This is a genomic window from Alloscardovia omnicolens DSM 21503 (assembly GCF_000420505.1).
GTDB classification, from domain to species: domain Bacteria; phylum Actinomycetota; class Actinomycetes; order Actinomycetales; family Bifidobacteriaceae; genus Alloscardovia; species Alloscardovia omnicolens.
Genome location: NZ_ATVB01000011.1, coordinates 1 through 57,671 on the forward strand (window position 1 = coordinate 1; position 57,671 = coordinate 57,671).

The following is a 57,671-nucleotide window of genomic DNA, read 5'->3' on the forward strand; positions in this document are numbered from 1 at the left end:
TGGTACTAATAGTCGAAGACAATAACACACCATAATTTTTTATGGTTTTGGTTAAACATTGAATACTCTTCCTTGCAACAAGGAACATTAAATCTGCGTACAAAACGATTCGCGTCTGCTAGCCGGTCCCCAAACCAACACGAGCCTCGTGTCGGTGGATACGAGGATAATTAAAGATTTTGCGGTGGTCATGGCCTAGGGGAAACGCCCAGTCTCCATTTCGAACCTGGAAGCTAAGACCTAGCACGGTGATGGTACTGCACTCGATAGGGTGTGGGAGAGTAACAAACCGCCGCAACAACACTTATTAAAGAGGGCGACCATGATAGGTCGCCCTCTTTTCATATATACACATTTTCCTCTCTTCTTTCTCAGTATTTTCTTATACAATATGTAAGGCTTTCTATCAATCAGATAGAGGAAGACAAAGAAGAAAGATTTAACCAATGACATTCCCATTATGGATGCAGCTTCTTGCAGAGTTTGCTGGAACTGCTATTTTGATGCTTTTCGGTAACGGTGCTGTGGCTAATCACTTGCTTACCGGTACTAAGGGTCATAACGCCGGCTGGGCTAATATCGCTACCGGTTACGGTCTCGGTGTAATGATTCCTGTAGCTATGTTCGGTGTCGTTTCTGGCGCTCATATCAACCCAGCTATGACCATCGGTCAGGCTGTAAACGGCATGATCTCATGGGATAAAGCAGGTCTGTACATTCTCGCTCAGCTGGCCGGCGCTTTCTTCGGTCAGGTAGTTGTATGGATTATGTACAAGCCGTTCTACGATAAGACCGAAAACGCGGGCGAGATCTTCGCAACCTTCGCAACCACCGACGAGGCAGAGGACAAGGCAAACTACTTCATTAACGAGTTCGTAGGTACCCTTATCCTCGTATTCGGTGCGCTCACCATCCTCAGCCTTGACTGGGGTAAGCAGGCTCCAATCGCAGCCGCTATTATCGTAGGCTTCATTGTTTGGGGTCTCGTAGCTTCCATGGGTGGTCCAACCGGTCCAGCTCTGAACCCTGCGCGCGACTTGATGCCTCGCCTGGCTCACGCTTTGTTGCCAATCGAGCACAAGGGCAGCTCTCGCTGGGGTGAGGCTTGGATTCCAGTTGTAGCGCCAATCTGCGGTGCTATCGTGGGTGTATTCCTCGCAGGCATCTTCTTCTAAGGAGAAGCGTTGTAGCTACTCGTAGCGATTTAGATAAGGGAGATATGGCTTCGGCTGTATCTCCCTTTTTGCGTTTATGGGGTGGTTGTGTTGTGGTGAGCGAACCGGTATGGGCGCATCGCTCAATGCCACAAACGTGAACGGTCATATAGGGCTCAAGCTAATGTGATGAGCGAATTGCTGGTGATGCATCGCTCACTACAGCTCGAAATAGCCGGTTTCAAGTGTGCTTCTCGCCGTGGAGAGCGAAGCGCTACCTGAGCATCGCTCACCACGGCTACATCTGGTGGCGTGAAAAGTGATTGACTTTACGACTCGTTGCCCACAGCCCCAAAACCATCATTATAAGGTCGTGAAAAACGAGCCGTACCGTAAATCACTCCTCACGACCCTCGCCCACACACAAACCACACCCCGCACTATAGTGGACAGCATGACTGCATACATGGATCATAAAGACTTAGCAAACACCACAATCACGCCCGAAAGAGCACAACAAATCTCCGATGGCGTGCATCGAACGCTGGAAGCGGTCAGCCAGGCGGCAGTCAAAGCGGGGCGCAAGCCTCACGAGGTAACGCTACTTGCGGCTACAAAAACGCGCGACGTGGCAGAAATCCTGTCGGCTATCGACGCGGGTATCCGCTGTATCGGCGAAAATCGTCCGCAAGAAATCCTCGCGAAAGCAGAATGTCTCAAGCAGGGCCTAGCCGAGCGCGGTCTGAGCATACCTCAGCACATGATTGGTCAGCTGCAGTCAAATAAAATCTCTAAGGTACTGCCGTATGTGCAGGTTATCGAGTCGGTGGATTCGCTCAAGCTGGCCGAGCGCATCGCCCGCCGCCTAGAGGCCAGCGCAGAGACCAGCGAGCAAACGCACACTGTGGGCGTCTATCTCGAGGTAAACGAGTCGGGCGAGGAGAGCAAGTCGGGCTGCGAGCCGCAGGAAGCGCTCGAAATGGCGGCGGCGATTAACGCTATACCTCAGCTGCGTCTCGAGGGTCTCATGACTATCGGTGCGCATGTGCAGGACGAGAAAATCGTGCGCCGTGGTTTTGAGGACCTCCGCAATCTGCGCGATAGCCTGCGCGAAGGCGGTATCGAAACCTGCAGTCAGCTGTCGATGGGTATGAGCGCGGATATGCAGTGGGCTATCGAGGAGGGCTCGACCATCGTGCGCGTGGGAACGGGCATTTTTGGCGCCCGCGCGTTTATCTAACGCGTTCATCTAGCGAGCATTTTTCACGCGTTCGCGGGGTTTCTATATTCTTAGAGTATGAGAATTGCGCGTTTCAGTCATGATGATACCGTTTCGTACGCTTTCGTTCAGAAAGACGAGGAAGACGGCAAAGATTATCTCGTAGAATTATCTGGTTACCCTTTGGGTGGAGCTCCCGTATCGCCGACTGGCGAGCGTTTCGGCGTGGACGATGAGGGAGTGCGCTTGCTGGCTCCTATTATTCCGAGCAAAATTTACGGTATTGCCAAGAACTACGAGGCTCATGCTCAATATATGGGCGAGATTAATGGCATGGCTGGCGTTCATGCGCCTGAAGATATGGTTATTTTCTCTAAGCCATCCACCTCTGTTATTGGTCCGGACGATCCGATTGTTTTCCCAGACTTTAGCAACGATATGAATTTCGAGCCAGAAGTTGCCGTGGTTATCGGTCGCATCGCGAAGAACGTGAGCGAAGAAGAAGCTATGAACTATGTGCTCGGTTTTACGTGCACCAATGACGTAACTTTGCGAGACCTGCAAGGCGATGACCCCACATGGACGCGCGCTAAAGGCTTCGATACTGCATGCCCGCTGGGTCCATGGATTGAGACAGATTTGGATCATTCGAATGCTCAGATTAGTTTCACTTTGAACGGCGAGGACGTGCCGGAAGCTTCTGGGACGACCGCGAATTTGATTCATTCGATTGAACAGCAGATCGCTTTTATCTCCAGTTTCGCGACCCTTTTGCCGGGCGATGTTATTTTGACCGGTACCCCATACGCTACTGGCAGTTTAAAGCCGGGCGATGAGGCGATTGTGCATGTACAAGGTATTGGCGATTTGCGTAACGTAGTAGTGCGCGCATAAATTTGATCACAAGAATGTGGAGACAATATGGCAGAGAAAACCGTTAAAGTAGCGCTGTTAGGTGCTGGAACAGTAGGTTCGCAGACCGCACGTTTGCTCGTAGAACAGGCTGATGAACTTGCTCGCCGCGCAGGCGCTCGCATCGAATTAACCGGTGTGGCTGTTCTCGACCCGAACGAAGTAAACGATCCATGGATTGATAAGTCGCTGCTCACCACAGAAACATTAGACTTAACCACGCGCGCAGACATTGTTGTAGAGCTCATCGGCGGCATTGAACCTGCCCGCACATTCGTTCTCAGTGCGCTCAATCATGGCGCTTCCGTAGTTACTGCGAATAAGGCGCTGCTGGCTCAGCATGGTCCAGAACTGTACGAAGCTGCAGAAAAGAACGGCGTAGATATTTACTTCGAAGCAGCTGTGGGCGGCGCTATTCCAATTGTGCGCCCATTGCGCGAGTCGATGGTGGGAGACCGCATTAACCGCATTATGGGTATTGTGAACGGTACCACCAACTATATTCTCGATGAAATGACCACCAAGGGCTTGGCTTTCGACACCGTACTCAAGGACGCACAGGCTAAGGGCTTCGCAGAGGCCGACCCAACCGCAGATATTGGCGGTTTCGATGCCGCTGCGAAGGCTGCCATTATGGCTGTTCTCGCATTCCATCGCGATGTTCGCATGGACGATGTAAATATCGAGGGTATTGAACACCTCACCGAATCGGATATTGCTGCAGCCCGCGCGATGAACCGCATCATCAAGCTTCTTGCTGTTGTTGAGCGTTCTGAGCAGGGTATTACTGCCGGCGTGTATCCGGTTATGCTGCCAGAAAATCATCAGCTGGCCAAGGTATCGGGCAGCTTTAACGCGGTCTTCGTGGAGGGCGAAGCTTCTGACGATCTCATGTTCTACGGTCGCGGTGCAGGTGGCGCTCCAACTGCTTCTGCGGTAGCCGGCGATATCGTAACTGTTGCGCGTCACCGTGCTGCAGGCTCTACTGGTCCGCTCATCCCGCTGTACTCGAACGAGCCAATCGTGGATGCTTCCGAAGTGGAATCCTCCTACATGATGCGCTTAAGCGTAGCTGACGCTGTCGGCGTGCTCGCGCGCGTCTCCGATATTTTTGCTAAGCACAACATTTCTATTCGTGCAGTGCAGCAGCGTCCAGAAGAAGACGAAAACGGCAATCACGAATTATGGATTACCACTCATAACGTGGCTGATCGAGTTATTCGCGAAACAGCAGAAGAAGTATCCAATGCTAAATCTATTGGCTCTGTGCTGTCGATTATGCGAGTTTTTGAAGACTAATAGACAGAAACTGTGTAACTGATGTGAAGTGTGTAACTGAATCCAGCGCTGACTGAAGTGAGAGGCTTGAGAAGCTTGAGTGTTTTCTTATCTCGAGTATTCTCTTATCTCGAGCCGCTTGAGTGTCTCGAGTCGCTTCCTATCTTGAGTATTTTTTATCTTGAGCCAGCTCTGAGAAACAGCATATAGTAAGGAACATGATGGTTTTTGCAGCATCGCGCGTTCGTGTGGACGTTCCAGCAACAAGCGCCAACTTGGGACCTGGTTTCGACGCCTGCGGTTTAGCCTTGGGCTTCTACGACACGATTTATGTAGAAGCTTTGCCTACACAAAGCGTAGATATTGAGATTATTGGTGAGGGTGCAGATACATTGCCGCGCGATGAGCGTCACCTGATTGTTAAAGCTTTGCGGGCTGCTGCTGAAGAGTTTGATTTGCCGGAGTTTGGTTTGCGCATGAAAGCGTATAACCGTATTCCTCAGTCCCGCGGAATGGGGTCATCTGCTAGCGCTATTGTCGCGGGCGTTAGTTTGGCCGCTGGCTTAGCGGGATTAGATAGCACTCAGCGCGAAATACGCGATGCTATTTTCCAGGTTGCTGCGCGTATAGAGGGTCATCCTGATAACGTAGCGCCAGCAGTCTATGGCGGTATGACAGTTTCGTGGAAGAGCGGGCAGGATTTTCGCACGCAAATATACCCAGTGCATAAAGATATTCATGCGTGGATTTTTATTCCGAATTTTGAATTGTCTACTGAAGAAGCGCGCAAAGTTTTGCCGTCAACCGTACCGTATGCAGATGCTTTGACTAATGTATCGCGCGTTGCTCTGCTTCCAGCAGCTATGGCGAATGCAGATAATGACTTGTTATTTGAGGCGACTGAAGATACCTTGCATCAGCCGTATCGCGCACCTCTGATGCAAGCATCTGCTGATTTAATGACTTTCTTGCGCTCTCAAGGATACGCTTCTACTATTTCTGGCGCCGGTCCATGCGTGCTCGCATTACATGCTTCTGACGCTACCGATAGTTTGCATAATATTACTGCTCGTGGCGTGGATATGAGCCATTGGCATATGGTGCATTTATCGGTAGACCGTTCGGGAGTGCAGATTAGCGCTGAATAACGTTGAAAAGGAGTGAAATTATGACTATTCCTGTTGTTTTAGCTTCTCAATCGCCATCTCGCGCTCGTTTGCTGGTGCATGCCGGTATTTGTCCCACAATACGCGTATCGCATGTAGATGAAGATGCTGTTTTAGCGTCTTTGGCAACTGACCGCGGCGTGCACGTCAACGATTTAAGCGTTGAAGAGCGGGTGCTCGTTTTGGCGCGCGCTAAAGCACAAGCTGTTGCTGATGACTACCGTTCCACGTGGAACACGATGCAGGAGGCTCGCGGAGAGTTAACAATTTCGCGTCCGATAGAGCAAGGGCAGGGAAGCGTTGCCGAACGTGTTGATTTAGCTGATTACGTGCGTGACCACTTAGGGCTGTCGGGACTTGTGCGCGGTCCAGTGGTGATTGGCTGTGATTCGCTGTTCACTCTTGACGGGGCTGTGTATGGAAAGCCGCATACGGCTGAGGTTGCGCGTGAACGTTTACGCGCTATGCGTGGGGCTACAGGAACATTATGGACTGGTCATGTGGTTATTGATTTATCGACCGGAGATATGGCTCAGTCCATTAGTTACGCTCATGTGAATTTTGCTGACTTTAGCGATGATGATATTGAACGTTATATTGCAACAGGTGAACCATTGGAAGTGGCTGGCTGCTTTACTCTCGAAGGGATTGGCTCAGCATTTATTGAGTCTATTCAAGGAGATCCTAGCGGTGTTATGGGTTTGAGCGTTCCCACGGTGCGTGCATTAGTTGAAGAACTGGGCATTAGTTGGACGAATCTGTGGAATGCGACAGATGCTCAGATTTTCACCCATGCGAAAGAGGTGACCCCAGATATTCCGGACAGCAATATTATGCAACCTGGAGACGGGTGGATTGACTGTGCATGCGGGCATAAACATTGGGGGCGCAATAGTGCAGCGGGCGTACTCGTGGCACGACGCGATGATGATGGGAATATTTCCCATGTTGCTATGCAACACCGCGCAGTATGGAGCGCGGAAGGGGGCACATGGGGCATCCCGGGTGGAGCGCTGGCAACGGGAGAAAACGTGATCGAGGGGGCGTTGCGCGAGGCTGCTGAAGAGGCGAATATTCATCCGGACGATATTGTGGTGGTGGGCGCGTACTGCGAAGACCACGGTCCATGGAGCTACACAACAGTATTTGCTTTTGAAAAACCAGAACATATGGTTCGTCCTCTTGCTACAGATGACGAAAGCGAAGATGTACGGTGGCTTGCAGTAGAAGACATGGATAGCGTGCCATTACTCTCGTACTTTAAGCAAGATTGGGCGAATTTTGAGCAACGATTGAATGTTGTTGCTCGAGAGCAGCGCGTGTAAATACGCTATTCTACGTTGCTAGTGGAGGGTGGTCTAAAAGGGCATCCTCCACCAGCAAGTTCCACTAATCAATTCTGTCCGTGTTGTTTTGTCGCGCTTGGGACTTAGCGAGGTTTTTGGTTTTTGTTGGGCTTATCTGTTTATTATTGCGGTGTGTAGGAGCCCTAGGGTGGTTCGTGAAGCATGACTTGGTAGAGCGTTCCACGATTCACGCACAGCACGAAGACTGAAAACACTCTTAACGATGATCGCGAGCATTGCTAGCGTTCCACACTCACAACCTCCACGCACCTGCAATCTTCACAACCCCGATCAAAACCGAAGGGTCTGTTTTGTTCCTCGTGAGGCGATGGTAGCACTGTTGGTTGCCGTGCGTGCGTTTTCTGTTGTATCTTTCATGGCTGTGTTTAGCAGTGAATGGTAAAGCTTTTACCAGCTGCGATTTGAGTGGTCAAACAGCTTTAACGAGTAGTGCTATTGATAGCGGTGAAAGATACAGCACGCGAATCACAATGAATCATTCTATTTATTCGTGGCGGAATTACCTTTCAGTGTTTTAATGACTAAACAGTAAAGCAATAATCGAAATACATAATGGTGAAGTCAAAGTGCTAAACAGCGTGCCATCGCGCGCAAAGCTCGTCCCTACATCATAGCGCGCTGCGTAATTGTAAACGTTTTGTCCTGTTGGCAGAGCAGCTAAAATAACGCAGCCATATAAGGTAGCGCCGCGGAAACCCATCAGATATGCCAAAACGAAAGCAATCAGAGGCATCACAATATTCTTCAGCACAGCAACAGTAGCAATAGCTGGAATATGCGCGCCTTTCTGCAGAGGTTTAGTTCCATACAAACTCATGCCGAAAGCCATCAAAATCAGCGGAACAGCAGAATTACCAATCATATTAATCGGATCAAAAATCCATTGCGGAACAATAAAATGCCCTGCCATAGCAGAAATCCAAGATATGGTAATACCTGCTAACGAACCAATCAGCAGTGGCTGATGCAGCGGCTGCGATGCAATGCGTTTGAAAGAAAACTTACCGCTGGTCTGAACGTCTAAAACAGTCAATGCAACAGGAGTAAACAGAGCCTGCTGCATAACCAAGATAGGAGCTACCAAAGCAGGGTTGCCAATAATATATGTGGCCACAGGCAATCCAATATTATTGGAATTTAAATACAAAGAGTTGAGCACGCCAATCGTTGTTTCTGCTTTCTCCAGCTTAAAAAACAAAGAGTTAATAAGAATAAAAATAAGTCCCACAGCTGCAGCAGAAGCAAAAGCAACAATAATCGTTGAATCAAAAATTTTATTTAAATGTTCTTTCGATAAAATAGCAAACATTAGGCACGGGCTAGAAACGAAAAAACTTATGCGGTTCAAAACGTATTGAGCCTGAGAACCGCCAATTTGCAGACGTGCCGCCACATATCCTGTGCCAATAACAATGCCAATAACCGCAAAACCCTGCAACGCACTCAATAATCCCATACTCACATAGTGCCACGATGTATGCTCTCAGGGTGCAGATAGTTTACGATATGAATTATGACTGCTCTAGACATCACGGAAAATGTAACGCAACTGGATCCAACACGCCTGCACGCGCTGTTCGAACGCATTATGCGCATCTACTCGGTTTCTGATGAAGAAAGCGCGCTCGCTGATGCTCTCGAAGAATATCTGCGCGGCTATGTGCATTTAGAGGTTCATCGCCATGAAGATACTGTGGTGGCTTCAACTCATTTTGGCAAGGCTGAGCGCGTGCTGCTGGTAGGCCATATAGACGTGGTGCCTGTTATCGATAACTTTCCGCCGCAAATATTGCAGCCAGGAGATGCGCGTATCCGTGAAGACGTTGCGCGAGATTATCCGCAGTCTCCAGTTATGTGGGGGCGTGGAGCTACCGATATGAAGGCGAGCGATGCAGTATTTGCGTATTTAGCGGGCGTTTTAGATAGCGCGGATAAGCTGCGTTGCGACGTGACTTATGTGTTTTATGACCATGAAGAAGTGCAGGCAGAGAAGAATGGTTTGGGTCATGTGCTGGCTGCGCATCCTGAGTGGGTGCAGGGAGATTTTGCGATTATTGGTGAGCCGACCAGCGGTCTTATTGAAGGCGGCTGCAACGGAACTATGCGTTTTGATGTGCTTACTCATGGAGTAGCCGCACATTCCGCGCGTGCATGGATGGGAGACAATGCGATTCATCATGCTGCTCGAGTACTGACTTTGCTTAGCGAATATGAGCCGGCAACGATTAGTGTTGACGGTTTGGATTATCGCGAAGGATTAAACGCAACCATGATTGAGGGCGGAGAAGGGACGAATATTATTCCGCAACACTGCCGTGTGCATGTGAATTATCGTTTTGCTCCAGATAAGACGATACAGCAAGCAAAAGCTTTACTGATGGGAGAAGGCTGCGCGACTGCTAGTGGAGTAGGAGTAGGGCCGGTACGAGCTGACGGGGGGCTTTTTGAAGGCTTTGATATTGATATGAAAGATGAATCAGCAGGCGCTCGCCCAGGTTTGCAGCATCCGCTCGTTCAGTCTTTGGTATCTTTAGTTCGTGACGCAACTGGCGAGCAGCCACGCGCGAAATTTGGCTGGACAGATGTGGCGCGTTTTAGTTCTTTGGGAATTCATGCAGTAAATCTGGGTGCAGGAGATGCTCTGCTGGCTCATAAATCAGATGAACAAGTAGCTCTTGATGCTGTGACTGAGTATGCGCAACTTTTAGAGACGTGGCTCAGAGCAATTCCTGTGGTAAACTGAACTCGGTAACTCTGCGTAGTAACCACACACTATGCGTTGATCCCCTTGCCTAATAGGGATGAAAACATGAGGATTTGTAGGCAAGCGTTGGCGTCCGCATAGATATGACAGACTTTTAACCGTTTACGGTGCACCGATGAAACGAAACGTTGCAAAACGTGTCATCTTATAGGTGAGCTGTAAACACGGAAAGCACAGCAGACGCAGCTGCTTGACTGGAGACACAAGTGTCTGAGCGTATGAATCAGGAACCACCTGTTCTGGGACGTCGCACTAATAAAGGATCGCGCCGTGTTGTGCGTGTTAGCGGTTCTCAGGATTCCCAAGTAACACAAATTTCGCATACTGTATCTTCTCAAGAGACATCAGCTCAATCTCAGGTGAACGCTAAGCCTGAAAGTGCTGATACTACTCAGCAGGTACAGGCAATAACGCAGGCAGACGGGCAGAGCGTACAGAATGCGGAGAATATGCCGAATGAGCGGGCTGGTGTGCAGACGGAAAAGCAATCGGATAAGCAGTCCAGCGACGGTTCTGAACCTGCAGATAGCGAGAAGAACCGCACGTCTGCACAGCAGACATCAGCGGCATATACGCGCAGCGACAAAGCTCAACGCATTGCTAGCGAACTCTTTGTTGATAGAGGCATTATTGTTCCGGACGAAGTTGTTGTAGAAGAGTCTGCAACGCAGAAGAGTGCTCAGGAGAGCTCTCGCGCTGTTTCTGAGCATAAGCCTTCGGGAAGCACCGAGACCGATTCTGAGGAATCCGCTGTTACTTCGCAAGTGGTGGCAGAAGAAAAGACTCAAGAGCGAGACGAAAATCCGCGCGTTCAGCATTCACGCCTTCGCCGTCGTATCACAATGGAGGATCGCGCTACCAGTGCTACCAGTGCCAACAGCGCTAACAGCGCTAACAGCGCTAACCGTAGCAATAACAGTGCTAATCGCGCGAAAGCCGAGGAGCAGTTTAGCGCAGCTCAAGAACCAGATTCTGCACAAGATACACCAACAGCACGTTCTGAACGTGCTCGTGCAGCAGTAAGTCAGGCTTTAGAGTTCTCGTCATCCCAAACAAATCATGAGGATGCTCGTGCAGTCGAAGAATTCAGTGCTCCAACCAATCCGATGATGAGCCTGCTGTTCCAAGCTCCTGTTATTCCTGAAATAACGCGCTCATCGCGTAGCGATTATCGCGATGAAGAGCAGGACGAGAATACCTTGCATCGCAATCGCCGTCATCGTCGCGATAAGAATCATGAGAACGCAGATAATAACGATGTTCTCGATACTATTAGCGTTGCTTTAGATGAAACTGAACGTTCTCGTTCAAGCGCACAGAATAATCAGCATGAGGATGACGACAACGTGCGTTCTTCTCGCCGTCGTAACCGCAAAGATAAAAACGAACGTAACGAGCGCAATGAGCGTAACGAAGAAAACGGTTCTGCGGAATATGTTGACGAATTCGACACAGATTCGCGCTCTCGTCGCAATCGCCGTCTGAATGCTCAAGAGCGTCGAGCAGCAGCAGAAGTCGAGCTGATTGAAAGCGACTTGGAGCTCGATGAGATTGACTACGAGCCTATTGAAGGCGATATGCGCAATGATGATGAAGCGGAAAGCTTTGAAAGCTCTTCGCGCCGTCCTCGTCGCCGTAGCGCTATGCTTCAAGAAGCTGAGGAAGCGGATGAAGAGTTCACCACACGTCGTCGTCGCCGTCGTCGCCGTGGCTCGAAGAATGCGCAGGACGATGATAATCAGTCGTCTGATTCGTTGTCTTCTTCAGTAGACACAGGAGAAGATACGCGCGGTCGTTCCCGTAAGCAGCAGTATATTGATGAAATTACGGATGTTGCCGGTTCAACACGTTTGGAAGCGAAGCGTCAGCGTCGTCGCGATAATCGTCGCGACCGTAACCGTCAGTCAGCACTGATTACAGAGCAAGATTTCTTAGCTCGCCGTGAAGTAGTCAACCGTTTAATGGTTGTGCGCGAACGCGGAAGCCATACGCAGGTCTCCGTTATTGAAGACGATGTGCTGGTTGAACATTATATTTCCGATATTGCAGAAGTATCCGCTGTGGGCAATATTTACCAAGGTCGCGTGCAAAACGTGCTGCCAAGCATGGAAGCAGCCTTCGTAGATATTGGTCAGGCGCGCAACGGTGTGCTGTATGCAGGCGAAGTGAATTGGGATACCACACGTTTAGATGGTCAGCCTCGTCGTATGGAACACGCTTTCCAGTCAGGCGATCCTGTGCTCGTTCAGGTAACGAAAGATCCAATCGGACATAAAGGTGCACGCTTAACCAGCCAGATTACTCTTGCAGGTCGTTTCCTTGTGCTCGTGCCATCGGGAAGCATGACAGGAGTAAGCCGCAAACTTCCTGAACGCGAGCGTGCTCGTTTGAAGTCTATTGTGTCGAAAGTAGCTCCAGAAGAAGTGGGCGTTATTATTCGAACCGCTGCTGAAGGCGCTCCTGAAGAAGCTATTATTAAAGATTTCGAGCATCTGAAGAACCAGTGGGAGCATATTTCTGCTCAGTTAGAGGAACTGAAGAACTCCAAGAAACCGCATCTCCTGCAAGGCGAGCCAGACGTTGTTATTCGCGTGATTCGAGACATCTTTAACGATGACTTTAAGAAGCTTGTTGTTGAGGGCGAAGATGTATATAACCGCATTCATGAATATATTGAATCTGCTGCGCCTGATTTGCTTGACCGCGTAGAACGTTGGGACCCAGCAGAGCATCGAGGTAAAGACGTGTTTGACCGCTGGCAGATTGATAGCCAGTTGCGTAAGGGCATGGAGCGTCAGGTATATTTGCCGTCCGGCGGTTCTTTGGTTATTGACCGTACCGAAGCAATGACCACGATTGACGTGAATACAGGACGTTTTATTGGCAAGGGCAAGTCGCTGGAAGAGACAGTTACCCGATGCAATTTGGAAGCTGCTGAGGAAGTTGTGCGTCAGCTGCGTTTGCGCGATATTGGAGGCATGGTCATGATTGATTTCGTGGATATGGTGATGCCTGCTAACCGCGATCTTGTTTTGCGTCGATTGGTTGAGTGTTTGTCTCGAGACCGTACGAAACATCAGGTTGCTGAAGTAACCTCGCTGGGTTTGGTTCAGATGACACGAAAGCGCGTGGGACAAGGCTTGGTTGAAGCCTTCTCAGAGGAGTGCCCAACCTGTGGTGGTCGTGGCTTTATTTTGCATGACGAGCCAACTGTGTCCGCTCAGTATGATGATCCGTATGCAATGAAGGGTGGAGATCCTTTCGTAAAGACAAATAAGCATGCGGCTCACTCTGCACATGCTGCTCATATTGCTCATGGAAAGGTGAGCGAGACTGCTCAGCCACGCGAAGAACGCGCTGGAACGAGTGAAAAAGCTAAAAACTCTATGGCAGCAATTGCTGCAGCTTCGGCGAATGCAAACAGTGGATACAGCGTTGCGGTGTCTTCTGGTGTGTCTTCTGGAGTGCCGGGCAATGCTGTGGTTTCTAATGCTCAGAGTGAAGGCGGTCAGTACAATAACAGTGCAGCAGATGGAGCTGAAAATCGTAGCGATGGTCGTAGTGATGATCGCAATGAAAGAGCGGACACGAGCGAAACGCCAAGCGTGGAAAACCGTGAAGCATCTACAACCTTGGCTTTGATTTCTGAAGACCTCAAGACCTTGCAAGAGTCACGTGGTTCTCGGGCGGGCAAAGAGCATAATCAGCATAATCAGGAAGTCGAGTAAAAGGCCGCTACCAAGCAATAATCGTGAAGATTTTGTTTGCAGCAACGAAACAGGGCGCGTAACCGTATTGCTCGTCCAAACTAGGCAGTAAAGTTACAAGTCCTGTGTGTTGCTCGACTTGACGGATGTCAAGCGATGCAATATATTAGATTGTTGGTGTCTTGTGAACGCCTCGGGTTGGTATGCCCGAGAACAGTTTAGAAGATAAAACGAACGTTAAAGCTTTTAAGAGGCAAAGGTAAGAACATGTACGCTATTGTGAAAGCCGGCGGCCACCAGGAAAAGGTCGAGGTAGGCGACGAATTTACCGTCAACCGTCTTGATGCAAAGAAGGGCGATACCGTAGAGTTCCCTGTTGCACTCGTAGTTGATGGTTCCAAGGTTGTTCTCGCAGCTAAGGACTTGGCAAAGATGACTGTTAAGGCCGAAGTTGTAGACGACGAAGCTAAGGGTCCAAAGATTAGCATCCAGAAGTACAAGAACAAGACTGGTGTAGCACGCCGTAAGGGTCACCGCCAGAAGTTGACTGTTCTCAAGGTAACCTCTATCGCGTAACTCGCGGTGTAGAGGATTATAGCCGAGTCATTTTTCGAAAGGAATAAGTCATGGCACATAAGAAAGGTGCGGCAAGTACCCGCAACGGTCGCGATTCAAACCCACAATACCTGGGTGTGAAGAAGTTCGGCGGTGAAGCAGTAGTAGCAGGCAACATTATCGTTCGCCAGCGCGGTACTAAGTTCCATGCAGGCCAGAACGTTGGTCTTGGCAAGGATCACACTCTCTTTGCTCTCGTAGACGGCACCGTAAAGTTCGGTACCCGTCGCGATCGCAAGGTTGTAGACGTAATCTCCGAGTAAATTCGGACAGCTTGAAGCCGCGCCACTTGAGCGCGGCTTTTTGTGTATATAAGGCTTTTGTGGGGGTTCTGTTCACGGGGTGAGCTTGCTTGCAGGGTGCGGCTCTTAACGGGGATCTGAGTGAGGGGGGGGCTCTGAGTGAGAGTCTCTTCGCGGGGTGTGCTGCGCTAGAGGGTATCTCTCTTAATGAGGTATTTCTCTTAATAGGGCGTTCCGAGCGAACGAGGAATGTCTCTGCTCGCGGAGTATCTCCGAGCGACGAGTTCTCTGAGCAGGGGTCTGTTGTAAAGGTATATAAGGATAAATCATGAGTGACTTCGTAGACCGCGTAACGGTTCATGTTAAAGGCGGCGATGGCGGTAACGGTGCTGCATCTATTCGACGCGAAAAATACAAGCCGCTAGCTGGCCCAGACGGTGGTGATGGTGGCGACGGCGGTAGCGTTATCGTTGTAGCGGATACTAACGCAACCTCATTGCTGGACTACCGTTATATGCCTCATCGCACAGCGCCTAGTGGCACGATGGGTAAAGGCGATAACAAGGATGGTTCTCGCGGAGAGGACTTGATTTTGCCTGTTCCAGTAGGCACGGTTGTTTTTGCGGCTAGCTCGGTTACGGGTGCTAATGGAACCGGTGGAGCTGCTACTTCTGGTGCTGGTAGTGCTGGGGCTGCTGTTGCCAAAACGAACACCGTTATAAGCGCGGCAAAGCACAAGAACGAGGAGATTCTCGCTGACTTAAGTCACGCTGGAGATAGTTTTGTGGCGGCTCAAGGTGGCGCTGGTGGTTTAGGCAATCGTTCTTTAGCGAGCAAAAACCGTAAAGCTCCAGGCTTCGCCTTACTTGGCGAACCTGGTGAAGAGCGCGATATTATTTTGGAGCTGAAATCTATTGCAGATGTTGCGTTGGTAGGCTATCCAAGTGCGGGTAAATCTTCGCTGGTGTCCACGCTGTCGGCTGCGCGTCCAAAGATTGCTGATTACCCATTTACTACTTTGGTTCCTAATCTTGGCGTGGTCAATACGGGAGATAAGCGTTTTACTATTGCTGACGTTCCAGGACTTATTCCAGGCGCCGCACAAGGTAAGGGCTTAGGCTTGGAATTCTTACGTCATATTGAGCGCACGCAAGTTATCGCTCATGTGATTGATTGCGCAACGCTTGAACAAGACCGTGACCCTGTGTCTGATTATTATGCTTTAGAAAATGAGCTTGCTCAGTATGCTGAGCAGCTTGGCACTCCTTTAGGCGCTATTCCTATTGCCGAGCGTCCGCGAGTGATTATTTTGAACAAGGCTGATATTCCTGATGCTAAGGAATTAGCTGAGTTTGTGAAGCCTGATTTTGAGAAGATGGGACATAAGGTCTTTATTATTTCGACGGCTTCTCATGAAGGATTAAAGCAACTGACGTATGCGTTGAGTGATTTGGTGGAGAAGATGCGTGCGCGCGTTGCTGAGCGGATGGCAGCTGCGGAAGAAGAGCGCGTTGTTATTCGTCCTCTTGAACGCAAAGCACGTAATTCTAAGGCTGTAGGTTTGGGCTTTGACTTTGAGATTGAGCGTGAGCAGGATCGCGATGGCAACTTCTGGTTTACTGTTACCGGCTCGAAGCCTGAACGTTGGGTGCGCCAAACAAACTTTGATAACGAGGAAGCTGTGGGTTATTTGGCTGACCGCTTGGCTCGTTTGGGAGTGGAAGATGCTTTGCGTGCTAAAGGCGCTCGCGTAGGTGATGAAGTTCGCATTGGACGTGGCGAGAATGCTATGGCTTTTGATTGGGATCCAACTGTGCAAGCTGGTGCAGAAATGCTGGACGGAGACCCACATGCTCAACGCGGTCATGATTTGCGTTTGGATGAGGTTCAAGGTCTTAACCGTCGTCGTACAAATGTGGAGCGTCGCCGTCGTTACCACGAGTGGATGGACGCCAAAACAGCTGTGCGTAACGCCATGATGGAAGAACGTAAAGCTGGACACTGGGCAGATCCGTCTCGCGTAGATGACCCTGAAGGTGCTCAGGACTTCTTGAAGCGTTTTGATGCTGATGGTGGTTCTGATGGTGCACGTGGTGAAGGAGCGCGTTTTAACGACGGCGCTGAAGGAGCACGCGCTGATGGTATGGAGAGTGTAGAGAGCGCAGAGTAAAGGCTCACGAATTTATGAATGAGGAACAAACACGCAGTCGCATTCTGCAAGCACAAACAATTGTGGTGAAGGTGGGCTCAAGTTCACTGACTTCGGCACAGGGCATGCTCGATGTCGATAAACTCAACCATTTAGTTACATCGCTAGCCTCCGCTGTTCAGTTGGGGGCGCGCGTTGTGCTTGTGTCGTCTGGTTCGGTGGCAGCTGGTTTGAAGCCACTCGGTTTTACTAGCCGTCCTGATGATTCAGTTTCTCGCCAAGCAGCTGCAGCCGTGGGGCAAGGATTGCTCATGGCGGAGTATGAGAAAGCCTTTGCACGCTACGATATCCGTGTTGGACAGGTGCTCATGTCTGCCCAAGATACCATGCGTTCTGCGCGCTACCGCAATGTGCGCAACACGATGGAGCGTTTGCTTGAATTCGGCGTTGTTCCTATTGTGAATGAAAACGACACGTTGGTTACCAGTGAAGTGCGTTTTGGAGATAACGATCATTTAAGTGCGCTTGTAGCCAATATTGTGCGTGCTCAAGCTTTGATTCTGCTCTCCGACGTTGACGGACTCTACACTGCTCCTCCAAGTCAGCCGGGGGCGCGGCGCTTGACTTTTGTGCATAATGCTCTTGAAGAGATTGACGATTCGACGATTGCGGGGACGGGCTCGGCTGTGGGTACGGGCGGGATGGTGACCAAGGTGGATGCAGTGCGCATTGCCACCGCCTCCGGTATTCCATGCTTGCTTACGTCTGCAGCTAATGCAGCTCCTGCATTAATGGGCGATGCTGCGGGAACGGCGTTTGCGCCTATTCGCGCTCGCGAATCAGCTCGACGTCTATGGATTGGTTATGCTTCTCATCCTCAGGGAACTGTTGTGGTGGATGATGGCGCTGCTCGTGCCGTACAAACAGGGAAAACCTCGCTACTAGCTGTAGGAACCTTAGGTGCGGATGGTGATTTTTCTGCTGGCGCTCCGGTGTGGGTAGAAGATACGCATGGCAATAAAATTGCTCGCGGATTATGTGCTTTTGATTCGGATGATATTTCCTCGCTTGCTCGAAAAAATACTGAGCAGATTGAGAGATTCTTGGGAGCAGAATATGCTCGTCCCATTATTCATCGCGATGATTTGGTGTTAGTAAAGCCCACGCGCTAATGTGAAGGCATGGCACAGTTAAGCACACGCATTCATAATGTTGCACCATCAGCTACTTTAGAAGTCGATCTTAAAGCAAAAGCTCTTAAAGCAAGCGGTATCGATATTATTGGTTTCGGCGCTGGAGAACCTGATTTCCCAACGCCTGACTATATTGTGCGCACAGCAGTAGAAGCAGCGCAGGACTCAAAAAATCATCGTTATACTGCAACAGCAGGTTTACCAGAACTTCGCGAAGCAATTGCTCACAAAACCGCACGCGATAGCGGCTATGAGGTAGATCCTCAGCAGATAGTGGTAACTAACGGCGGCAAGCATGCGGTGTACGCGAGCTTCCAACTTATTCTTAACGAGGGGGACGAAGTAATCGTTCCTACTCCTTGCTGGGTATCTTACCCAGAAACAATCAAACTTGCTGGTGGCGTGCCTGTCGAGGTTTTTGCAGATGCTGAGCATACTTTCGAACCAAGTATCGAGCAAATCGAAGCAGCTACTACCGAACGTACTAAAGCTATCATCATTAATTCTCCAAACAACCCAACAGGCGCTGTATGGTCTGCAGATACTTTGCGCGCAATCGCGAAGTGGGCTATCGAGCATGATGTATGGGTTATTTCCGACGAAATTTATGAGCACATGACTTATGATGACGCCGAAACCGCGCGTATTGGTTCTCTTGTACCTGAGGTGCGCGATCGGTTGATTGTTCTGAACGGTGTTGCGAAAACTTATGCTATGACTGGTTGGCGCGTCGGCTGGCTTCTCGCTCCTGCTGAAGTGGCGAAAGCAGCAACGAAGTTACAGGGACATATGACGTCGAACGTGTCTAATGTTCCTCAGCGCGCTGCAGTGTCTGCTATTGCTGGCGATTTAAGTGCTGTAGCTGCTATGCGTGAGGCTTTCGATCGCCGTCGTCACGCAATCGTGAGCGCTCTTAATGAGTTGCCAGGTGTGAGTTGCGAGATGCCAAAGGGGGCTTTCTATGCTTTCGCTGATTTTACAGGTTTGCTCGGTAAACCGCTCGGTAAGAACGGAACGGTTTGTGAAAATACAGTAGAGCTTGCAGCTCTGATTTTAGATGAAGTACATGTAGCTGCTGTTCCTGGTGAAGGATTTAGCGCACCTGGATATATTCGTTTTTCCTACGCTTTGGCAGATGATGACTTAGTTGAGGGTATGCGTCGTTTGAAAGAATGGCTCGCATAAGCCTTACTACAGTGCGGTTAAAGTGCATAAGTCGAGACGGGCTTATGCACTTTTTCGTAGCTGTTGCGTTATGCGTGCGCCACGCCGAGAATATGGAGAAGATGTGCTGGTGGAGGAATTGAAAAATAAGTGATTAGACGAAATCGACATTCCACGGTAAACTGAACATTTGGCGGTAAAAACGCCATACGTCGTTACATAGTCGAGGGTACTTGTCACAATATAAAGGCAATCCCGAGGATTGTGTACGATGTTACCAGTACACCTAGGGGTCTGGCGCAATTGGTAGCGCAACGGTCTCCAAAACCGTAGGTTGTGGGTTCGAGTCCCGCGGCCCCTGCTAGGGCAGTAAAACTGCACAGAAACATTGAGTGAGGATTGCAAAATGGCAAAGTCTGAGAACACTAAGGCTGCAAAAGTTCGCAAGCCAAATATCTTCCTGCGCGTTGGTATGTTCATCAGGCAGATGTTTGAAGAACTCTCTAAGGTTGTAGCACCATCAGGTAAGGAATTACTGGGATGGTCTGTAGCAGTGTTCATTTTCGTTGTATTGCTCATGATCTTTATTACAAGTTTGGACTTTGGCTTAGGTAAGCTCATGGTCACCTTGTTTGGCTAGTAAAAGCTTGTATTGCATATAAAACTATCGAGATTAACCCAGTAGGGAATTATGACTGAGAATTTTGAAGAAAATCAAGAAGCTCTTGAGGTTGCAGAAGTTGCAGAGCCAGTAGAAGCTGAAGTAGACGTGGAAACTGAAGCTCAGGATGTTGAAGCTGAAGATGCTCTCGATCCAGGTGAGAAGGCAGTCCAGGACTTCTCTAAGTCTTTGCGCGGTCTGGAAGGTAAGTGGTATGTTCTGCATACTTACTCCGGCTACGAAAAACGCGTAAAGATGAACGTAGAATCTCGCGTTCAGTCATATGGTCTGGAAAGCCAAATTTTCCAAATCGAAGTTCCTATGGAAGAGGTGGAACAGCATACTGACAAGGGTAAGAAAGTTGTTACCCGCGTACGCATCCCAGGATATGTGCTTATCCGCATGTGGCCAGATGAGGATGCTCGTCGTATTGTGCGCGAAACAGAGGGCGTAACCGGTTTTGTGGGTAATGGCGGTGAACCAGCTCCACTGTCTCGCAAAGAAGTTGTGTCTATGATGGCTCCAATGATTCGTTCTGAAGCATTGAAGGGCACTGACAATATTGAAGCTCGTAAGAAGGCTCGCCAGATTGAAGTCAGCTTCTCTGTGGGTGAATCCGTGACTGTTACTGATGGTCCGTTCGCTACGATGCCTGCAGTTATTTCTGAGGTCAGCCCAGCAACACAAAAGCTGTCTGTGCTTGTATCTATCTTTGGTCGCGAAACCCCAGTAGAACTTGGTTTCGATCAAGTGGCTAAGATTGACGCTTAAGGCTGCTTAAAGCTGTTATTCTGTCTTCGCGTTCACCCGAGAGAGTGGACGCGAACTTTGTTTGCGCGTGGTCTGGGACGTGAAAAGTGGGTGGCTATGGCTATTCCATGGTTCACGTGCTCAAAACTTAAACCGGACGCTGTCAGCCATGCCATGTGCGCGCCCGTCATGTCGCACAGCCATGAGCACAACTATCCTTCCTCCAAACTTGCTATTTGTCACAACAATCAGGCATAATAGAAAGGCTTGCCATTTTCAGCACGCTTTGGCACGCTGAAAGGCAGAGAAGATGAAAACCGCGGGAGGGGCGCGTCTTACGAGACAAACTCCGTTGAACCGCTAACAGAAAGAAGAACCATAAAATGGCTCCTAAGAAGAAAGTCTCAGCGCTCATCAAGCTGCAGATTGCTGCAGGTAAGGCAAACCCTGCTCCACCACTGGGTCCAGCATTGGGTTCCCATGGTGTGAACATCATGGACTTCACCAAGGCATACAACGATGCTACTAAGGATAAGATTGGTCAGATCATCCCAGTAGAAATCACTGTATATGAAGATCGTTCCTTCACCTTCGTTCTGAAGACACCTCCAGCAGCAGAACTTCTTCGCAAGGCAGCTGGCGTGGATAAGGGTGCTGGAAATCCTCTCACCACCAAGGTTGGCTCTGTAACCAAGGCACAGGTACGCGAAATCGCTGAAACCAAGATGGCTGATTTGTCTGCTCGCGATATCGAAGCAGGTATGAAGATCATCGAGGGTACCGCACGCTCTATGGGCATTACCGTAACCGACTAATTATTATCCACGAAGCAGAAGGGCAAACGCTTGCCCACACTGCGACTGCTAAGGAGAAGCAGATGACAAAGCGTTCTAAGAAGTATCGCGAAGCTGCCGAAAAGGTAGATCGTTCAAACCTCTACACCGCATCTGAAGCTATTGCATTGCTCAAAAGCATGCCAGCTCGCGGTTTCGATGAAACTGTTGAGGCTGTATACAACCTCAACGTAGATCCACGTAAGGCTGACCAGCTCGTTCGCGGTACCGTGAACTTGCCTAACGGCACTGGTAAGACCGCTCGCGTAATCGTTTTCGCACGTGGCCCATTGGCTACTGCAGCTCTCGAAGCTGGTGCAGACGAAGTTGGCGATGCAGAGCTCATCGAGAAGGTATCTAAGGGTTACACTGACTTCGATGCAGTAGTAGCAACTCCAGATATGATGGGTCAGGTTGGTCGTTTGGGTCGTGTGCTCGGTCCTCGTGGTTTGATGCCAAACCCTAAGACCGGTACTGTAACCATGGATGTAGCTAAGGCTGTATCTGACATCAAGGGCGGTAAGATTGAGTTCCGCGTTGATCGTCACGGCAACTTGAGCTTTATCGTGGGTAAGCTCAGCTTCACTGAAGAAGCTCTCGAAGAGAACTTCCGTGCAGTAGCTGATGAAATCCGTCGTTTGAAGCCAACTACCGTTAAGGGTCGTTACATCACTAAGGTAACCATGACTTCTACTATGGGTCCTGGTGTTCCACTGGATGTAGCTCCATTGGCTGCATAAGTAGTTGCATAGTTCGCGATAATACGAACAGAACTTTAATCCCGCATCACGCATAGGTATGGAAATGCCAGCGTATGCGGGATTTTGTTTTGCTGTTTTGTGGGGGCGGTTCGAACGTCGGTTTTTGTTGTTCATCGGACTTGGCGGGGTCTCATGCTTGCACGTGCGTGACTAGTAGCTGTTCGGCACAATCAGGCTTCACGCTGCATTAAATTCGAGGGTTATTGCTCTCACTCATTCTGCTTAACCGATTAATACACCTGTTGTGTCAGTTTTGATGCACAAAATGGCTTCAAAACTGACATATCGGTTGCGCGTATCGACTTTGCTCATAAAATAAACACATTCACGCCGAAGAGATGTCTTGACAACATCCTCCCTTAAACCCCGCTAAGTCCGAAGATCCGCATTTCTGTTGTATCTTTCATTGCTGTGCTTAGTAGTGAATGGTAAAGCTTTTACCACTTCCGATTTCAGCGGCTAAATTACTTTAAGGTGTAGCGCTACTGATAGCGGTGAAAGATACAGCATGCGAATCAAAATGAACCACCCCATTCATTAGCGCTTGAATAACATGCAGCCTACTGAGCGAGTTTTCTCTGCGATATGCCAGCCATGTGTGTTAGGTTGCCAAGAACAGCGTAACGTTCACGCACACCCACTCCGCGAGTTACACTCCCGCAACGGACAATGTGGATAACTCGCTCATCGAGTCACAACACAACCGAATTTCTACGCCACCTACGCTAGAGTGGGGTGCATGGTAGACGTGACAACAACCCCAGCAGCAGACTCAATGAAGCTCAACGACGGTCGTAATATCCCTCGCATCGGAGCGGGAGTTTTGCGCATCGATAATGGCGATGTGGCACAAGTTGTATGCGACGCTTTAGAAGTCGGATATCGCCACATCGACACTGCTGCCGGCTATGGTAATGAAGATGGCGTGGGTGAAGGTCTGGCTTGCGCTGGTTTTGCTCAGGGCGAGAACCGCAGTAAGTTGTGGCTCACTACAAAATTGCGAGATTCCGAGCAAGGTTACGACACAGCTTTACGCGCGTTTGAGCGTCAGCTACGTCTGCTCAAAACTGATTACGTTGATATGTATATGATTCATTGGCCAACTCCTTTTGATTGGCGTAGCGATACAACATGGGCTGCTTTGCGTGAACTACGCGAAGCAGGAGTTGTAAAAACTTTGGGCGTGTGCAATTTTATGCCTACAGATTTAGATCGTTTATATGATCAGGTGGGAGAGTATCCTGCTGTTAATCAGATTGAATTACATCCAACATTCCAACAGCGCGAGGTCGTAGAATATAGTCAGAGTAAGGGGATTGCAGTACAAGCATATTCTCCTATGGGGCGCGGAGCAGATTTAACCGCTGGTGGTGAACAGCTCGAGCAGATAGCTGCACGTCATAACGCAAGCGTAGCTCAAGTAATTTTGGCTTGGCATCTGGCTAAAAATATTATTATTATCCCTAAGTCTGCGCATAAGGAGCGTTTAGCAGAGAACTTAGAAAGCCGCAGTATTAAACTGACTGCAGATGATATAGCATTTATTGATTCTCTCAATACTTTGACACGTGCAGGGCATGATCCAGCTACTTTCTCCTATAGCTAATGCTTAGGCATTACAGGCGTCGCCGCACCAGAGCTCGCCGTCAAGTTATCGCAGTAAAAAAGCAATGGTACTACCTTATGTGTGTCATTGTTTTTCTTGGCGTACTTATTGGCTCTTTTCTGCCACAAGTTAGCGATACTGTGGCGCGCACAACCGGCACATATACAGCAACCGGTCAGGCGGCTGAAGCACTAGCACAGCTCAAAGTTGTCGATAATCCTCGCCCAAGCCGTCACTATAAGCGCGACTATTTCGGTTTCCGCCAAACAGATGATGACGGTAATGGCTGCGATGTGCGCGAAGATGTGCTTGCCCGCGATTTAGCAGACGTGCGCTATAAAAGTTTAACCTCATGCAGAGTTGCGTCAGGTGTTCTTAACGACCCGTATACAGGAAAAACTATACATTTTAAGCGCGGCATCGACACAAGCAGAGCAGTGCAAATAGATCATGTTGTTGCTTTAAGTAATGCCTGGAAATCAGGCGCATATGCGTGGAATACTGCTCGACGCTATGAATTTGGTAACGATACCTATAATCTTCTCGCAGTTGATGGTCCTGCAAATCAGCAGAAAGAAGATGCTTCAGCAGACGAATGGTTACCATCAAACACGGCTTACGCGTGCTCGTATGTTGCGCGCCAAATAGGTGTGAAAACGAAGTATCAGCTCAGCGTTACAACATCTGAGAAGAACGCCATGCTCAAAGTTTTGCATGGCTGTAGTAACCAAGTATTACCTGCGCGATAAACGAAGATTTGAGCGATTTTTCTCTCAGCTCAATAAATTGAGCCTATAACGCTATATTAAAAGAAGCACTTACGCATACCGTGTGTTGCAATCCCGAACGTTTTACCCTATTAAAGGCGCGCTTACGTATGTTGCTATTACATGAATGAGAAAAAAGAGAAAATAAAACACAAATAATAAACAGATGAGGGAGGTGAAGACGTGAACTGGCCATTTATTCTTGAAGAAATTCCCACTTTTGCTCAGGCACTTGTGGTCACACTCAATGTGTCGGTGTGGGGAATAGTGCTCTCCCTTATCATTGGTGTTTTCGCGGCAGCAATTGAAAGCGCTCGCGTTCCCGTAGTCCGTCAGATTATTCGCGTCTATATTGAACTCAGCCGCAATACCCCGTTACTGGTGCAGCTGTATTTTATTTACTTTGGATTACCAAAACTCGGTGTGCGCTGGTCGCCAACGCAGTCAGCAATTGTGGGTCTCGCTTTCTTGGGTGGATCATATATGGCAGAAGCTCTGCGTGGCGGTTTGGATGCGGTTGCTCCTATACAGCGTGAGTCAGCGCGAATGCTGGGCATGAATAGTGTGCAGATTTTCTCGCGCGTTATTTTGCCTCAGGCGCTCAGCACTGCAATGCCAGGCGTTATAGCAAACGTCATCTTCCTGATTAAAGAATCATCTGTTGTTTCTGCTATCGCGCTCGCGGATATTATGTATGAGGCAAAAGACATTATGGGCAATGATTACAACACCTATGAAGCCCTTGTTCTGCTTACAGTTTCATACCTGATTGTGCTGCTGCCTATTTCCCTCATTGGCACATGGTTGGAGAGGAGGTTCGACTATGCAAGGAATTGATATTCTTTTCCAGCCTTCCGTTATGCCGCGCCTTTTTGAGGGCCTTCTTGTAACTTTGTGGATTGCTGGCGTATCCGTTCTCGCTTCTCTTCCTGCAGGCATTATTGTGGGCTGGCTTATGACTGTGGATAATAAGTTTGTGCGTCTGATTATGCGCATTTACTTGGATATTATTCGCATTATGCCTCAGTTAGCTTTGCTGTACATTGTGTATTACGGTTTTGCTCGCGCATGGAACGTGAATTTTGATGCAACTTTCGCAACGATTATTGTGTTTATTGCGTGGGGCGCAGCTGAGCTGGGAGATTTGGTACGTGGTGCTTTGCAGTCGATTCCGAACTCACAGCGTGAAAATGCACAAATGTTGGGTATGAACTCCGCTCAGAGCTTCTTCTACGTGATTTTGCCACAAGCTTTGCGTCGTCTTTTGCCAGCATCTGTAAACCTGGCTACCCGCATGGTCAAAACAACATCATTAGCTGTATTGCTCGGCGTAGTAGAAGTGATTAAAGTTGGTCAGCAAATCATCGATGTCAATCGCATGACGCATCCTCAAGGAGCGCTGTGGATTTATGGTGTCATCTTCTTTATGTACTTCTTTATTAGTTGGCCGTTGTCCCTTATTGCAGGATATTTAGAGAAAAAGTGGTCTCATGAGTAACGAAACGCAAAAAGAAACGCAAAACGAAGCAAAGAATCAATCAGCAGATAATACCGTTGTTTTTGATGCGGTCGTCAAGCAGTACCCACATGCACAAGCTCCTGTGCTCAACGGTATTAACCTCAATATTCCTCGCGGTAAGGTAACTGTTGTGCTGGGGCCTTCAGGTTCCGGAAAGTCAACGTTATTACGCACCGTTGCAGGTTTGGAACCAATCCAAGGCGGAGAAATTTGCTTAGATAATGAAGTAATCGCTTCACAGAACGTTACTTTTAACAAGCGTCCAGCGGATTTGCGCACACGTATTGGCATGGTTTTCCAAAGCTATGACTTGTTCCCACACAAAAGCGTGCTGGGTAACGTAACAATGTCTCCAATTATTGTGCAAAAGCGCAATAAAGCGGAAGTTGAGCAAGAGGCTTTACAGCTGCTCGATCGCGTTGGTCTCAAGGATCGTGCGCAATCGAAGCCACGTGAGCTTTCTGGCGGTCAGCGTCAGCGTGTAGCTATCGCACGTTCCCTTATTATGCATCCAGATATTATGCTGTTCGATGAAGTAACAGCCGCGCTTGACCCAGAAATGGTGCGCGAAGTTCTGGACGTTATTGTTGAGCTTGCCGATCAAGGCATGACCATGATGATCGTGACGCACGAAATGGATTTTGCTCGTGCAGTAGCCGATCATGTGGTTTTGCTGGAGAACGGTTCCATTGTTGAGGAGTCACACAATAGTGACGAATTCTTTGAGCATCCTCGTACTGAGCGTGCTCAGCAGTTCCTCAACACCTTTAAGTTTGAGCGTCACCGCATTTGAGCGTCACCGCATGAGTGAAGCCCAGAAATAAAATATCGCAAAGAGAGAAAAGAAGATCGTATGAGCATCGTTTCAGCACTCACACAGATTAAAAAGCACGCACGTCACATCGTTGCTGGTATGGCTGCACTTTCTTTGACGGTCGGCCTTGCAGCATGCGGTCCACAGGTCAGCAGCAGCACATCTGGCTCGTCGTTAACTGTTTCAAAGAGCACTCGCACTTTAGATGATATTAAGAAGTCGGGCGTTTTGAAGGTAGCTGTATTTACCGATAAAGCTCCATTCGGTTATGTAGATAAAGATGGTAAGAACCAGGGTTACGATGTTTACTTTGCTGAGCGTTTGGCAAAGGATTTGGGTGTAAAGATTGAGTACACTTCTGTAGATCCTGCTGCTCGTGTAGACGTTTTGTCTTCTAATAAGGTCGACATTACTTTGGCTAACTTTACGGTTACTGAAGAGCGCGCTAAGAAGGTTGACTTTGCTAAGCCATACATGAAGGTTGCTTTGGGCGTTGTATCTCCTGAAGGCGCAGAAATTACTGATGTAAATCAGTTGAAGGATAAGACCTTGATTGTTGCTAAGGGAACGACTGCAGAAACCTACTTCGAAGAGAAGCATCCTGAAGTAAAGCTGCAAAAGTATGATCAGTACGCTGATGCTTATAACGCTTTGCTTGATGGTCGTGGTGACGCATTCTCCACTGACAATACTGAGGTATTGGCTTGGGCTAAGTCTAACAAGGGCTTCAAGGTAGGTATTACTTCTTTGGGTGATACTGACACCATTGCTCCAGCCGTGAAGAAGGGCAACAAGACTCTGCTCGATTGGATCAACAAAGAGATTGACATCTTAGCAGGTGAGCAGTTCTTCCACAAGGATTACGAAGAAACCTTGCTGCCAGTTTATGGTGATTCTATTAATGCAGATGAAATCGTTGTTGAAGGTGGCAAGCTCTAAAGCTGTGCAAACCTGCGTAGAAAATCTGTATATATAAGGCGGAGGCTTCCTCGGAAGGGGAGCCTCCGCCATTTTGATGCTTGTATGGAGTGTTTGTGGTATTCAACGACTGTGCCTATGCGTGAAGGTTAAAGATGGAAGAAGGCTTACCATCAACACATTTTGGCCTATAACCCGCATATTGTGGGGGCAAGCTTAAGATAACACGCGAATGACTTCGTAATAAACCATAATTGTGTTGCAGGGTTTACGTATCTGCTCAGGCTTGTGCAGTTGCGTCTTTAACGCGTGAGCAGATACGTTACACACAAAGCGTGCTGTTTTTGACGTATAAATCCTATTGGCTTGGGCGCTTGCGTTCTAGTTAATGCGTAAATCAAACAGATTGATATAAAACAAAAAAGAGAAGAGCCGATGAGTCCAAGAGAAGAGGGTAAAAAGGAAACATCGGCCTGAATAAAATATATCAGGTGTTTTCAATTTTCTCAAAAAAAATACGAAGAAACTTTGATCAATATAACACTTTTGGGTGAAAATTAAAGGCGTGTCGCACTTGAAAATTATCTGTAAGTGGATTAAAGGATCCCTGAGTGTTGTAAGCGTTATCGATTATATAGGAGGGTACTGTAAAATATCTACTGTTGATGAGTTGCCAGTAGTGAGAGAAGTTATGCATCGCACACACAGTCACCGTCCTGCATCGGGAGATGTTTTGACGCCTTGGCGTCGGCTTATAACTTCGATGCTTGTAGGTGCAAGTATTTTTGCGTTATCTGCGTGTGGAGATAATACGCCTAGTTCGGCGCTAACAGATTCGCAGTGGGGCGCACGTAAACTCGAAGCATTAAGTGGTGAATTTGCTGCTGCTGGTGCGTCGTCTCAAAAATCAGCTGTTGATGCGTGGATTGTTGGATACAGTGCAGGTCAACAGAACGCAGCTATTTCTTACGATCCATCAGGTTCGGGTGCTGGAGTTAATACTTTTCTTACAGGTGCTGTCTCTTGGGCAGGAACTGATGCTCCGCTAAGTGATAGCCAAGTCAAGCAATCGCAGGCAGTATGCGCCCAAGGCACAGCTTTCGAAGTTCCAACCTATGTCTCGCCTATCGCAATCGCATACAACCTATCGCAGTACGGCCTCCAAGACGCTCACATACAATTGTCCCCCGCAACCCTCGCTAAAATCTTTAACGGAAGCATTTCCCGCTGGAACGACCCAGCTATCATTGCAGAAAATCCAAGCATCGCAGCCAAATTACCGAACCTAGCCATCACCCCAGTATGGCGCTCCGACAAATCAGGCACCACTAAAACTTTCCAAACATATTTACGTGAGGCTGCGCCACAAGACTGGACGAACGATCCTACCGAAACATGGCCATACACTATCGGTCAGGGAGCCAAAGGAACGCCCAGCGTGGTAATGACAATCGGACAGGCTCAGGGCACAATCGGCTATGCGGACTTCGCGCAAGTCTCCAACCTTGGCACGGTTTCTGTGCAAGTGGGGCAAGAGTATGTGCAGCCAAGCGCTAAGGCAACAGCACAACTGATTAACCATTCACCGCTCAATGCAGAAGCCCTCAAGGACGGTCGCTATATCGTTGACGTGGACTACGCCACAAAGAAGTCGGGCGTGTATCCTATCGCTTTGGTGAGCTATGAAGTGGCGTGCACCACCTACAAGTCCGCGCGAACGGCAACATTTGTGCGGCAGTGGCTCACTTACGTGCTCAGCGATGAGGGGCAGGAAGTATCCGAGGACTATGCTGGCGCAGCTCCACTGCCTAGTGCGTTGCGCGAGCAGATGATGAAAGCGGTCGGCGATATTTCTTCCGGCGATATTTCTGCAGATGATAGCTCTTCTGGTGCGACTTCTTCAGCAAAGAAAACAGTGTCTGCAGTCAATACTGCGCGCGCTAATATTTCAAGCAATGCTACGTTCAGTGCTGCGAAGAATACTGCTAAAACGATGACTACATTGCGTACTGTGGTAAATAAAAATAATTTTGCGCATCCCCAAGAGATAACCTCCGCCCTCTCCAAGGAGTTTGCGTAAACCATGAAAAACCGCATGAATAAAATCATGAAAAACCACATGAAAAACAGTGCTAATAGCAGCGCCGGAAACAGCGCCGCAAACACCACTGGAAAAGCCAGTCTAAAAAAAATTACTGCCGACACGCTCTTCCGCTGGTGTGCAGTTGCTGCTGGCGTTCTTATTCTTGGCGTACTTGCCGCTGTTTTTGTGTTCTTACTCATCCAAGCAAGCCCTGTTTTTGTAGGCAATCGCGAAGCTGCCGCCCACGTTATTTCTTCTTTTACTGGCGGACGCACTACAAGTTTCTTAGCATTCGTGGGACCACTGATTTTTGGAACCGTTCTTGCTTCCGCTTTGGCGCTCGTCTTAGCATTTTTTGTTGCGGTGGGTATCGCTCTATTTATTTCACACTATGCACCCAAAAAACTTAGCTCCGTTTTAAGTTCCGTAGTCGATTTGCTGGCCGCTATTCCGTCGGTCGTCTATGGTTTGTGGGGAGCTTTGGTGCTTGTGCCGCACATGTATCCTGTATGGTCGGCGATTAACAAAGTTTTCGGATGGATTCCGGTGTTCGCAGGCTCTGTGTCTAATCCTCCGCGCACGATTGCTACGGTTGCTGTGGTTCTGGCAGTTATGATTTTGCCGATTATCACTTCTATGGCACGCGATATTTTCGTGCAAACTCCATTGCTCCAGCAAGAAGCAGCTTTGGCTTTAGGTGCTACGAAGTGGGAAATGATTAAACTGTCTGTTTTGCCTTTTGGAGCTAACGGTTTAATGTCCGCTTCTATGCTCGGATTAGGTCGAGCTTTAGGTGAGACAATGGCTGTGCTTATGATTTTGTCTCCTGGCAGCACCTATTCCTTGCATCTGTTCACCGCGTCACAAAATCAGACGATTGCTGCTAACATCGCCGCTCAGTTCCCAGAAGCTGATTCTATTGGCGTATCCACTTTAATCGCTTCAGGTTTGGTTCTTTTTGTTATTACTTTTATTGTGAACTATGCCGCTCGACGTTTAACCCATCGTCATTCTGACTCCAGTTGGGTAAAGAAGTTGATGAAGCGCTGGGCGAATAGTTTCAGCGCTCGCAAAAATATTGCCGCTGACCGAGCCGATACGCAGAGCATTCAGAAAGGAGGCAAGTAAATGGTTAATCAGAAAGCATCGCGCACTTCCAGCGCAGCAACGCCTCAAGAAACAACGCACACTACCACGCTCGAGCCAACGACTCAAGTTTCGCCAACGGCTCGAGCTTCGCTATCGGCTCAGTCTTCCCCAACCCCTGACTTCGACAAGCTCAAGCCTTCACGATCTTCCTTAGCTGCTCGCAAACGCACAGATCTGCTTATGCGCGTGTTAATTTACACAGCATTTCTCATTGCCGTTATTCCTCTGATTTCCGTGCTTTATACCACGGTTGTTAATGGTGCGAGGCGTTTTGACTGGTACTTCCTTACGCATAATATGCGCGGTGTTGTTGGCGGTTTGTATCCTTTCGGAGGCATTCTTCACGCAGCCATTGGCACCTTAGAAATTACTTTGGGGGCCGTTATTATTTCGGTTCCAGTAGGTATTATGACCGCTGTATACATGGTGGAGTATTCCGCTAAGAAACGCTTACATAAAGCAATTTCTTTCTTTGTAGACGTGATGAGCGGTATTCCGTCGATTGTGGCGGGTTTGTTTGCCTACGCTATGTTTAGTTTGCTCTTTGGTCCGGGAACAGTGAACGGTTTTGTTGGTTCTGCTGCATTATCGATTTTGATGATTCCTACCATCGTGCGTTCTACAGAAGAAATGCTTTCTATTGTTCCTGTTGATTTGCGCGAGGCTTCGTATGCGCTGGGTGTGCCGAAATATCGCACTATTATTCGCGTAGTTTTGCGCACTGCTTTGCCAGGTATTGTGTCGGGCGTTATTTTAGCTATTGCTCGCGTGATTGGTGAAACAGCTCCACTGCTTATTGCTGCAGGATCTATTTCGAGTACGAACTTTAACCTCCTCTCCGGTCGTATGACCACGTTGCCGGTATACGTATATAACGAGTTCCAGCAGGGTATGGCATCGTGTCCAGCCATATCGCAGATTGGCACGGATACTGTTGGTTTGTGCGTGCCAGGAATCCGCATGGAACGTGCGTGGGCAGCAGCTTTAGTTTTGATTATTCTCGTACTTATTTTGAATGCTATTGGTCGTCTTATTGCTAAGATTTTCTCGGTGAAGACGAAGTAAGGTCTGAAAGGTAACTCATGGGACAACGTATTGATGTGAATCATCTCAACGTCTACTATGGCGATTTTCATGCTGTGGACGATGTGAATATGGTGATTGAACCCAATAAGGTGACTGCTTTTATTGGACCATCTGGTTGTGGAAAATCAACTGTTTTGCGCACACTCAATCGTATGCATGAAACAACTCCAGGTGCTCACGTTGTTGGTGAAGTACTTTTAGAGGGTAAGGATTTATATGCTCCCGATACTGATCCAGTAGCTGTGCGTCGCGATGTGGGTATGGTATTCCAGCGTCCTAATCCATTCCCAACAATGTCTATTCGCGATAACGTTCTTGCAGGCGTTAAGCTCAACAATAAGCGCATTTCTAAGTCCGATGCCGACGCTGTGGTGGAGTGGGCTTTGCGCGGAGCTGCCTTATGGAATGATGTGAAAGATCGTTTAGATAAACCAGGAATTGGATTATCAGGTGGTCAGCAACAGCGTTTATGCATTGCGCGTGCTGTGGCTGTGCATCCTCAGGTATTGCTCATGGATGAGCCATGCTCTGCATTGGATCCTATTTCCACCCTGGCAGTTGAAGACTTGATTGGCGAGTTAAAAGACGAGTTCACCATTGTTATCGTGACGCATAATATGCAGCAAGCTGCACGTGTGAGCGATACAACGGCGTTCTTTAACACTCAAGGATCAGGAAAACCGGGTCATCTTGTTGAAATTGATGACACGACAACAATTTTTTCCAATCCACGATCCGAAGAAACAGAAAACTATATTTCTGGTCGTTTCGGCTAAGAATAGAACCGAGATTGCCTGTGGGTGCTGTCTCGGCTTTATTGTCGGTGCACACTATGCGCTGATTGGGTTGGGCGGGTGCGACGCCTGGTGTGCTGCGCCTTGCATTTATTATCACTAGAGAGAAAGAAATGAAGACAATGGATTTCTTCAAGTTGAAGGAGAACGGTACCTCGGTATCTACTGAAGTAACTGCAGGTTTAACCACCTTCTTTGCAATGGCCTACATCATTGCAGTGAACCCAAGTATTTTGGGACAAACCGGTATGCCATGGGGCGCAGTATTCCTGGCAACCATTATCGCCTCTATTGTTGGTACCCTTATTATGGGCTTGTTTGCTAACGTTCCATACGGTTTAGCTCCAGGTATGGGTCTCAACGCCTTCTTCACCTTCACTGTTGTGAAAGGTGTTGGTTTTACGTGGCAAGAAGCCATGTCTATGGTATTTATTTGCGGCATTATTAACATTATTATTACCGCTACATCCTTGCGTAAGATGATTATTAAGTCCATTCCGCCAATGCTTCAGCACGCTATTGGCGGCGGTATCGGTATCTTTATCGCTTACGTTGGCTTGCTCAATATTAAGGTCATTAACTTCGAATCGGGCGCTCCGGCGCTCTCCTCTTTCGCAGACCCTCAGCTGCAGGTCTTCCTTATTGGCCTCATCGTTGCTATCGTTCTGCTCATCGTTAAGTTCCCAGCTCAGCTCGCATGGCTCAACAAGGGCGCTTTCGTAATCGCTATCGCGGTAGCCGCGCTTATCGGCATCCCTTACGGCCTCACATCTATGGGCAAGTCCATCAGCATCGTACAGTCGTTCCAGCAGCTGCCAGAAACTGCTTTCGCTATCTTTACACCAAAGGGTTTCCCAGCGCTTTTCGCTGACCCAGCACGTCTGCCTCTGGTTCTCGTCACCATTTTCGCTTTCTCTCTGTCCGATACTTTCGACACGATCGGCACCTTTATCGGTACCGGCCGCCGCGCAGGTATCTTCTCTGCTGATGATGAGAAGCAGATGGAAGAGCACGCTGGCTTCAGCTCCAAGATGGATAAGGCTCTGTTTGCTGATGCTACAGCAACCTCGATCGGTTCTTTGCTCGGTACCTCGAACACCACTACCTATGTAGAGTCAGCTGCAGGTATTGCTGCGGGCGGTCGTACCGGCTTAACCTCGGTTATCGTTGCCGCTGGATTCGCGCTGTCTACTGTTTTCGCACCCCTCATTTCTGCAATTCCGAGCGCAGCTACTTCTCCAGTTCTCGTTATCGTGGGCTGCATGATGATGAGCTCCTTCGCAGAAATCGCTTGGGACGACTTGACTATAGCCATTCCAGCCTTCTTTACCGGCGTATTCATGGCTTTCGCCTACTCCATCTCTTACGGTATTGCAGCAGGCTTTATTACCTACTGCATCGTAAAGGTATGCAAGAAGGAAGCTAAGCAGGTTCATCCAATTATTTGGGGTGTAGCTCTTCTGTTTATTATTGATTTAACTTTGCAAGCCATTATTTAAGGCGTAAAGACTGAAGGGGACGGTGTTATGCACCGTTCCCTTTTTTAGTGGTTCATTGGACTTAGTGGGGTTTGTGCTGCTCCGTTTTTGTTGGACTGTATGGTCGGTTCTATTATTTTAGGGAGTGATTGAAGTCCTCGCGCATACGTGAATCATGGAACACTATGCCAAGTCACGTTTCACGAACCGTCCCCCAAGTGCTCCGGTCTGCCGTACAAGAATAATCAAATAAAGCAAACCAAACTCCGCTAAAAACCCGCGCACCTCTTAGTCCACAGCTTTGAGCGCTTCCAACATATCCACACTCCTCAAACGATGATGCACATACGCCGCCAGCATCCCCAACGCCACCGCAATCGCTACCGCCGGCACAATATACGCCCATAGCCCCGTCCCCGCATAAAACATGGTGGAACTCGGAGGCACCACCTCCAGCATGTATGCGTGCAAAGCTCGTCCCAAACCGAAGCCCATAAGCGTGCCCAGCAACGACAAAATAATCGTTTCGCGGTAAATATACAGAGTTACTTCACCATTAAAGAAGCCCAGCACTTTTACCGTAGAAAGCTCTCGAATACGTTCAGACACATTAATATTCGTCAAATTATACAAAATACAGAAGGTGAGCAACATAGACACAAGCACCAGCACAAACATCACCTTGTTGAGGGATTGCGCAATCGTATCCATCTGAGCTGAAAGCGCCACGTTTTGAACAACGCCCGACACAGCATCCAACTCAGTCAGACGCGCAGCCTCTTTCTCCACAGAAGAAATGCTACGGTTTTTGAGCTGCACAAGGTACCCCTGAGCTTCATAATCAGCGGAGAACACACGCTTATATGTGGTAGCGGTCATATACATGTAATGACCCATATACATCTCACTGATGCCCGTAATGCGCACAGATCTGCTACGACCATCAGCATCTTTGAAACTTAAAGTGTCTCCAGCATGCACCCCAGTCAGCTTTGCCAAACGATGCGAAATAATAGCGCCCTTATCTGTCAGCTCTAAAGGGCGATGCGAGTAAGCGTCTAACAGCGTCATAAACTTACTTAACTCGCGAGGCTTGTTCGAGGCAATAAGAGCAATCGAATGTGCCTCATCATCGGGTCCCGCCACTTTCGATACTGTTTCAAAATGTACAGCAGTTGAAGAGCGCACGGCAGAAGATCGCAACTCCTGCTCTAACTGCGCTTTTTGCTCCTTCCGAGCCTTCTGCTCAGCGGAAGTCTGTGCAGAAGGGGAGCTGGACACAATCACATCATAATGAACCAAATCGCTAAACTGACGATTATTAATCGAATTAATTGAATACTGCAAACCGAGACCTGCGAAGAGTAAAGCTGTAGCGCTCGCTACGCCAAAAAGCGTCATGAACATGCGGTCTTTATAACGCATAATATTGCGCAAGGTCACTTTATACGTAAAGCTTAAGCGGTTCCATAGCACAGGTATGTGTTCGAGAATAATTTTTGAACCTGCTGCAGGAGGCTTCGGCAGAAGCAGAACAGAAGGTTTTTCGCGCAACTCGCGTAGGCACACAAAAATAGCGGGCGCAGTAGCGCAGGCTAAAGCAGTGGCAACGCTTATCATCGAGGTAATGCCATCAAAGTGTAATTCAAGTGCAGGCAGAGTAAAACGGTCGGAGTGAGCTGCATAAATAACTGTTGGTAACACCACATGCCCGAGCGCACTTCCCAGAAGCGAACCAATCAGCGAGGCTAAAGCGCCATATACCACGAACTTGAGCATAATCGCAGTATCAGGGTACCCTAAAGCTTTCATACTGCCGGCATTAGTGCGCTCCTCATCCACAAAACGCGACATTGTAGCTATCGTAACCATAACGGCAACAAAGAACAGGAAAACCGCGAAAATATGCGAGAGCGCGTCAATCGTGCGCGGGGACGAAGAATACACCGTGTAGCCCTCATGTCCAGGCCAATCATTGCGTCCGTAAACAGAATACACAGGTTCTTCTAACTCGTTGAGCTGCTTAAATGTATCAGAGCGCGACGTGTCTAAAAACCGCCGAGCCTCATCGAGTTGCGTTCGCGCGCCATCTAACTGAGCTTGAGAGGAATTCAACGTGCTTTCGTTAGCCTTGAGCTGTCCAGCTCCAGCGCGTAACTGACTATTCGCTTGCTCCCACTGAGCCAGCTGATACGTGTAGGTTTGCAAGCCCTTCTCATACTCAGCTGCACCCGCTTCATATTGCGCTAAAGCCGCGTTATAGGCTGCGCTTTGATGATTAAGTTGAGCGCTGAGTTGAGCGCGTAGCTGCTGGGTCTGCGTATTGTCAGCAGACGGGGGAGCGTTCTGCAAAGCATCGAGTTGATGTTGCGCGGCAATAATCTGCTCGCGCGCATACTCTAAATTCCCGCGTAACTGTTCGAGTTGGGCATGCGTGGCATCAAGTTTTTCTCTGGCTGTGTTGAGCTGAGCTAAACCGTCGGCACTGCGCTGCTCGCCTTGCTGCGCCTCAATTTTTCGAGCATTAAACTGCTCCTGCGCTCGGCTGAGCTGTTCCTGCTTTTCGGTAAGCGAGGCAGTATTACTGTCAATTTCTTGCTGAGCAGCGTCCAGTTTATCTGTTGCTGTCTTTTTTATCTCTGCCAAGCGTTGCTCAGGTCTGCCAGCCAGAGCCTTCTCTATCTGCTTTTTATGTTTGCGTAAACGCTCGGTATATGCGTTGGAATACGGATTGATTTGGCGCATATCTCGAAAAGTTAAACGAGCCAGCGTGTAATAATCAGTGCGAAAAGCTGTGGGAGAGAGAACTCCGTAACCCTCCAAGGAGCCGGTACCCACCCGTGACTGGCCGAGATTAATAGTCGATATAAGTTCTACAGAGTGTACGAAACCTACTATTTTTAGCTTTTTAGTGCGTAAAACGGATTGCTGAGAATCCTCATGAGCCTCAACTGTTTGGCTGATTTTATACGTTCCAGATAATTGATTGCTTAAAGCTATTTCTGAGGAAGCGTTAGACCGTGGTAAACGACCGCTAACGACTTCGTAAGTAGAAATTTTAGAGCTATTGGAAAAAAGACGGATAGCTTTATTGCTTGTTCCCAGCGTTACATCAGTAAGATAACCGCACTCGGATCGCTCCACACCGTGTATTTTGCGCAGAAGAGAGCAATCAGTTTTATCTAAACCCATTGTGCTCATAACCTGCACATCAGCAAGATGATGAGCATTAAAATAATGCTGGGCAGTTAAGCTCATATCAGGAGATGCGACTTTCAGTCCTACTAAAGCAAAAGAACCGATAGCCAATAAAATCATAATAGAGAAGAAACGACCCTTTGATTTAATAAGGCAACGCCATATATCTTTCCATAATGTGCGATGCAATAAACTCATAACTCACCCCTACCATTCAATATCCGCAATGTCTTGAGGGTGAGGATTAACATCAATACTGCGCACACGACCGTCTGCCATGCGAATAACACGGTCGGCAATAGGGGCAATTAAGGAGTTATGCGTCACAATGATGACTGTAGAGCCTTTCTTGCGGCTCATATCTTGCAAAATCTGCAAAATCGCTTTACCGGTGTGATAGTCTAAAGCGCCCGTTGGTTCGTCGCATAACAAGATCTTAGGATTTTTTGCAATAGCTCGAGCAATTGCAACACGTTGCTGTTCGCCACCCGACAGTTGAGCAGGGAAGTTATCCATGCGATGAGATAGTCCCACAGCTATGAGTGCCTCTTGCGGACTCATAGCATTACGCACTACTTCTGAAGCGAATTCAACATTTTCTTTGGCGGTTAAATTGGAGATAAGATTATAAAATTGGAAAACAAAGCCAACATCAGTGCGGCGGTAAGCAGTGAGCTCGCGCGAGGAATATCCTGCAATATCGCGACCATCAATAATAACATGACCTTCGTTGAGGGTATCCATACCGCCGAGAATATTGAGCATGGTTGATTTTCCTGCTCCCGAGGCTCCTAAAATAATAGCGAGTTCGCCTTTTTCCACGCTAAAAGTTACATCGTTATTCGCGATGATTGTGCTATCGCCTGCAGTATAAAATTTGGAACAATGCTGTACGTCGATGTAACTCATAGTCTCATTCTTGCACAGGTGGAGGCAGAAACTCTATCGGAGCGTGTTGGTTGTTCTTATCGGTTTTTGGGGAATGCTCATATGCGCAACTGTTATGCCGCTTGTGAAGCCATTTTTCCGCATCATAAGTGGCATAAGAGGTGTATGAAACGGTTAAGCACGACGCGATACAACCGCCACAACACTACAGCCACCGCAGCACCACTGCACGCAAAGTCCCCGCGTCAGCACTTTTGCACTGAACACGGGGACTCTTAATCTGAAACTAATCCGAACTGCTATTCAACCATCTCAACACCAGCAAGGATTAGATGAATCACTTTAATACCAATTATAAGCTTGAGAATGTGCCCATGCTGCTGTTGGCGTACCATAGCGACCAGCAATATAGCCTAAGCCCCAGGTAATCTGCGTGGTAGCGCTTGTCTGCCAATCTGCACCAGCGGAAGCCATCTTGCTTCCTGGAAGAGCCTGAGGAATACCATAAGCTCCAGAAGGATTAGCAGCAGTTGTGCGCCAGCCAGATTCCTTATTCCACAGGTTCACCAAAGCAGTAAAGTCAGATTCAGACCAACCGCGTGCTAAAACCATCTCATGTGCAATAGACTGTGCTTCGCTGACTGGAACAGTGGTACCAAGGTTTGCAGAAGAACTAGAAGATGTGCTTGCTGTTGCTTTCTTCGTACCTACATGAACTTCCTCATTCACAGGAGCTTTTTTCACATACTCAGTGAGAGTAGAAGTGGAGACCACGCCATCGGCGTTCTTCGTTACCAAATTAGTCTGTTCAACAACGCCGTCTTCGCCCTTAACCGTTACTTTGCGAGTGCCTTCAGCTAAAGTGCTGTCTTCAATCTCTACAGTGTTATATGCAACAGATTGCTCAACCGTTTCAACTTGTGAGTTAGCTCGCGTAATTTTAATAACAGTGGATTCCTTCACCTTCGTGTCGAGGGAAGGGCTGACGGAATCATCTGATTCCAAAGTAATATTTCCTGCAGCTAAAACAGACTTTACATCAGTAAAATCCGAGCCCAAAACCATACGCGAGGTTCCGTTAATAACAACCTTAATGTATTCGGTATCTGCAGAGGAGTCGCCCGCATTATTACGCAAAGCAGAGCGTAACGTACTACGCGATACGTCCTTACTATTGCTGACCAAATCGTTAATAGAGTAGGCAGTAATATGCAAAGATGATGATCCGTTAAAGTAATTGACGGTTGCAAAAGCAGTGCTGGTGGCAAGAGTAATAACTGCTACAGCACCCGCGCTGGCTGCAATCCAGTGTTTGCGGGTCATTTTTTTATGTAATGGTACGATCGGTTGTCCGTGGCGACCAGGCATAAAGCTCCTCAGATTGGCGAATAATGCTCGATATTTAATTATTCAAGTATGCGAGCATGTGACTCGCGAACATCTCTAACCGCCCTAATAGCAGCTAGTTACACAACTGCCCATAATTTTACCACGAACGGCGTTCAAAGGCTAAAATATGGGCAATCAGCTTTTAGAATTGGGCAGCTATGCAGATGCTATACGAATCCTCTAGCCACTTCAGGCTTACTCAGCCTCATCCTGGGCTTCAGTCTCAGCTTCAGCATCCACATCAATATTGCGCACCTGCTCAATAACGCTGTCAAGCTGAGAAGCAGTCAAAGCGCCCGCCTGCTGGAACACAACGGTGCCGTTCTTAATGGCCATCAGCGTTGGCACTGCCTGAATCTGTGCAGCCTGAGCTAGATCTTGGTTGTGGTCAATATCAACTTTGCCAAAATAAATATCTTCGTTCTTCTCAGATGCCTTCTCATATACTGGTCCGAAAGCGCGGCAAGGAGGGCACCATGTAGCCCAAAAATCAACGAGAACAATATTGTTGTTGCTAATAATATCGTTAAACTTTTCTTGTTCAATAGTCTGCGTTGCCATAAATATCCTTCAGTAAATATCCTTCAGTATTCTTAATTTCTTATATATCGCGAAGTTCCGCGCAGAACGGTACTACTTCTAGTTTAACTGTTTCAACGTTCTGAGTGCGACGAAAATTCCCTTCACTTTGCTCTGGGTGAAGTGCAATAATTAAGTGTATGTCAGTTCTCAATGATGAAGTCCCTGATAGCGACGACTTTGATGCAGGTCGTAAGCGCGGCGAATTTGATGATATAACTCCGGATGATTTTATGCGCGGTTCGTCCTCGCATAATCCTCCTGGATGGTTATCGCGTCGCGATATTGATGATGTGCGTTCAAAAACGCCTCTGCCGTATATTGTTGTTGTTCCTGTGCGAACCGATGATTTGGGACGTATTGCGTATGTGGGTTCTTTGCTAACCGCTCATGATGCTGATGGCACCGTTTCGCGCACGCTGATTACAGGACGTGTGCTCTTTCACGAAACGATTCGTGAGTCTATTGCGCGCAATATATCGAAAGATTTGGGCGATATGACTTTGCCACATCTTCCCGTGAATCTGCAGCCTTTTATGGTGGCTGAGTTCTTCCCAACTCCAGGAGTAAGTCCTTACTTCGATGCGCGCCAACATGCTGTTGCTTTGTGCTATATCGTCGATATTGCCGGTGATTGCCGTCCTATGGATGAAACTCTGGACGTGGAATGGGTAAGCGTAAGTGAGGCAGTAAGACCTGAGTTTTTAGCTCAACTTCCTAATGGTTTCGATCGTATTGTTGTGCAGGCTTTAACCAGCGCGGGCGTGTAGGAGAGGCGCGTAAAAGGTGAGTAGGAGCTGCTTCTCAGGCATCGTTGCGCCACAGACGTTCACAGTGAGCAACCTCTACAGTAAACTACTTCCACAGTAAAGCACGCGTGGTAGCGTACAACTATGGCCATAAAATACTTCGACATTCCTGTGCACACTTATCATCGCGCTGTTGTTCCTGCAGGGCATAGCGACATTCCGCTCGTGCTTATTCACGCTTTTCCAGTTGATCATCACGTGTGGGATGCTACTGCAGCGCAGATTATTGAGCAGACACATGGTCGCGTAACTGTGCTTGCAGTTGATATGCCTGGAGCGGGCACGAATCCTGTTCCCGATCGCGCAAGCGTGGGCGAGATTGCCGATGATGGTGCGTATACGCAAGCCATGGATCGCATGGCGTCATCTATTGTGCATGCTGTGCACTCTGCCGGTTTTAATCGCGCTATCTTTGCAGGTATTTCTATGGGCGGTTACGCCACTTTGTCTATTGCACGGCAGTTTAGCGATGCTGTTGCTGGTATTGCCTTGTGCGATACAAAAGCAGATGCTGATACTCCTGCTCAACGCGCGAACCGTTTAGCTATTGCTGAACGTTTAGAACGTGAAGCAACACTTGAGCCAGTTTTCCATTTTGCTCAGCCACAAGATGACGATTCAGCTTTTAAGAAATCCGATGAATTTATTCATACTTTTATGGCGTGGATTGCTTCACAAAGTCCTGCTGGAGTGGCGTGGCGTCAACGTATGGCTGCAGGTAGGCGTGACGATAATGATACTTTAGGAACGATTACTGTTCCAACAGCAGTTATCAGCGGTTCCTTAGACCCATCATCTGCACCCGATGTAATGCGTCCGATTGCTGATGCTATGAAGCAATCTCAGATGCGTTTTACCGAGATTAAAGACGCTGGGCATTTTAGCTGTTATGAAAAGCCTGCACAGGTTGCTGCTGCTCTAGCTCAGTTAGTTGATGACGTACGCTCCGTGTCAACACCGTCTGCTGATTGCTCTGCGCTACCTTTAACCGTAAACGCTGAATCCTTGCGTGTGGGAGAGCTGTTAAGCGATATTCCTATGACTCAAGGCGCTGTGAATTGGCATATTGACCGTCGCGAGCAGATAACGCCAGATAATTGGCACGATGTTCTATCTGCCGAGAATACTTTCGTAGTTCTTGTGAAAAACTCTCGTATTGCTGTGGCAAAAGCAGGCATACAATCAGCTATACACACTGGGCATATGCGCAGGCTTGTAGAATTAGCAGGCTCGTATGTGGCGCAAACTCTTGCGCAGCATCCTGACGCTCTCTACTACTTGGGGGAACTCTACGATGCGGCGCACGATGAGATGAGAACATATATTGCCCTTGATTTTGATGTGCTCACCGACGATACAGCGCATAGCGTGGTTACTACTTTTGTGAGCCGTGCGCTTATGCAATACGATTGGCCTATTTTCCGTTCTGTATCTGGCTTGTTATCAGTGCATCAGGCTCAGCTGGGTGCAATGGCACAGGGATTGAGCTTGTGGCACAGTAAAACACGGTATTGCGGATACTGTGCACATGCCACACACAGCATAAATGGCGGATGGACTGTGCAATGTGAAGGTTCAGACGCACATATTCATTTCCCTCGTATAGAGCCATCGATGATTGTGCGCATTACCGATTCAGAAGATCGTATTGTGCTCCAGCATAATAAAGCCTGGGAGAATGGCGTTTATTCTGTATGCTCAGGTTTTGTGGAAGTTGGAGAAAATACAGAGCATGCAGTTCATCGCGAAGTTCAAGAAGAACTGGGCATTACAGTAGATACCGTGCATTATCTGGGTTCGCAACCATGGCCCTTCCCAGGTTCTCTGATGCTTGCCTACGGTGCATACGCTCTCGATACGCAGCTGAACATAGATACGAGCGAAGTAGCAGATGCCCAGTGGTTTAGCCGAGACGAGTTTATGCAGGCTCTTGCTGCTGGACGCATTGAACTACCCGGTAAAGCATCTATCGCTTTGCGCATGATTGAGCAGTGGTACGGAACACAATTACGCTAAGATAAAAATATGAGTGAAACAACAAGTAATAATGCTCCAAATTTGAGCGTTCCAGAACATTTATATTATTCGGATGATCACGTGTGGATTGATACATCAGTATCTCCTGCAGTTCTGGGCATAACTGAGTATGCAGCAGAACAGTTAGGAGACCTCGTTTTTGTTGATCTTCCTGACGTTGACGCACAAGTTCAGGCAGGCGACGAGCCAGTGGAATTAGAATCTGCTAAAGCGATTTCCACTATGGTTATGCCCGTGTCGGGTACTGTGCGCTACGTGAATAACGATGTGGTCGATGACCCAGAAATTATTAATAATGATCCGTATGGTGAGGGTTGGATTCTCAAAATTGAACTTGATGAAGACGAACCTGAACTGTTAAGCGCAGAAAGTTATGCCGCCATTGCCAAATAATACTTCGGAATCCAACCGTCCAGTTCGCCAGAAAAACACAGAGAAAAAGCGTTCTAGTTATGCGAAGGAACAGCGTCCTATTATGGCGCAACGCGCTCGCACAACCATTGACCGTCCTTCCGTGCATGAGCGCACTGAGAAAAAACCGCCTCTTGTTCAGCTGGGACGACGGTTGGTTACGGGTATTTTCGGCGCTTGGTATGGTTTATCCATGCCGAGCGCTCGCAAGGCTGGGTGGAAGCCACGTGTTGAACCGTATGTGGGTTATGGAACCACTAAGTTCTCACGCATTATTTGCCGCACTGTTTACGGATCTACAGCACGCACTTTCCGTCGCCGTTTAGGGCGGGGCATTCGCAATATTTTTCTGGTTCCAGCTCCTCGAGTTCCTGTGCGCGTGAGTATTGATGGTATTCCTGTGCTTGCAGGGCATGTTGGCGATTTATCAACCTTCGAAAGCGTACACGATATAAAGCAATCGCCGGCAAGCGCTATTCGTTCAGATGAGCATGGTTATTTGGATTTGCTTGCTCCACGCACGATGACTCCAGGAACGCACACTATTACGTATCAGGTAGGAAAGCGTCCTCCTGTGGCATCGCCGCTGTTTATTAGTCCTGACGGTTCTCCCGTGGGCATTATTTCCGATGTAGACGACACTATTATGGTGTCTCAAGTGCCTCATATGGCAAAAGCGGCGTTGAAATTCCTTTTTGTTAATCCACGTAACCGAGCCAGTGTGCCAGGTATGAGCGTGTTTTACAACAAGATTGGCGATCTGTTCCCAGGCGCCCCATTCTTCTACTTATCTACATCTCCATGGAATGTGGAGGGCACTATTCGCGAACTTATTCGTGTGCACGGTTTTCCTCAAGGCCCGATTTTGTTGCGCGATATAGATCCGCGACCGAAAACTTTTATTCCTAGTGGGGTGCAGCACAAGCTTGAATTTGTGCAGCAGCTTATGTCGGACTTCCCTCATATGAAGTTTATTCTTATTGGCGATGACGGGCAGCAAGATCCAACCACGTATGCTCGTTTAACCAAGTTATATCCAGGACGCATTGTGGCTATTGGTATTCGCCAGCTCACCTATAGTGAGAAAGATTTACCAGCTATGCTGTCTGTTTCGAGTATTCCTGATGTTGATGTGCCTGTATTTTATGGGCAGTCAGGTGTAAGCCTTATGAATACTATGCTGCCAACGCTTGAAGCCGTCTCGTTATCCATCTCTTCACAGAAACGTAAACATTAATGACTAATTTTTTCGCCGCGTACGGTTTGGAACGTTCAGATATACCTCAAGCCGTTAAAAAACCTCAAGAACGCACTCATCACGGTGATAGTTTTATAGATAACTATGAGTGGCTACGTGCAAAAGACAGCGCTGAGGTTCAAGGCTATGTGGCTGCACATAATGCTGTGGCTGATGTTATTACGCAGCGTCTTCGCCCGCTGATGAGCACGCTTTTTGACGAACTGAAAAGTCGCGTTCAAGAAACAGATATGAGCGTTCCTACTCGTATAGGTGGATATTGGTATTTTGTGCGCACACAAGAGGGGCAACAGTATGGTAAACAATGTCGCGTTCCTATTGCGCATGAAAATGATTGGACGGCTCCCACAGTAGAGCCAGATATTCCGCTGCCTGGTGAAGAAGTTATTTTTGATGCTAATAAAGAGGCCGAAGGGCATGATTTCTTCCGTTCTGGAGGATTAGATTTAGATAAAGCAGGCGAGCTTCTGGTTTATAGCATCGACACGAATGGCAATGAACGCTACGATGTGCATGTGCGTAATCTGAGCACTGGTCAGAATTTGCCAGATGTGATTGAGAACGTAAGCCCGGGTTCTTTTACTACTCCAGATGGTCGTTGGATTTTTTATACGCGCACTGATGATGCGTGGAGACCATGTGAGATTTGGCTTCATCGTGTGGGTACACCAGTAAGTGAGGATGCCCGAGTTTTCCGAGAAGATGATGAACGTTTCTGGGTGGGTTGCGGTTTATCTTTTGATGAATCCATGATTATTATCGAATCTAGTTCGAAAACAACGAGTGAAGTGTCTCATCTACTTGTTGACGATATTGAAGCTCTACTTCTGCCAAGCTCTGACTCACGTTCTCGCCGTTTTGAAGCTTTTATTCCGCGATGTGAAGGCGTGGAATATGATGTGAGCTTTGCACGTTTCGAAGGTATGGCTGAAGATGGTAGCGATATTCCTGTGGCTGTTGTGGTTCACAATGTGAATCATCCAAATTTTGAAATTGATATTATCGATATGAGTAATCACGAAGGACCATACTCCTTGGGTGATGGTGATTGCATTGCTGTGGGCTCGGATTATGGTTGTGAGCAAGCCAGCGAAGAAGATCGCGCCCAATCTGTGAGTACACCGTACTTTAATGAGCATAATCCTACTATTGTGCAAGGCACATCGGGTTTGCAAATTGGCGGTCTAGGAATCTACAAAGATTTTATTACGTTGGGCTATCGTGCTAACGGTTTGCATCATTGCGCCATTATGAGCAAAAAACAAGCGTATGAAGATTGGCAGGAGGGGCGTCCGTGGAGCTTTGAACTGCTGGGAGAAAATGATTCAACTGTTTTGCAAGCTATCGGTTTTTCTGCCAATCCGTCATATGATGCTCCGGTTGTGCGCTATAGTTTCGGCTCGTATACCAGACCTTCCCAACTGCGCGAACTTAATCCTCTCACAGGTGAAGACCGTTTACTTAAACGCGCAACAGTGCTCAACTATGACGAAACAGCCTATGCAGAGCGTCGCTTATGGGTTACAGTGCGTGACGGAGTGCGTGTTCCTGTATCTCTTGTGTGGAAGCGGGGACTCGTTCCCGCTCTTGACGCGTGGCCGGCTGACCGCAGCGAATTAACTGCTCCAGAATTATCAGCCATGTACGCTGTGCAAGAGCGTGAATCTCCATCTGAGGCTGCTCCTATGTTTATTACTGGTTATGGCTCATACGAAAGCAGTATGGGGCCAGGCATGTCTGTGGCACGACCAAGCATGTTAGACCGAGGCGTTATTTTTGCTACCGCTCATATTCGCGGCGGTGGAGAAATGGGGCGCGCATGGTATGAACAAGGAAGACGTCTCAATAAAATCAACACTTTCTACGATTTTATTGATGTTACAGCTGCTTTGCAGCATGCCGGTATTGCAGATGCACATCGCACTGTTGCTAACGGCGGATCCGCTGGCGGCTTGCTTATGGGAGCTGTGGCAAATATGGCACCATTCTTGTATGCGGGAATTGAAGCAGATGTGCCTTTCGTTGATGCTCTCACATCTATTTTGGATGAATCCTTGCCTCTAACTGTGACGGAATGGGATGAGTGGGGAGATCCTCTGCATAATGCTCAGGTATATGACTATATGAAGTCGTATACGCCATACGAAAATGTTATGAGCGCTCAACAGCGCGCAGATACTTTCGGAACCGACTACTTCCCAGTCATCTTTATTACTACATCAATGAACGATACCCGCGTTCTCTACGTAGAACCTCTCAAATGGATTTCGCGTCTGAACGAGCCAGAAGTAGCAGCAGAAGCTTTCGCGAAAATCGAGGTAGAAGCAGGTCATGGGGGCGTATCGGGACGTTACAAGCAGTGGGAAGAAGTATCCCTCGAAAATGCGTGGTGTCTCGACATCATGGGTGTGTCCAACTAGCGGACGCTGATGTCACTTTATGGTCATGCTCCCATAAACTTGGGGGCATGACTCAAACACAGACATTCAATATTGCCGTTATTCCTGGTGACGGTATTGGTAAAGAAATTACTCCAGAAGCCCAGGCTGTTATGGAAAAAGCTACCGAAGGTGTAGCTGAATTTTCCTATACGCACTTCGATTTGGGTGCTGACCGTTATTTGCGCGATGGCGTTATTCTCACCGACGAGATTTTGGACGACATCAAGAAGAATGACGCAATTTTGCTGGGTGCTATTGGAGATCCTCGCGTGAAAGCAGGCGTTCTCGAACGCGGTTTGCTGCTTAAAATGCGTTTCGCTTTAGATCATTACATTAATCTGCGTCCATCCAAGCTCTATCAGGGCGTTACTTCCCCACTAGCTCATCCTGGTGAGATTGATTTCGTGGTTGTGCGTGAAGGAACAGAAGGTCTCTACGCAGGTGCAGGCGGCTCAACACATGCGGGAACGAATCAACAAGTTGCTACAGAAGTATCGATTAACTCTGCTCATGGTGTGGAACGTACGGTGCGCTATGCTTTCGAACTGGCTATGAAGCGCCGCAAGCACGTAACTCTTGTGCATAAAAAGAACGTATTAGTTAATGCAGGAGATATGTGGCAGCGCATTGTGAATGAAGTGGCAGCTGAATATCCAGAAGTTAGCCACGATTACTTGCACATCGATGCCACCACAATCTTTATTGTGACTGATCCTAGTCGTTTTGACGTTATTCTTACCGATAATCTTTTCGGCGATATTATTACTGACGAAGCAGGAGCTGTCGTAGGCGGTGTAGGATACTCAGCCTCTGGAAATATTAATGCTTCCGGCACATATCCATCTATGTTCGAACCAATTCACGGTTCAGCACCAGATATTGCTGGTCAAGGTATTGCTAACCCAACAGCAGCTATACTATCTGCAGCTATGTTATTGCGTCATCTTGGTTTGGACGAGGCTGCTGAGCGTATTGAAAAAGCAGTAGAAGCCGATATTGCTGAAAAGGGCTCTACGCAGCGCAGCACACATGAAGTGGGTGAAGATATTCTGGCTCGTCTCTAAACTGGAGAGCATGACTCATTCTCATACACAGCCCTCAGGATTACCAACTCATCGTGGTGAGTATAAGGTTCCTGGGGGCAAACTTGTAGCTGTTGAACTGGGTGAGAACGTGGGCGACGGCGTGCACATCGACGGTGATTTCTTTATCGATGGTGTCGACGACCCTACAGCCGTGGTCGCTTTGATTGAGCAGGTGCTCAGCGCGGGCAGTGGTTTTGCAGCTATGGAAGCGGTTGCTCGTGAATTTCCCGAAGCACAGTGTGTGGGCTTAACTGCGCAAGCACTCGATAAAGCTATGGCGCGCGCTCGCGGTCAGCAGGTTGAGAGCGCCCAGGCTGCGGCCGACACAACAAGCGAGGAGAGCGTAGACGAGCTCAGTTTCACGTGGAACACTGTTGACGTGGCCGTTCTTGCCGATCAAACCCCGCACACGCCTGCTGAACATATGGCGCTCGACGAGGTTCTCGCTCAGCAGGTTGCTGACGGTCAGCGCGGACCAACCCTGCGTTTTTGGCAGTGGGGTGGCAATGCGGTCATCATCGGTTTACATCAAAGCGTGCGCAACGAGGTAGACGAGCAGCGCGCTCGCGAACTGAATTTTAGCGTCGTTCGGCGCATAACCGGCGGCGGCGCCATGTTCGTTGAGCCGGGCAATACCATTACGTATTCGCTGTATGTTCCGGCTGATTTTCTGCAGGGTGTGCGCGGCTTCGAAGCGTATAAGCGCTGCGATGAGTGGGCGCTGTTAGCGCTTAACAAGCTGGGCATTCGCGCGCGGTACAAGCCGATAAACGATATAACCTCGCCGGCCGGAAAAATTGGGGGAGCAGCGCAGCGCTTGGTTCGCGGCAGTACGGGCTGCGTTCTGCATCATGTAACGATGGCCTACGATATTGACGCGGTACGCATGATACAGGTTTTGCGTATTTCGCGCGAAAAACTTGCAGATAAAGCGGTACAGTCAGCAGCTAAACGTGTCGATCCGCTTAAAAGCCAAACGAACTTGAGCCGCGATGAGCTGTGCAGCGCTTTACAGTCGCAAGCTTTAGAGATGCTGCCGAGCGCTCACCTATCTGAGCTTGACGAGGTAACGCTCGAGCAGGCGCGGCAGCTGGCGCGTGAGAAGTTTGAAAGCTTTGCGTGGACGCATGCTATCGCCTAGCTGGTAGGGTAGAATAATCACAGCGAGGAGGCGTTATGGGATACGTAAGCGACAATATTATTCGAGATACAGTAAATAAAGCGAGTACGGGACTGTTCCAGCTGGCTTATAAAGAGGCTGTGAAGCCGATGGTGTTTGATCAGTCGCCGGACGATGCGCATGATCAGATGATTCAGTTCGCGCGCATGACCCGTAATATCGCGCCGCTTATGTGGGCGTTGCGCGGCATGATTGACTACACGGATCCCATCTTGGAAACAGAAGTAATGGGCGTTAAGTTCCATAGTCCGTTTGGGCTGTCTGCAGGTTTAGACAAGAACTGCGATTTGCCGGTTCTGCTCGACAATGCTGGCTTTGGTTTCGAAACGGTTGGCTCTATTACTTCGCGACCATGCCCAGGTAACGCGCGTCCATGGTTCCATCGTCTGCCAGAATACGCATCGATGATGGTGCATGTTGGTTTGGCAAACGAAGGCATCGGCATGGTTATGCCTCGCGTGGAAAAAGCGTATATGAATTCCAAAACGATGCGTATTTCTGTCTCTATTGCGCGCACTAACGATAACAAGACAGGCGACATTGCTGAGGGCGTGGAAGATTATGCGAAGTCCTTCCGTCGCGCAGCGAACCGCACGCATATGCTTGAGGTGAATATTTCCTGCCCTAATACGCGCGTGGGTGAGCAGTTTACCAAGCCGGAGAATCTCGATAAGCTCTTTACTGAGCTCGATAAGATTGACCGTGTGCAGCCTGTGCTGGTGAAGATGCCAAGCGATAAGAGCTGGGAAGAGTTTAAGGAACTCGTGGATGTGCTCGCTGACCATAATGTGCAGGGCTTGTCTATTGCTAACCTGCGCAAGGATCGTGACGGCTTAGATATTCCATCTGATTGGGCGGGCGGTATTTCCGGCTTGCCAACTATTGCTGTGAGCAACGAAATTATTGAGAACACGTACCGTGAGTATCATGATCGTTTCGCTATTGCCGGCATTGGTGGCATCTTTACCCCAGAACATGCCTACGCTAAGATTCGCAAGGGGTCGAGCCTGGTTATGTTTATTACCTCGCTTATGTATCGCGGTCCACAAAATATTACGGTGCTTAAGCGCGGCTTGGCGAGCCTGTTGCGTCGCGATGGCTTTAACTCGATTGAAGAAGCTGTGGGTGTGGACGTGGATTAAGGCTGTTTTCAGCTGAGTGAAGGTGTTAGGTTTATTGGCCTAGCACCTTTTTCTTTTGGGTGTGCGAGAATACGGGTAGTAGGTGAAATCTAGGGGAGAATGAGATGAACATTGTTATTGTCGATGATGACGATATTGATGCCCATGCAACTCATGAGATGATTGAGCGATTTTTCGCGAGTTATAGCGAAGAACCGGTGGACTACTCGGTATTGCGCTTTACCAACGGCGATGACTTCTTGGAGAATAACTCAGAGGCGCCACACATTGTGTTTATGGATGTTGAAATGCCGGGCACGCAGGGCGTAGACGTGGCGCGTAAACTTCGTGAGTTCGACACGAACGCGGTCCTGGTATTTACCACTAAAATGGCGCAATATGCTGCCGAAGGCTACGATGTGGACGCTATCGGCTACCTCGTGAAGCCTTTTACTCAAGAGGCTTTCGACATGAAAATGCGCAAGGCTCTTACTGTGGTGCAGCAGGCTCAGCGTCGCACATTGTCGGTGATGGTTGATGGGGGACTGCATTTTCTGCAAGCTCAAGACATTGAGTATATTGATGTTGCTCGGCATAAAGTAACGTACCACATGACCGATTATGAGGTGGATGTGTGGTCGAGTCTTAAAGAAGTGCTCCAGCTGTTAAACGACGCAGATGTGTCGGAAGCCTTCTCGCAAATAAATCGCTATACGATTGTAAATTTAGCCCGAGTGAGCGCGGTCGAGGGAGACGATGTTGTGGTGGGCAAGTGGAAGCTTGGAATGAGCAGGGGGCGGAAGAAGCCGTTTATGCTTGCTCTTGCGCAGTATCACGGGCAAGTGCGGTGATAATATGAATTGGTTCCTGGATATTCGTTTATCTCTTTTCGTTATTGAACTTGTTCTTGCCTCGTGTCTGTTTACGCATGCAGATGATTGGCAACTTTTCACGTATCCTAAACGATTGTGGCGCTTGCTTGTATTCCCTGCTCTTATCGTTGCGTATAGCTGTATGCCTGTACCAGTTCTGTATTTTATTCAGTATTCTCACGGCACGCGAGAAAGTGTTTCCGGAAGTTTAGTAGGAATACTGTATTACACTCTAACTGCCATAATCGTTATGTGCTGTATAAATTACGCCTCAAAAATGAGCACATTAAAGACCTTAGTCGTGGTCGCGTCTGGCTATAGTGTGCAACATCTTGCATTTGATGTGCATACGGTTATTACGAAATTGGTTTATGTTGCCCGTACGGATGCTAGTTTTAGCATAAGTGATGTGTATTATGTGGTGATTTATTCATCTGTGTTTTTTGTGAGCTGGTTATGCGTGGGTAGACGGTTTAATTTTGATGAACATAAAGTGCGGCGCGCTCCGCTGTGGACTGTCGTGTGTATTGCTCTTTTGCTCATGTTGATTTTTATTAATCTGTTATACATTCAAACGGTTCATGGGCATGCTCAGATTGCTCTCTATATGTATGATGCGGTTGCGACTGCTTTTGCTATTGCGGCTATTATTCAGGCGTCGCACAATACGCAGCTTAGCTACGATCTTCAAATTATGCAGCGTATGGATGAGTTGCAAGAGCGGCACTATGAGATTGCCAAGGAAAACATTGCACTGATTAACGAGGTGGGACACGATGTTCGCCGTTCTTTGCGAGATGCGCAGCTAACTTCCGCTGCCGAGAATGCTATTCACACTTATGATTCGCTCTTCCATACAGGAAGTGACGCTTTAGATGTACTGTTGACTGAGCGTTCCCTCTACTGTAATTCTCACAATATTGTGCTTACAGCCTTAGCGGATGGGGCGCAATTGCGTAATATTTCGCCTGGAACAATCTACTCTCTCTTTGGTAATCTGCTGGATAATTCGATTGAGCATATCGAAAAGTACGCTTCTGAACAAACCCCCGGTGTTGTGGATGTGAGTGTGCGAAGAACCGGAAATCTTATTCTTGTGGAGATAACGAATCCTTTACATGGAGACGTACAAATGAAAGATGGATTGCCAGTATCGAGTAAAGCGAAGACGAAAGATTCTGCTCTCCACGGTTTCGGTACGAGGTCTGTGAGAAGACAAGTGCATAACTTGGGAGGGGAGATGACGATTAGTACAAAGAACAATGAATATCGTGTGAGTATTGTTCTTCCTCTTGTTGCTGAGCAGTAGGAGGCTATTCGGGCAACTAATCGAGCAGTTCGTGCGAGTGCAGACCTGAATACATATTTTCTCTCGATATTTTGGAATTACGGTATATCGCATACCGCAATTTCGAAGGAGAGATTATGGTTTTTCAACGGAAAAATGACGTGTCGCAATCGCGAAAACCGCGGTTAAAGATGAAGCAAAGAACTTTTGCAACGTGGTGGATAATCTGTATCGTTTTCTTAACGGTACTGAGCTTGGCGATAAATGTAGCGGCATCACGCTTCTCTGTTATGCTCGATAGCTTCCTTGGTGCCGGAACAACACAGGTGGAGAGAGCTACCGGTAGCGAAGAATGGGATGCGCAGTATTACAAGAAGAAGTACGGCTCTCTTGCGGAAGCGGTGAAGCATAGTAAGAAGCTCGCTGAACAAGTGAGCAACGAGGGAATTGTGCTTCTCAAAAACGATGGAGTTCTTCCTCTCAAGAAGAACAGTACGGTTACACCATACGGATACGCATATGCGAATCCGGCGTACTCTGGAACAGGTGCAGCCTCAACTGGATCTCAAAACAATGTGTCTCCAGAACAAGGTTTAGAGAAGTATTTTAAGATCGATAAAAGCGTCGCGTCGGCTGTAGCGGCTGCCAAGACGCATTATCCGGATGCAGCTGATGGTACACCTGCATTAGATTACGATAAGAATTCGTTTCAAGCCAAGACCGATGCAGGGAAGAGCGCTCGCATTTATGAATACGACAGAGCGGCGTATGAAGAGGGTGCGCAAACCTCTTCCACCAATAATGCGGCAGTTGTCTTCATTTCGCGTAACGGTTCGGAAGGTTTAGATAAGCGCACTTTTGGCTATGATGATGGAACTGCCCACTATCTGGCTCTTACACAAGCTGAAAAAGATATGATTCGTGTGGCAAAAGAGCATAGTGTATCGGTAACGGTCGTATTGAACACGGCAAATCCAATGGAGGTTGCACCATTAATGAGCGGTGAAACCGAAGTAAATGCAATTGTGTGGATGGGCACAGCAGGTTCTCGTGGCTTTAAATCTCTCGGCAATGTTCTCAGCGGCGCAGTGAATCCGTCTGGTCGATTAACAGATATTTACGCTACTGATTTTACGAAGGATCCTACTTTTGCAAACTTCGGCGAATATGGTTATTCGAACGTAACGTATAAGGACACAACGCTTATTTCTTCGGGTGAGCAGAGGCCATGGCCTTTCGTGGAATACGAGGAAGGTGTGTATGTGGGCTACAAGTATTACGAAACTGCAGCTGTTGAAGACCCACAGTTTGTATATGGTCAGCGCGATGTTGCAGGAGCATCTACACAAGTAGGCGCGGTTGCATATCCGTTTGGTTATGGATTGTCCTATACCACTTTTGAGCAGAAGCTCAACTTCGTGCGCTTAACCGACGATGGTAAGGTTGAGGCCACCGTAACAGTAAAGAATACGGGTTCTGTTCCAGGGAAAGAAGTAGTTCAGCTTTACGCCACAGCTCCATATACGGACTATGATCGTACGCACGGAGTGGAGAAACCAGCAACTCAGTTGGTGGATTTCGATAAGACTCGTGAGTTGAAGCCTGGAGAATCACAGGATGTAGATTTTACATTCGTAGCCGATGATTTATCGTCCTACGACCAGTCTCATAAGAATGCCGATGATTCTCAGGGTGCTTATCTTCTGGAAGCTGGGGAATATGCTATAGAGCTGAAGAATAACTCTCATGATGTTATTGCCTCTTCACATATTAATATCGCAGATACAACGTGGTTTGAGGGTAATAATCCACGATCTTCGCAGCGTGATGCACAATCTCAGTTGGATACATCGGGTAATGCTACGCCGAAGCCAAAACAATCTGAAGGCTTCAAAGCTTCACATAATCAGTTCGAAGATTTGACTTCGTATATGAACCAGAATACTACGCAACTGAGCCGTGCTAACTGGAATGGTACCCAGCCTTCTGCACCTAAAAATCGAACTGCGGTTGCTTCCGAGGATCTCGTGAGAGCATTGAACGCGTGGAAAGATTTCGATGTACAGAAGAATCCCGAATTGGGAAATGTAACCTCGAGCGCTGTTTATGAAGAGAAGCAACCTGTGTTTGGACAAGACAATGGTTTGTCGCTTATTAATTTGCGTGGCGTGCCATATGACGACCCTCAGTGGGATAAGCTTATGGATCAGCTCGATTTCGCGAAAGACAAGGAATCTATCCAACGTACACTCTTCATGGCCGCGTACCAGACAGATCACATTTCATCCATCGGTAAGCCGTTAACTATAGATAAAGACGGCGCTATGGGGTGGTCTAATTCAGGCTCGAGTGGATGGCCTTCCGCTAATGTGATGGCGTCGACGTATAACAAAGAACTGCTAACCGATGTTGGCGAAGCCTTTGGTGAGGAAGCATTACATAACAACTTCACCGGTTGGTATGCTCCAGCAATCAATATTCATCGTTCACCTTTCGGTGGTCGAGTCTACGAATACTATTCCGAAGACCCTGTGGTTAGCGGTAAACTCGCGGCTGCAGCTATTTCCGGTGCAGGCAATAAGGGAGTGGTGAGTTACCTCAAGCACTTTGCCATTAACGATCAGGAAACCAATCGTTCTAATTACATGGCTACTTGGGCTAACGAGCAGGCTACACGCGAAGTCTATCTGCGAGCATTCGAGATTGCAGTAGAATCTGCACGATCGGAACTGCCGTATCTCACAAAGGATGGCAAACGCGAAACGAAGATTATCCGCTCTGCTACAGCAATGATGTCTGCTCAGAATAACATCGGCGCGGTTATCGGTTTCGGACGTTACAGCTTGCAAACAGCTGTTTTGCGTGGGGAATGGGGTTTCGATGGGGTTGTAGTCACAGATATGTTCATGGAAACTCTGCCGAATGCTCGTGATTTATCCATGCGATCTGGCTCGGATATGTACATGATTCAGATGCCAGGCTTTAATGCGGTGGATTACGATTCTGCAACTGCACGCACCGCTATGCGTCGTGCAATAAAGAATGTTGCTTATGCAACAGCTAATTCGAATGCGATGAACAACATTACTCCGGGATCTACAATCCGAAAGGGAGTAAGCGCTTGGCAAAAGGGCTTGTGGATTTACGATGGCGTGATTGTTCTACTCTGCACCTTGATTATTACGTGGATTGTCCGTCGCGGTAACAAGGCCAAAGCTCGACCAGATTTATTTAAGCAGCCTCGTGCTCGCAAGGCTAAGAAATAGGGGCTAGTACAAGAAATGCTCCTTCCCTCAGTTGAGAGGGGAGGAGCATTTTCGTTTACTGTCGCTACTCTTTAGCGGCTACGACTACCAGTACCCATCAAAGCCTGATCCGGAGTACCGTAGTTAGGGTTATCTGGAATATTGGCTTCGGTCGTGTACTGCTGCAAGAAGTTCTTAAGCATTGGAGCGCCGAGGTACATACCGTACCAGCTGCTACGATAGACACCGTTAATGCGCTTGCCGCTCAATGATTCCTGATTTTCCATATTGCCAGCTACTGCGAAAGCAGATACACCGTTGGTGAATGCTGCAGACGACATGAAGTAGGTTTCTGCAGTACCGGTCTTAGCGAAGGTCTTGCGGTTAGGCAAGTTCACTTCCTGTGCCTGACCGGATGTTGCAGACATGTTGAGCACGTACGCAGTAGTTTGTGCAACATTTTTTGGAATAGCCTGCGTGCAGTTAGCAGAAGGAACTTCGTATTCCTTACCATCCTTCTCGACCTTGGAGATGGCGATTGGATCGCAATGTACGCCGTCGGCAGCAATAGTTGCGTATACGTTTGCCATGGTCAGAGGAGACACGTTCAAAGAACCAATAACGAATGGTGCGAACATCGTGTCGTGAATATCGCTCTGGCTAGGAATAGCGTTGTGGTAACCCATAGCCGTTGCAGTATCGGCAATAGCGCACAAACCAATCTTTTGAGCCATGGAAGCCTGTGTGGTGTTGTGCGACCTCATAATACCCTGGTATGGAGTTTCTGGGTTAACCGTGCCACCTTCGGAGTTCTGTACTCGCCACACGCCAGTAGTAGTGGAGTTGCAAGGGAAGCTCGAGTTAGCATACGAGGTCGATGTTGCCAAAGGCTCGTTAGCAGTATGACCATTTTCCAGCCACGACACAAGATTAATTGGCTTAAAGGTCGAACCTGGCATAACACCCTGACCACCGCCATCGGCCTGATCAACAGCGTAGTTAATTGCAGTATGCGTACCAGAAGCCCCAGCAGAAGCATCGTAAGTACGGTTCTGAGCCAAAGCCAAAACCTCACCAGTGCCTGGCTTAATAGCAGCCAAAACGCTTTCGATGCCGGAAGGATCGTCCTCTGGAATAACAGCACGAACAGACTGGGATGCAGCACGCTGGGCGGTTGCATCCATAGTGGTCGTAATGTTTAAACCACCCTGATACAGCAGCTTGCGTCGATCTTCCTGGGTTTCTCCAAACTGTGGAGATTGCAAAATCTTATTAACCACATAATCGCAGAAGTATGCAGCGTTACCAGCTGTTTGGCATCCTACCGGCACAGACTGAACATTGAGCATGTCGACAATGCTAACTGCCTTAGCTTCTTTCACTTGCTCAGCGGTTGCGTAACCTTGATATTGCATAAGATCAAGAACTAAATCGCGTTGCTGTTGAGCTGCTTCAGGATGCAAAGTAGGGTCATAAGCCTGAGGATTTTTTGTAATTGCAGCAATCATAGCTGATTGTCCAAGATTCAAATCCTTAGCACTCACATTAAAATAGCGGCGGGCAGCGGTTTCAACACCATAAACACCAGAGCCGAACTGAGCAATATTTAAGTAACCCTGTAGAATTTCTGCTTTAGTATATGTTTTCTCCAACTGCACAGCCAGCAACATTTCGCGTAGCTTACGCGCAATAGTATCTTCATGCGCATGATATGCAGCAAT

General features: G+C 48.2%; 44 protein-coding genes, 1 tRNA gene, 1 rRNA gene and 1 pseudogene (1 of these 47 running past the window's edge). 41 read left to right on the forward strand and 6 right to left on the reverse strand.

Annotation, left to right across the window (positions count from 1 at the left end; all coding sequences use genetic code 11):
• Positions 1-180: 180 nt before the first annotated feature.
• From rrf to G464_RS0105540, 7 genes are all read left to right on the forward strand, one after another.
• Positions 181-298, forward strand: a 5S ribosomal RNA gene (gene rrf, locus G464_RS0105510).
• A gap of 148 nt (positions 299-446) precedes the next feature.
• Positions 447-1,175, forward strand: a complete 729-nt coding sequence (locus G464_RS0105515; protein WP_021617644.1) for an MIP/aquaporin family protein — start codon at positions 447-449, stop codon at positions 1,173-1,175.
• 433 nt (positions 1,176-1,608) lie between these two features.
• A complete protein-coding gene (locus tag G464_RS0105520; RefSeq protein ID WP_022857062.1) occupies positions 1,609-2,394 on the forward strand; it encodes a YggS family pyridoxal phosphate-dependent enzyme in 786 nt (261 codons plus the stop codon).
• Between the two features lie 57 nt (positions 2,395-2,451).
• Positions 2,452-3,267, forward strand: a complete 816-nt coding sequence (locus tag G464_RS0105525; protein WP_022857063.1) for a fumarylacetoacetate hydrolase family protein — start codon at positions 2,452-2,454, stop codon at positions 3,265-3,267.
• A gap of 27 nt (positions 3,268-3,294) precedes the next feature.
• Positions 3,295-4,584 carry a homoserine dehydrogenase gene (locus G464_RS0105530; protein WP_022857064.1) on the forward strand — a complete coding sequence of 430 codons (1,290 nt, stop codon included), beginning with the start codon at positions 3,295-3,297 and terminating at the stop codon, positions 4,582-4,584.
• Positions 4,585-4,784: 200 nt separating this feature from the next.
• On the forward strand, positions 4,785-5,711 hold the full coding sequence (gene thrB / locus G464_RS0105535) for a homoserine kinase (protein WP_022857065.1): 927 nt from the start codon (positions 4,785-4,787) through the stop codon (positions 5,709-5,711).
• A gap of 20 nt (positions 5,712-5,731) precedes the next feature.
• Positions 5,732-7,054 (forward strand): Maf family nucleotide pyrophosphatase, encoded by a 1,323-nt coding sequence (locus G464_RS0105540; protein WP_022857066.1) that lies wholly within the window; start codon positions 5,732-5,734, stop codon positions 7,052-7,054.
• A 556-nt stretch (positions 7,055-7,610) separates the two neighbouring features.
• Here G464_RS0105540 and G464_RS0105545 read toward each other — a convergent pair.
• Entirely contained in the window at positions 7,611-8,552 is a 942-nt protein-coding gene (locus G464_RS0105545) for an AEC family transporter (RefSeq protein WP_021617653.1), read from the reverse strand.
• 57 nt (positions 8,553-8,609) lie between these two features.
• Between G464_RS0105545 and dapE the strand changes: the two genes are divergently transcribed.
• The 23 genes and pseudogenes from dapE to G464_RS0105665 all read left to right on the forward strand — a co-directional run bounded on the left by dapE (position 8,610) and on the right by G464_RS0105665 (position 34,170).
• Entirely contained in the window at positions 8,610-9,839 is a 1,230-nt protein-coding gene (gene dapE / locus G464_RS0105550; RefSeq protein ID WP_039777693.1) for a succinyl-diaminopimelate desuccinylase, read from the forward strand.
• Between the two features lie 239 nt (positions 9,840-10,078).
• Positions 10,079-13,588, forward strand: a complete 3,510-nt coding sequence (locus tag G464_RS09065; RefSeq protein ID WP_080651164.1) for an Rne/Rng family ribonuclease — start codon at positions 10,079-10,081, stop codon at positions 13,586-13,588.
• Positions 13,589-13,834: 246 nt separating this feature from the next.
• Positions 13,835-14,143 (forward strand): 50S ribosomal protein L21, encoded by a 309-nt coding sequence (gene rplU / locus G464_RS0105560; protein WP_022857068.1) that lies wholly within the window; start codon positions 13,835-13,837, stop codon positions 14,141-14,143.
• Positions 14,144-14,193: 50 nt separating this feature from the next.
• Positions 14,194-14,445: a 50S ribosomal protein L27 gene (rpmA, locus tag G464_RS0105565; protein WP_022857069.1), complete on the forward strand. Its 252-nt coding sequence runs from the start codon at positions 14,194-14,196 to the stop codon at positions 14,443-14,445.
• A gap of 307 nt (positions 14,446-14,752) precedes the next feature.
• Positions 14,753-16,594 carry a GTPase ObgE gene (obgE, locus tag G464_RS09070; protein ID WP_022857071.1) on the forward strand — a complete coding sequence of 614 codons (1,842 nt, stop codon included), beginning with the start codon at positions 14,753-14,755 and terminating at the stop codon, positions 16,592-16,594.
• A gap of 14 nt (positions 16,595-16,608) precedes the next feature.
• On the forward strand, positions 16,609-17,745 hold the full coding sequence (proB, locus tag G464_RS0105580) for a glutamate 5-kinase (protein WP_022857072.1): 1,137 nt from the start codon (positions 16,609-16,611) through the stop codon (positions 17,743-17,745).
• Between the two features lie 9 nt (positions 17,746-17,754).
• A complete protein-coding gene (locus G464_RS0105585) occupies positions 17,755-18,951 on the forward strand; it encodes a pyridoxal phosphate-dependent aminotransferase (protein WP_022857073.1) in 1,197 nt (398 codons plus the stop codon).
• A 267-nt stretch (positions 18,952-19,218) separates the two neighbouring features.
• Positions 19,219-19,291 (forward strand) — tRNA-Trp (locus tag G464_RS0105590).
• Positions 19,292-19,336: 45 nt separating this feature from the next.
• A complete protein-coding gene (gene secE / locus G464_RS0105595; RefSeq protein ID WP_022857074.1) occupies positions 19,337-19,570 on the forward strand; it encodes a preprotein translocase subunit SecE in 234 nt (77 codons plus the stop codon).
• 51 nt (positions 19,571-19,621) lie between these two features.
• Complete coding sequence (gene nusG / locus G464_RS09075) at positions 19,622-20,362, forward strand: transcription termination/antitermination protein NusG (RefSeq protein ID WP_022857075.1); 741 nt, start codon at positions 19,622-19,624, stop codon at positions 20,360-20,362.
• Positions 20,363-20,724: 362 nt separating this feature from the next.
• Entirely contained in the window at positions 20,725-21,156 is a 432-nt protein-coding gene (gene rplK / locus G464_RS0105605; RefSeq protein WP_018143356.1) for a 50S ribosomal protein L11, read from the forward strand.
• A gap of 62 nt (positions 21,157-21,218) precedes the next feature.
• A complete protein-coding gene (rplA, locus tag G464_RS0105610) occupies positions 21,219-21,914 on the forward strand; it encodes a 50S ribosomal protein L1 (protein ID WP_021617664.1) in 696 nt (231 codons plus the stop codon).
• Between the two features lie 760 nt (positions 21,915-22,674).
• Positions 22,675-23,541: an aldo/keto reductase gene (locus G464_RS0105615; protein WP_022857076.1), complete on the forward strand. Its 867-nt coding sequence runs from the start codon at positions 22,675-22,677 to the stop codon at positions 23,539-23,541.
• A complete protein-coding gene (locus tag G464_RS0105620; RefSeq protein WP_022857077.1) occupies positions 23,541-24,290 on the forward strand; it encodes a GmrSD restriction endonuclease domain-containing protein in 750 nt (249 codons plus the stop codon). Before G464_RS0105615 ends, G464_RS0105620 begins: the two co-directional genes overlap by 1 nt.
• Positions 24,291-24,491: 201 nt before the next feature.
• Positions 24,492-25,145 (forward strand): amino acid ABC transporter permease, encoded by a 654-nt coding sequence (locus tag G464_RS0105625; protein WP_021617668.1) that lies wholly within the window; start codon positions 24,492-24,494, stop codon positions 25,143-25,145.
• Positions 25,132-25,806 (forward strand): amino acid ABC transporter permease, encoded by a 675-nt coding sequence (locus tag G464_RS0105630; protein WP_022857078.1) that lies wholly within the window; start codon positions 25,132-25,134, stop codon positions 25,804-25,806. The genes G464_RS0105625 and G464_RS0105630 overlap by 14 nt, the downstream gene beginning before the upstream one ends.
• Entirely contained in the window at positions 25,799-26,620 is an 822-nt protein-coding gene (locus G464_RS0105635; protein ID WP_021617670.1) for an amino acid ABC transporter ATP-binding protein, read from the forward strand. The genes G464_RS0105630 and G464_RS0105635 overlap by 8 nt, the downstream gene beginning before the upstream one ends.
• Positions 26,621-26,680: 60 nt before the next feature.
• Positions 26,681-27,580, forward strand: a complete 900-nt coding sequence (locus G464_RS0105640; protein ID WP_022857079.1) for a cysteine ABC transporter substrate-binding protein — start codon at positions 26,681-26,683, stop codon at positions 27,578-27,580.
• Between the two features lie 670 nt (positions 27,581-28,250).
• Complete coding sequence (locus tag G464_RS09080) at positions 28,251-29,639, forward strand: substrate-binding domain-containing protein (RefSeq protein ID WP_022857080.1); 1,389 nt, start codon at positions 28,251-28,253, stop codon at positions 29,637-29,639.
• Between the two features lie 39 nt (positions 29,640-29,678).
• Positions 29,679-30,656: pseudogene (gene pstC, locus G464_RS09085) on the forward strand (phosphate ABC transporter permease subunit PstC); the annotation flags it as partial.
• Positions 30,657-30,770: 114 nt separating this feature from the next.
• Complete coding sequence (gene pstA, locus G464_RS09090) at positions 30,771-31,856, forward strand: phosphate ABC transporter permease PstA (RefSeq protein ID WP_080651163.1); 1,086 nt, start codon at positions 30,771-30,773, stop codon at positions 31,854-31,856.
• 17 nt (positions 31,857-31,873) lie between these two features.
• On the forward strand, positions 31,874-32,653 hold the full coding sequence (gene pstB, locus G464_RS0105660; RefSeq protein WP_021617675.1) for a phosphate ABC transporter ATP-binding protein PstB: 780 nt from the start codon (positions 31,874-31,876) through the stop codon (positions 32,651-32,653).
• Between the two features lie 140 nt (positions 32,654-32,793).
• On the forward strand, positions 32,794-34,170 hold the full coding sequence (locus G464_RS0105665; protein ID WP_022857081.1) for an NCS2 family permease: 1,377 nt from the start codon (positions 32,794-32,796) through the stop codon (positions 34,168-34,170).
• 267 nt (positions 34,171-34,437) lie between these two features.
• Here the strand turns inward: G464_RS0105665 and G464_RS0105670 are convergent, their stop codons facing one another.
• The 4 genes from G464_RS0105670 to trxA form a co-directional block, all read right to left on the reverse strand.
• Complete coding sequence (locus tag G464_RS0105670; protein WP_022857082.1) at positions 34,438-37,545, reverse strand: ABC transporter permease; 3,108 nt, start codon at positions 37,543-37,545, stop codon at positions 34,438-34,440.
• 9 nt (positions 37,546-37,554) lie between these two features.
• Positions 37,555-38,256 carry an ABC transporter ATP-binding protein gene (locus G464_RS0105675; RefSeq protein WP_022857083.1) on the reverse strand — a complete coding sequence of 234 codons (702 nt, stop codon included), beginning with the start codon at positions 38,254-38,256 and terminating at the stop codon, positions 37,555-37,557.
• Between the two features lie 321 nt (positions 38,257-38,577).
• Positions 38,578-39,603: an aggregation-promoting factor C-terminal-like domain-containing protein gene (locus tag G464_RS0105680; RefSeq protein ID WP_022857084.1), complete on the reverse strand. Its 1,026-nt coding sequence runs from the start codon at positions 39,601-39,603 to the stop codon at positions 38,578-38,580.
• Positions 39,604-39,819: 216 nt separating this feature from the next.
• The gene (trxA, locus tag G464_RS0105685; protein WP_022857085.1) at positions 39,820-40,185 is read right to left on the reverse strand and encodes a thioredoxin; all 366 of its coding nucleotides are present in this window, start codon (positions 40,183-40,185) and stop codon (positions 39,820-39,822) included.
• Positions 40,186-40,343: 158 nt separating this feature from the next.
• Between trxA and G464_RS0105690 the strand changes: the two genes are divergently transcribed.
• From G464_RS0105690 to G464_RS0105740, 11 genes are all read left to right on the forward strand, one after another.
• Complete coding sequence (locus G464_RS0105690) at positions 40,344-40,973, forward strand: DUF4916 domain-containing protein (protein WP_022857086.1); 630 nt, start codon at positions 40,344-40,346, stop codon at positions 40,971-40,973.
• Positions 40,974-41,096: 123 nt separating this feature from the next.
• On the forward strand, positions 41,097-43,028 hold the full coding sequence (gene nudC / locus G464_RS10115) for an NAD(+) diphosphatase (RefSeq protein ID WP_022857087.1): 1,932 nt from the start codon (positions 41,097-41,099) through the stop codon (positions 43,026-43,028).
• Between the two features lie 9 nt (positions 43,029-43,037).
• Complete coding sequence (gene gcvH, locus G464_RS0105700) at positions 43,038-43,442, forward strand: glycine cleavage system protein GcvH (protein WP_021617683.1); 405 nt, start codon at positions 43,038-43,040, stop codon at positions 43,440-43,442.
• Positions 43,423-44,697, forward strand: coding sequence for an App1 family protein (locus G464_RS09100; protein WP_021617684.1), 1,275 nt, complete (start codon positions 43,423-43,425; stop codon positions 44,695-44,697). Before gcvH ends, G464_RS09100 begins: the two co-directional genes overlap by 20 nt.
• Complete coding sequence (locus tag G464_RS0105710) at positions 44,697-47,138, forward strand: S9 family peptidase (protein WP_022857088.1); 2,442 nt, start codon at positions 44,697-44,699, stop codon at positions 47,136-47,138. The genes G464_RS09100 and G464_RS0105710 overlap by 1 nt, the downstream gene beginning before the upstream one ends.
• A gap of 47 nt (positions 47,139-47,185) precedes the next feature.
• On the forward strand, positions 47,186-48,223 hold the full coding sequence (locus tag G464_RS0105715) for a 3-isopropylmalate dehydrogenase (RefSeq protein WP_022857089.1): 1,038 nt from the start codon (positions 47,186-47,188) through the stop codon (positions 48,221-48,223).
• Positions 48,224-48,233: 10 nt separating this feature from the next.
• A complete protein-coding gene (locus tag G464_RS09105; protein WP_022857090.1) occupies positions 48,234-49,385 on the forward strand; it encodes a lipoate--protein ligase family protein in 1,152 nt (383 codons plus the stop codon).
• Positions 49,386-49,420: 35 nt separating this feature from the next.
• A complete protein-coding gene (locus G464_RS0105725) occupies positions 49,421-50,566 on the forward strand; it encodes a quinone-dependent dihydroorotate dehydrogenase (protein ID WP_022857091.1) in 1,146 nt (381 codons plus the stop codon).
• A 104-nt stretch (positions 50,567-50,670) separates the two neighbouring features.
• Positions 50,671-51,396, forward strand: a complete 726-nt coding sequence (locus tag G464_RS0105730) for a LytR/AlgR family response regulator transcription factor (protein WP_022857092.1) — start codon at positions 50,671-50,673, stop codon at positions 51,394-51,396.
• 4 nt (positions 51,397-51,400) lie between these two features.
• On the forward strand, positions 51,401-52,726 hold the full coding sequence (locus G464_RS0105735; RefSeq protein WP_022857093.1) for an ATP-binding protein: 1,326 nt from the start codon (positions 51,401-51,403) through the stop codon (positions 52,724-52,726).
• Between the two features lie 116 nt (positions 52,727-52,842).
• The gene (locus G464_RS0105740; protein ID WP_022857094.1) at positions 52,843-55,971 is read left to right on the forward strand and encodes a glycoside hydrolase family 3 C-terminal domain-containing protein; all 3,129 of its coding nucleotides are present in this window, start codon (positions 52,843-52,845) and stop codon (positions 55,969-55,971) included.
• Positions 55,972-56,042: 71 nt separating this feature from the next.
• On the opposite strand, the gene G464_RS0105745 is transcribed toward G464_RS0105740, so the two are convergent.
• Positions 56,043-57,671: the 3' portion of a transglycosylase domain-containing protein gene (locus G464_RS0105745; protein ID WP_022857095.1), read on the reverse strand. Its footprint extends 498 nt past the window's final position; only the last 1,629 of its 2,127 coding nucleotides appear in the window; its start codon lies beyond the right edge, outside the window; it ends in the stop codon at positions 56,043-56,045.

Bases quoted from the DNA above. Each gene is read 5' to 3' on its own strand.
- gcvH (WP_021617683.1), top strand. From the start codon at position 43,038: ATGAGTGAAACAACAAGTAATAATGCTCCAAATTTGAGCGTTCCAGAA.
- G464_RS0105670 (WP_022857082.1), bottom strand. From the start codon at position 37,545: ATGAGTTTATTGCATCGCACATTATGGAAAGATATATGGCGTTGCCTT.
- G464_RS0105740 (WP_022857094.1), top strand. From the start codon at position 52,843: ATGGTTTTTCAACGGAAAAATGACGTGTCGCAATCGCGAAAACCGCGG.
- G464_RS0105615 (WP_022857076.1), top strand. From the start codon at position 22,675: ATGGTAGACGTGACAACAACCCCAGCAGCAGACTCAATGAAGCTCAAC.
- G464_RS0105540 (WP_022857066.1), top strand. From the start codon at position 5,732: ATGACTATTCCTGTTGTTTTAGCTTCTCAATCGCCATCTCGCGCTCGT.
- G464_RS0105635 (WP_021617670.1), top strand. From the start codon at position 25,799: ATGAGTAACGAAACGCAAAAAGAAACGCAAAACGAAGCAAAGAATCAA.
- rplU (WP_022857068.1), top strand. From the start codon at position 13,835: ATGTACGCTATTGTGAAAGCCGGCGGCCACCAGGAAAAGGTCGAGGTA.
- G464_RS0105585 (WP_022857073.1), top strand. From the start codon at position 17,755: ATGGCACAGTTAAGCACACGCATTCATAATGTTGCACCATCAGCTACT.
- G464_RS0105630 (WP_022857078.1), top strand. From the start codon at position 25,132: ATGCAAGGAATTGATATTCTTTTCCAGCCTTCCGTTATGCCGCGCCTT.
- pstA (WP_080651163.1), top strand. From the start codon at position 30,771: ATGGTTAATCAGAAAGCATCGCGCACTTCCAGCGCAGCAACGCCTCAA.
- G464_RS0105665 (WP_022857081.1), top strand. From the start codon at position 32,794: ATGGATTTCTTCAAGTTGAAGGAGAACGGTACCTCGGTATCTACTGAA.
- nusG (WP_022857075.1), top strand. From the start codon at position 19,622: ATGACTGAGAATTTTGAAGAAAATCAAGAAGCTCTTGAGGTTGCAGAA.
- G464_RS0105730 (WP_022857092.1), top strand. From the start codon at position 50,671: ATGAACATTGTTATTGTCGATGATGACGATATTGATGCCCATGCAACT.
- G464_RS09065 (WP_080651164.1), top strand. From the start codon at position 10,079: ATGAATCAGGAACCACCTGTTCTGGGACGTCGCACTAATAAAGGATCG.
- trxA (WP_022857085.1), bottom strand. From the start codon at position 40,185: ATGGCAACGCAGACTATTGAACAAGAAAAGTTTAACGATATTATTAGC.
- G464_RS0105620 (WP_022857077.1), top strand. From the start codon at position 23,541: ATGCTTAGGCATTACAGGCGTCGCCGCACCAGAGCTCGCCGTCAAGTT.
- G464_RS0105515 (WP_021617644.1), top strand. From the start codon at position 447: ATGACATTCCCATTATGGATGCAGCTTCTTGCAGAGTTTGCTGGAACT.
- G464_RS0105530 (WP_022857064.1), top strand. From the start codon at position 3,295: ATGGCAGAGAAAACCGTTAAAGTAGCGCTGTTAGGTGCTGGAACAGTA.
- secE (WP_022857074.1), top strand. From the start codon at position 19,337: ATGGCAAAGTCTGAGAACACTAAGGCTGCAAAAGTTCGCAAGCCAAAT.
- rpmA (WP_022857069.1), top strand. From the start codon at position 14,194: ATGGCACATAAGAAAGGTGCGGCAAGTACCCGCAACGGTCGCGATTCA.
- G464_RS0105640 (WP_022857079.1), top strand. From the start codon at position 26,681: ATGAGCATCGTTTCAGCACTCACACAGATTAAAAAGCACGCACGTCAC.
- G464_RS09080 (WP_022857080.1), top strand. From the start codon at position 28,251: ATGCATCGCACACACAGTCACCGTCCTGCATCGGGAGATGTTTTGACG.
- pstB (WP_021617675.1), top strand. From the start codon at position 31,874: ATGGGACAACGTATTGATGTGAATCATCTCAACGTCTACTATGGCGAT.
- G464_RS0105725 (WP_022857091.1), top strand. From the start codon at position 49,421: ATGGGATACGTAAGCGACAATATTATTCGAGATACAGTAAATAAAGCG.
- G464_RS0105545 (WP_021617653.1), bottom strand. From the start codon at position 8,552: ATGGGATTATTGAGTGCGTTGCAGGGTTTTGCGGTTATTGGCATTGTT.
- dapE (WP_039777693.1), top strand. From the start codon at position 8,610: ATGACTGCTCTAGACATCACGGAAAATGTAACGCAACTGGATCCAACA.
- G464_RS0105675 (WP_022857083.1), bottom strand. From the start codon at position 38,256: ATGAGTTACATCGACGTACAGCATTGTTCCAAATTTTATACTGCAGGC.
- G464_RS09105 (WP_022857090.1), top strand. From the start codon at position 48,234: ATGACTCATTCTCATACACAGCCCTCAGGATTACCAACTCATCGTGGT.
- nudC (WP_022857087.1), top strand. From the start codon at position 41,097: ATGGCCATAAAATACTTCGACATTCCTGTGCACACTTATCATCGCGCT.
- rplA (WP_021617664.1), top strand. From the start codon at position 21,219: ATGACAAAGCGTTCTAAGAAGTATCGCGAAGCTGCCGAAAAGGTAGAT.
- G464_RS0105735 (WP_022857093.1), top strand. From the start codon at position 51,401: ATGAATTGGTTCCTGGATATTCGTTTATCTCTTTTCGTTATTGAACTT.
- G464_RS0105690 (WP_022857086.1), top strand. From the start codon at position 40,344: ATGTCAGTTCTCAATGATGAAGTCCCTGATAGCGACGACTTTGATGCA.
- rplK (WP_018143356.1), top strand. From the start codon at position 20,725: ATGGCTCCTAAGAAGAAAGTCTCAGCGCTCATCAAGCTGCAGATTGCT.
- G464_RS0105520 (WP_022857062.1), top strand. From the start codon at position 1,609: ATGACTGCATACATGGATCATAAAGACTTAGCAAACACCACAATCACG.
- G464_RS0105680 (WP_022857084.1), bottom strand. From the start codon at position 39,603: ATGCCTGGTCGCCACGGACAACCGATCGTACCATTACATAAAAAAATG.
- G464_RS0105525 (WP_022857063.1), top strand. From the start codon at position 2,452: ATGAGAATTGCGCGTTTCAGTCATGATGATACCGTTTCGTACGCTTTC.
- thrB (WP_022857065.1), top strand. From the start codon at position 4,785: ATGGTTTTTGCAGCATCGCGCGTTCGTGTGGACGTTCCAGCAACAAGC.
- obgE (WP_022857071.1), top strand. From the start codon at position 14,753: ATGAGTGACTTCGTAGACCGCGTAACGGTTCATGTTAAAGGCGGCGAT.
- G464_RS0105710 (WP_022857088.1), top strand. From the start codon at position 44,697: ATGACTAATTTTTTCGCCGCGTACGGTTTGGAACGTTCAGATATACCT.
- proB (WP_022857072.1), top strand. From the start codon at position 16,609: ATGAATGAGGAACAAACACGCAGTCGCATTCTGCAAGCACAAACAATT.
- G464_RS09100 (WP_021617684.1), top strand. From the start codon at position 43,423: ATGCCGCCATTGCCAAATAATACTTCGGAATCCAACCGTCCAGTTCGC.
- G464_RS0105715 (WP_022857089.1), top strand. From the start codon at position 47,186: ATGACTCAAACACAGACATTCAATATTGCCGTTATTCCTGGTGACGGT.